Origin of the sequence: Bradyrhizobium sp. I1.14.4 (assembly GCF_050435825.1) — a bacterium.
Lineage (GTDB): Bacteria > Pseudomonadota > Alphaproteobacteria > Rhizobiales > Xanthobacteraceae > Bradyrhizobium.
Genome location: NZ_JBNDLA010000015.1, coordinates 57,034 through 114,704, shown reverse-complemented (window position 1 = coordinate 114,704; position 57,671 = coordinate 57,034). Strand labels below are relative to the sequence as shown.

The following is a 57,671-nucleotide window of genomic DNA, read 5'->3' as shown; positions in this document are numbered from 1 at the left end:
ATCGTGGTGTTCGCGATGCTGCTGTTGACCCTCGCCTTCAGGCCGAGCGGCCTCGGCGCCAGGAGGGGCCGCTGATGCAAACCTCGGGAAAAATGAAATGGCTGTGGCTGGCGATCGGCGTCGTCGTGATGCTCGCCCTGCCCCAGCTCGTCACCTCGTCATTTGCGATCGACATCTTCATCCGCATCCTGCTGTTCTCCTTCATCGGCGTCGCCTGGAACCTGATGGGCGGCTACGCCAAGCAGCTCTCGCTCGGGCACGCAGCCTATTTCGGGCTCGGCGCCTACACCTCGACCATCATGCAGGTGAACTACGGCATCTCGCCCTGGATCGGCATGATCGCGGGCGGCGTGGTCGCGATGCTCGCGAGCCTGCCGATCGGCTGGCTCTGCTTCCGCCTGCGCGGCCCCTATTTCACCATTGCCACCATCGCGACCGCGCAGGTGCTGATGCTGATCTTCCTCAAGTTCCGCGATTTCGCCTGGGGCGCCGAGGGCACCACGATCCCGAACCTCGGCAGCGCGCCGCTGATGATGCAGTTCGAGGAGAAGTCGTCGTATTACTATGTCGTGCTCGGCCTGCTCGTGGTCGGACTGTGGATCACCCACAGAATCGAGAAATCCTGGATCGGCTACTACCTCGTCGCGATCGGCGAGGATGAAGATGCCGCCGAAGCGATCGGCGTCAACGCGCCGAAGGTCAAGCGCGACATCTACATGATCAGCGCGTTCCTGACTGCGCTCGCCGGGACCTTCTACACCCAGTACATCTACTTCATCGATCCTGCGACCGCGTTCAGCTTCAACGTCTCGATCGAGGCGGCGCTGGTGTCGATCGTCGGCGGTATCGGCACGCTGTGGGGTCCCGTGATCGGCACCGTGCTGCTGGAGACCACCTCGGCGCTGCTGCAAAGCTGGCTCGGCAGTTCGGTGGGCGGCGTCCAGCTCACCGTCTACAGCCTGATCCTGATGGCCGTGATCCTGTGGCGGCCGACCGGGCTGATCGGGTTCGCCACCGACATCTATCACCGCTATGTCCGGCGCCGGCCGGCACGCGCCTGAGGTCGTTGCGATGGCGGAAGTACTGGTCATCAAGGGTCTCAGCAAGCGCTTCGGCGGCCTGCGCGCCGTGCAGGACGTCGGCTTCACGGTGCAGGAGAACGAGACGGTCGCGCTGATCGGGCCGAACGGCGCCGGCAAGACCACGAGCTTTCACCTGATCACGGGATTTCATCGGCCGGACTCCGGGTCGGTGCTCGCCTTCGGTCACGAGGTCGTGGGGCTCAGGCCACACGACATCTGCGCGCTCGGTCTCGCCCGCACCTTCCAGGTCGCAAAGCCGTTCGGCGCCATGACGGTGCTTGCCAATGTGATGACCGGCGCCTTCCTGCGCGATCGCCATGTCGCCGCCGCCCGCATCAAGGCGCGCGAGGCGATCGAATTCGTCGGCCTCGGCGCCAAGGAGCAGACGCCGGCCAAGGACCTCACCACCATCGACCAGCGCCGTCTGGAGATGGCCCGCGCGCTGGCAACGCAGCCAAGAATCCTGCTGCTCGACGAGGTGATGGCAGGTCTCAATCCATCGGAGATCGACCAGGCGGTGGCGCTGGTGAAAAAACTTTCCGCCAGCGGCCTGACCATCGTGATCGTCGAGCATGTGATGCGCGCGATCATGGCGGTCGCCCGGCACATTGTGGTGCTCGACCACGGCCAGAAGATCGCCGAGGGTGCGCCGAAGGACATCGTGGAGAACCCGGAAGTGATCCGCGCCTATCTCGGCTCTTACGTGCATCCGCCGGCACAGGGAGATGCCCATGCTTGAGCTCTCCCGTGTCAGCGCGAGCTACGGCTCGGTCCCTGCCATCACCGATGTCAGCATTTCCATTGGCGAGGGCGAGGCCGTCGGCCTGCTGGGGGCCAACGGCGCCGGCAAGAGCACGACGCTGCGCGCGGTCTCCGGGCTCGCCAAACTGTTCTCCGGCAAGGTCACGTTGGACGGCGTCGACCTCGCGACGCTGCCGCCGTACCGGATCCCCGAGCTCGGCATCGCGCATGTCCCGGAGGGTCGTCAGGTGTTCCCGGACATGACAGTGCAGGAGAATCTCGAGATCGGCGCCTATGTGCCCAAGGCCAAGGCGGATCGTGCGCGCACGATGGAGCTCGTCTACAGCATCTTCCCGCGGCTCGCCGACCGCAGGAAGCAGCTCGCCGGCACCATGAGCGGCGGCGAGCAACAGATGCTCGCGGTCGGACGCGGGCTGATGCTGAAGCCGCGCCTGTTGATGCTGGACGAGCCCTCGCTGGGCCTCGCGCCTGTCATGACCGACGTCACCTTCGAGAAGATCGGCGAGATCCACAAGATGGGCACCGCGATCCTGCTGGTCGAGCAGAATGTCAGCCGCGCACTGTCGCTAGTGCAGCGCGCCTACGTATTGGAAAGCGGCAACGTGATCATGCAGGGCACGAGCGCCGAGCTCGCCGACAACAAGCAGGTGCAGACGGCGTATCTGGGGATTTAGAGATAGCCGTTAGCGCCTCCTCCGTGATTGCGAGCGAACGGGTCGCGCGAACGCGCGCCCGATGACAGGCTCCGCGAAGCAATCCATTTTCCCACGCGAGGAGAGATGGATTGCTTCGTCGCGGAGTCTATCATCGGGCCGACCGAAGGTCGGACCCGTTGGCTCCTCGCGATGACGGATGGATTTTCCTAGCTCACCACCGTCCGCTTCGGCTCGACGATCTCCCACATCCGCGGGAATTCATCCATCAGCATCATCAATTCGCCGAGCCGCAGCGGCTCGCCTGATACCTTGACCTTGCCGGCGCCGACCGCTTCCGGGAACGTGGTCAGCTTGGCAATGACCTCGTCCAGAACGCTGCGTGCCAAAGTGAAGCTGGCGTGCGCGTCAGCTGCCTGCGCGCCCTTGACGTAGGTCAGCGCCGAATTCTCGAGATTCAGCACGAAGGTCTCGCCGGTGTCGGTAAAGCTCCAGTTCAGCACGATGCGCTTGCCCTCGGCCTTGGGGCCGTTGAGGCGGATACCGAGCACGTCCCAGAGCTGCTCGGTGCGGAGCGCAGCCAGCGTCTCGCGCGGCATCGACGAACGTGGCGGCGTCTTCGGCATGCCCTGCCGCAGCTCCTGGGCACCGAACAGATAGGCGTTGCGCCAGGTCGAGCTCTCCGCGGCATAGCCGAGTTGCTCGAACGTGTCGGCCAGCAATGCGCGAGCCGCCCGATTGTCAGGCTCGGCGAACACGAGGTGGCTGACGGCTTGCGCCACGAAGCGGAATTCACCCTTGGCGAAATCCGCGGCGGCCCGTTTCAGGATCGCATCGGCACCACCCATATACTCGACATACTTCTTGCCGGCCTCGACCGGCGGCAAGGAATCGAGATTGACCGGATTGGCGTCGTACCAGCCGAGATACTTCTGGTAGATCGCCTTCACATTGTGCCTGATATGGCCGTAATAGCCGCGGCCGTGCCAGGCGCCTTCGAGGCTCGAGGGCAGGCGGATCGTCTCGGCAATCTCGGCCGCATTGAGCCCGTGGTTCATCAGCCGGATGGTCTGGTCATGCGCGTATTTGTAAAGGTCGCGCTGCTGGCGGATCATGGTGTCGATCCGCTCCTCGCCCCACACCGGCCAGTGATGCTGGCCGCACATCGCCTCGGCCTTGCCGCCCCACATCTGCAACGCCTCGCCCAGATACTTCGACCAGGCCAGCGCGTCGCGCACATCGGCGCCGCGGAACGGCAGCAGATTGTGGAAATTGTGCGTACAGTTCTCCGCGAGATTCAGAAGCTTGTAGCGTGGAATGAAGAAGTGCATCTCCGCCGGCGCTTCGCTGTTCGGCGCCATCTGGAATTCGAACTCGACGCCGTCGATGATGCGTCTGTCGCCGGTCGCCATGATCAGATCGGTCGGCCGCAGCAGCGCCACCCCGCCCGCTGCCATGGTCTTGCCGAGGCCGCAATCGACCTGACCGCGCACCCCCTTGGCGAGGAACGGCCCGAACTGGTATTGCGCGCGGCGCAGCATCGCCGGCCCTGCGATGATGTTCTCGGAGACCGCGTGTTCCATGAAGAAGTTCGGCGCGATGATCGGCACGCCCGCCGCCAGCATGTCGTCGTCGAGCACGCCACGCGCGCCACCCCAATGGTCGGTGTGGGTGTGAGTGAAGATGACGGCGGCGACCGCCCGCTTACCGCGATGCTGGAAATACAGCTCCAGTGCAGCGCGAGCGCCCTCGATCGAGGTCAGCGTGTCGACCACGATCACGCCCTTGTCACCCTCGATCAGCGTCATGTTGGCGATGTCGAGCCCGCGCACCTGGTAGACGCCCGGCACCACCTCGAACAGGCCGTGATGCATGTTGAGCCGTGACTGCCGCCACAGGCTCGGGTCGACGGTGGCCGGCGCTTTCTCGTCGGACAGGAAGCCGTAAGGTTCGAGGCTCCAGACCACCCTGCCCTGGGCCGAGACGATGCGCGCGTTGTCTATGGTGCCGAGGAAGCCGCGCGCGGCATCGTCGAAATCCCTGGTGTCGGCGAACGGCAGCGCCTTCAGCGTGGCCTCGTGCTGCGCGATAACCGGCGCGGAGGCCGCCTTCGGAAGTTCCTGCGAGGTCTCACCTGCGGTTGTCTGGGTCATACTCAAGCACTCCCTCAATTGCCGGACATCAGTCCCGATCGCGCATCCCTCAGCGGAACTGCACGCCTTCGAACTGGCCGCTGCGGCGCCAGCCGTCGATATATTTGAAGTAGGCCAACGCGCCGGCCGGATGCCCGACATTGAGCTTGGCTGCCGGCCCGGGCTCACGGCCCTCATTGTTGTAGTAGCCGGGCGTGCAGTCCGGCCCGCCGATCATCCGGCCGACACTGGTCAACAGCAGCTCGACCCAGCGATCCTCGGCTTCCTTGCTGACTTCGATCTCCTTGAAGCCGTTGTCGCGCGCATGGCCAACCATCAGGGCGATGGTCCGCGCCGCTTCCGTCAGATTGTGCGGCACGTTGGAGATGAGGTTGGCGCCCTGCGTCGGCTGCACGAAGAACACGTTGGGAAAGCCGTGCACGTGGATGCCATGCTTGGTGCGCATGCCCTCGGCCCAATGCTCCGACAGCTTGATGCCGTCGCGGCCGGTCAGATCGAAGCCCGCGCGCCTACGATACTCGGTCCCCACCTCGAATCCCGACGCGTAGATGATGCAATCGAGCGGGTATTCCCTGCCCGCGGCGACGATCCCGTTCTCGGTGATCACCTCGACGCCCTTGCCGTCGGTATCGACCAGATGCGTGCCCGGCGTGTTGAACGCCTGAAGATAAGCATCGTGGAAACATGGCCGCTTGCAGAGCTGGCCGTACCAGGCCTTGAGATTCCTGGCCGTCTCGGGATCGCGGACGATGGCGTCGACCCGGTTGCGGATTTCCTCCATCTTTTCGAAGTCGGAATCCTCGAACGCGGCCCTCATGTTTTCCACGCTCCGCTGCTCGCGCGGCAGCAGCATGATTTTGGCGCGGATCCGCTTCGACAGGTCGGTCCAGCCGTCCTGCACCAGATCCTCCTCGGCCGATCCACCGGCCTGATTGGCGGTGAAATTCTCCAGCCAGTGCTGTTGCCAGCCCGGCGTCGCGATATCGGCAAACCAATCGGGATCGATCGGGCCATTGCCGCGGACGTCGACCGACGACGGCGTGCGCTGGAACACGTAGAGCTCCTTGCAGGCGCGCGCGAGGTACGGAATGCACTGCACCGACGTTGCGCCGGTGCCGATGATGCCGACCCGCTTGTCGGCAAGCTTCTCCATCAGCGCGCCTTTGGGATCGCCGCCGGTGTAGTCGTAATCCCAGCGGCTGGTATGGAACGAGTGACCCTTGAAGCGCTCGATGCCGGGAATGCCGGGCAGCTTCGGCACATGCAGCGGGCCGGTGCCGATGCCGACATATTGCGCGGTGAAGGCGTCGCCCCTGGTGGTGCGGATGCTCCAGCGCGATTGCGCCACGTCCCAATCCAGGCTCGTCACCTCGGTGTGAAACAATGCGTTGTCGTAGAGGTCGAACTGCCGCCCGATCCGCTGGCAGTGCGCCAGGATTTCTGGCGCATGCGCGTATTTCTCCGACGGCATATGGCCGGTCTCTTCGAGGAGCGGCATGTAGACCATCGACGCCGTGTCGCATTGCGCGCCGGGATATCGGTTCCAGTACCAGGTGCCGCCGAAATCGCCGCCCTTCTCGACAATGCGGACATCCTTGACGCCGGCCTCGGTCAGCCGCGCCGCGGTGGCGAGCCCGGCGAAGCCGCCGCCGATGAAGGCGAAGGTGACGTGGTCGGTCTTCGGCGCGCGCGCCACCACCGGCGTGTAGGGATCCTCGAGATAATGCGCGAGCTGGCCCTTGATCTGGAGATACTGGTCATTGCCGTCAGGACGCAGCCGCTTGTTGCGCTCCTCCAGATATTTCAGGCGCAGCCGCTCCTTGTCGATCGCGGAGGGTTTTGCGTCTCGGGCTTGCTCGGTCATCGTCATCGGAAGGCGCCTCGCTCCAGCGGTTCTTTATCCTTATTCCCGGCAGATAAACCGATATCGACACGGTTTGCAAATTCATTTCAGTATATTGACAAACTGCCTAATTCCGGACCATTATTTCGTATGACAGCGACTTCCCCTGCCGAAATCCAGGCGGATCCGTCCTTTGCGACCACCCTGGCCCATGGGCTCGACGTGCTGGCGGCTTTCCGCCGCCACCCAGGCTCGCTGTCGAATGCCGAACTCGCGCTGCACACTGGCCTGTCGCGGCCGACGGTGTCGCGGCTGACCTACACGCTGGAGCAGCTCGGCTATCTCAGGCGCGACACCAAGGGCCGCTTCGTGCTCGGGCTCGGCGCGCTCGCCGCCGCCTATCCCGTGTTGTCGTCGCTGAAGGTGCGTCAGCTCGCGCGTCCGCTGATGCGCGACTTCGCCACCTACGCCGGCGGTACAGTGTCGATCGCGATGCCGTTCGGGATCGACTTCATCTATGTCGAGACGCTGCGCACGACGGACGCGGCGCCGCACGTGCCCGATGTCGGCTTCGTCAGCACGCTGGCGCCGACCGCGGTCGGGCGCGCGCTGCTGTCGCTGTTCACCGAGAACGAACTCGGCGCCTATGTCGCGCGGGTCAAGGCCGAGCGCCCCGACGAGTTCGACTACGTGCAGGCGCGCACATTGCCCGATGTCGAATTGTGCCGCGAGCGCGGCTTTGCCATCTCGCTCGGCGAATGGCGGCGCGAGATCTTCGGCGTCGCCGCCCCGCTCTATCGCACGCCGACGGGCGAATGCCTGTCGGTCAATTGCGGCGTCCCCTCCTACCGCTTCAGCGCCGAGCAGATCGAGCGCGAATGTGGCCCGCGCATCCTCGGACTCGCCCGCAGCATCCGAGCGCTGGTGGAGGAAGGCTAGGCAGCGCATCAATCGCACCCGTTGCCTGCCATAGCACCACACTCGCTTCATTGCGAAGACCGCCGCGGCCACGCTAGTCCTGCATCGCCGGCCCGCTGTCGCGGTAAGCCCACAAGCATTCGCGCGGCAGCGACACAGGCGCCTCGACGCCGACCTGGTGGCGCGCGGCGGTGCCGAGCTCGATCGCTTCCAGCCGCTTGCCGAACAGCTCGATGCCGTAGGCGGTCTGGGTGCCTTGGTAGCGACGGTCGAGCACCTTTGCCGAGAACGTGTTGGCGCCGTCGGGCCGGCCGATCGCGATGTTCTCGGGCCGCAGCGCGATCCGTACCTTTTCGTCGGGCGCCAGCGTCTGGCACAACGCCACCTCACCTCGCCGGCCGTCACCGAAATCCACCACGCCATAGCGGCCGTCGCAGGCGACCAGCGTGCCGGCGAGCTCGTTGGTCGCGCCGGTGAAATTGGCGACGAACAGATCGGCCGGACGGTTGTAGATCACGTCGGGCGTGTCCATCTGCAACAGCTTGCCGTCGCGCATGACGCCGATCCGGTCGCCAAGCACGACCGCCTCGGCCTGATCATGGGTGACATAGAGCGCTGTCATCCCGGTCTGCTTGAGAATGACGCGGAGGTCGTCGCGCAGCCGCAGGCGCAATTTGGCATCGAGGTTCGACAGCGGCTCGTCGAGCAGCAGCAGTTGCGGCCGGTACACCATGCTGCGCGCCAGCGCGACGCGCTGCATCTGCCCACCCGACAGCGCCACCACCGGCCGGTCGGCGTAGTCGGACAGCCCGACCAGCGCCAGCGCGTCCTCGACCATGCGGGCGGCATCGTTGCGTCCGATCGTCCGGTGCTTCAGCGGATAGATCACGTTCTGCCGCACCGTCATGTGCGGCCACACCGCATAGGATTGGAACACCATGCCGAGGTTGCGCGAGCGCGGCGGCACCAGGATGCCGCGCGCCGGCGACGAAACCACTCGCCCGGAAATGCTGATCTCGCCACCGGTCGGATGCTCGAGCCCGGCCACGCAGCGCAGCGTCGTGGTCTTGCCGCAGCCGGACGGCCCGAGCAGCACCACGATCTCGCCGGCCGGAACGCCAAAGCTGACGCCGTCGATGGCCGGGCGGCCGATCGCAAACTGCTTCCTGAGATCGGTGACTTCGAGCGTTGCCGTCATCGCTGCACCATCAGCCTATTGCCGGTAACCGAAAATCTTGTCCCAGTCCGCCACCCACGCCGCGTGCAGCTTCACGTACTGGTCGAAGTTCGGATACCAGAGCTTGACCTTCTTCGGATCGAACCCCTCCGGATACGCCGGCGGCTCCTTCAAGGATGTGAGATTGCCGAGCTCCTTGATCATGAAGGTCTGTCCTTCCTTCGACAGGCACCAGTTCAGGAACAGCTTTGCTGCATTGGGATGGGCAGCCGTCTTCGGAATGCCGGTCGCGTAAGGGTTGACCGGGGCGCCTTCGGGCGGAAAGAAAATCTCGATCGGCGCGCCGTCCTTCTTCTTCTGGTAGACCACGTTGTAGAGCAGCGGCGCGATTGCGATCTCGCCGCGCACCAGGGCATCGGCCGTCGGCGCGCCGGAGGGATAGAGCACCGGATGGGTCGCGGCCTGCTTGGCCCAGTAGTCTTCGCCGAGCACCTGGCGTTCGAACATGATCCGTGTCCAGGTCGTGCCGCCGGACTGCGCGAACACCTGTCCGATCAACTTGTCATATCGCGGCTTGGTCAGGTCCATCCAGGATTTCGGCGGATCCTTCACCAGCTCGGTGTTGTAGGCGATCGACCATGCGATGGTCGCGCGCGGCCAGTATTTTGGCGAGATCAGCGCGTTGGGATCGTAATCGGCTGCGTTCGGCGGCGCGTAGTCCTGGAACAGATCCTCCAGCGGCTGCATGAGCGCGCGATCGGAGTGGTCGACGACGTCGGCGATCAGCTTGCCGGCGGCGGCCTCCGTCTTCACGCGGGTGATGAGCTGGCCACCGGGCGCGCGGACCATCTCGACTTTGATCTCGGGAAAACGCTTGTTGAAGGCCTTGATCACCTGCTGCTCGATCTCGGCGAAATTCGCGGTGTAGAAGACGAGCTTGCCTTCGGCCTTCGCGGCCGCGATCAATTCCGCCGAGCCGAACTCCTGCGCCCGTGCGGCCGGCGCCAGCGCAAGCGTTGCCACACCCGCCAAGGCCAGTGTGGTGAAGGTCCGTCTATCCATCGCCAATCCTTCCCTTGTTCATTGTTATCCGGTTCGCGCCACATTGCGCTGCGCGGACCCGCGCGACAGCCAGTTGGCGCCGCCGATCAGAACGCCGAGCAGCACCGTCTGCACCAGGCTGAAGGCTGCGGTCTTTCCGATATTGCCGCCCTCGTAATAGTCGAGCAGCAGCACCGACATCACCATGGTGTTGCTGGTGTAAAGGAACAGCGACGAGCCGAGTTCGCGGATCGCCAGCACGAACAGCAGCGTCATCGACGCCAGCACGCCCGGCCGCGCCAGCGGCAGCACGATCGTCCTGATGGTGCCGAGCATGCCCCGGCCGCAGACCCAGGCGGCCTCCTCGAGCTCGCGATGGATCTGCAGGAACGAGGTCGACAGCGCCTTCACGGTGTCGGGCATGAAGCGCGCGATGAAGGCGAGCGCGAGGATCCAGATCGTGCCGTAGAGCCCGCCGGGCACGCCGATCCAGGCCCAGAGATAGGCGACGCCGACCACGAGCCCGGGGATCGCGACCGGCAGCGTCGAGATCAGGTCGATGGCGCCGCGCCCGCTGACGCGGGTGCGATGGATGGTGTAGCCGATCGCAAAGGCCAGCGCGCCACCGACCACAGCCGTGATGATACCGACCTCGACCGCGTTGTAGATCGACCTCATCGTCAGCGGATTGTCGAAGATGCTCTCGAAATGCATCAGCGAGTACTGCCGCATGTCGAACAGGCTCGCGGCGTCGCGGATGAACATGAACTTGCGGAAAGCGGCGACGATCAGCGCCAGCGACGGCAGCACCACCACAATGAGCAGATAGACGACCCCGAGCGCGAAGGTGAGCCAGCGCCACGGTCCGAGATCGAGGCTGCGCGGCCGGAACGCCTTGCCGGCGACGATGGTGTAGCTGCGCCCGCTCAGCAATTTCTGCTGGAGATAGACCAGAAGCCCCGTGACCACCGTCAGGATGATCGCGACTGCCGCTGCTGTGTTGTAGAGCGGCGGCGACCAGTTGGTGAGCTTGAAAATGTAGGTCGTGAGCACGTTCAGGTTGGTCGGTGCGCCGAGCACCGCCGGGATGCCATAGATGCCGAGCATCACGATGAACGACAGCAGCATGCCCGAGACGATCGCCGGCATGATCAGCGGGAATGTCACCGTGAACAGAGTGGCGAACGCGCTGGCGCCGGAGATTTCCGCAGCCTCCTCCAGGCTCGGATCCATGTTGCGCAGCGCCGACGAGGTGAACATGTAGACATAGGGCGCGTAGTAGATGCCGAACACGAACACCAGGCCCCACATCGAATAGAGATCGATGCGCAGGTCCGAGCCCATCCACTTGAACATCGTGTTGATCAGACCGGTCTTCGGCGAGCCGAGGATGGCCCAGGCCACGCCGGCCACCAGCGGCGGCGCGAACAGCGGCAGGATGCTGGCCGCGGCGATGAAGCCCTTGAACGGCGTATTGGTGCGAACGACGATCCAGGAGAACAACAGCCCGATCGCGACCGCGATGACGGTGCCGCCGCCGCAGGCAAGCAGCGTGTTGAGCAGCGCCTCCCCGACATTCGGATTGGCCAGCACGGCGAGGAAATTGGCGATCGACAAATGGCTCAGGCTGAGACGGATGCCGTCGACCACCGGATTGGTGTCGGTGAGCGCGCCGAGCAGCAGCATGAAAACGGGATAGATGACCAGAAAGGTGAGGATCGTGAGCAATGCCCCGACCCAGAGGCCAGTAAATGCGCGGCGCCGGGTTCCCTCGCTGGCGCTTCGCATGGCTTCGCTGCGCCGGTCGGCCTGTCCGTGCAATGCGCGCTTCCCTCTTGCGGCCCGATCTGTCGCCGGGCCTGCTTGTATGCCAAGCGTAGTCGATCGCGACTGTGACGCAAGCTATCCGAAAGTCGCTTCGGCGCGATTCTGTGACGCAGCGCGGGAACGCGAATTCGATTGATCGCGCTCACGCGCCACAATCTCGGTGTCGTCCCTGCGGAAAGCAGGGACCCATACTCCGCGGCGGAGGTTGCTGGCGGGACTCATTGTTGAAGTCCTGGCGAAGGCCCAGGACCCGTAACCACCGCATTTTAATGATGAACGAGATCGTCGCCTCAGCGTCGCGCAACAATGCGCATTTGGGGTAAAAGCGGGTGATCCAGTATTCCAGAGACGTCTGTGCTTGAGCCGAGAGGCCGTGGCGTACTGGATCGCCCGGTCCCGTCTACGCCAAGGCTTCGACGAGGCCGCGAATCCCTGGCACGCCGGAGCTTTAGCGAAGGCGGCAAGCCGGGCGATGACAGGTGTGGATGAGGACGCAGCTTCGTGCTCTCGCGACAAGAATTGCCCGAGCTTTGCTCTTCGTTTGACCCTCTCCTCTTCGCAGAGGGCGCAGGGAAAGCCGGGTGCCGATCGCACCCATGGGCCCCGAGCAAAGGGTAGAAAGCTCGGGGGTAGGACCACAGGTGTAACCGGAGCAATCCGGCTTTCCCTGCGCGATGGCTTACGGCTTACTTCGTGCTCTCCCCGGCGAGACTTGGCTTTTTTGTCACCGTCTCGCGAAGATGCTTCGCATCTCGCGGGAGACACCTACCACTAGGGCGTCAGGACCACACGACTTCCCCGTCCGCCTTGCGTGTGCTCGTCAGTACCACGCGCAGCGTCCACCGCATCTCGACCCACGTTCGTGACGACCGCGAAGCGCCCCTCGATCGGGTGAGACGGATGCATTGAACATCTGAGTTGGGTCAGGTGTCAAGTTAAATTCTGAAAAAGCGAAGAAGCTCCGCGAGGTCGTCCTCGGCTACAGACCGCCGGTGCGCCCTCCCGGCCGCTTCGCATACGCATCATGCAATGGCGCGGCTGGGGAACAGGATGCCGGCGTAGTACATGGCGACCCCGGAGACAATTTCAGACATGCTCGAGAAGACCCCGATATCAGGCGCGGCCGCTGCGCCGATCACCGATGGACTTCCCTGGGAACGGCGGCGCTGGGCGGTGGCCGCGATCTTCACGGCGCTGGCGATGGCCTCGCTCGATACCGCGATCGCCAACATCGCGCTGCCGGCGATCGCCAACGATCTGCATGTCAGCCCTGCGGAAGTGGTCTGGGTCGTCAATGTCTATCAGATCGCCTTGGTCGCGACGCTGCTGCCGCTCGGCGCGCTCGGCGAAATCGTCGGCCACCAGCGGATCTATCTCGGCGGCCTCCTGCTGTTCACATTGGCGTCGCTCGGCTGTGCACTGGCGTGGTCGCTGCCAAGCTTGCTGGTCGCGCGCACCCTGCAAGGGCTCGGCGCCAGCGGCTTGATGAGCGTCAACACCGCGCTGGTGCGGTTCGTTTATCCGAGCCGGATGCTCGGCCGCGGCTTCGGCCACAATGCGCTCGTGGTCGCGACCGCCTTTACGCTCGGGCCGACGATCGCCTCCGGGATCCTCGCGCTCGGTCCATGGCCCTGGCTGTTCGCCGTCAACATTCCCTTCGGCGTCGTCGCATTGCTGATCGGCATCAAGACGCTGCCGAAGACGCCGCGCGCCACCCACGCCTTCGACTTCGCCGGCGCGGCGCTGGCCTGCGCCTGCCTCGGCCTCTTCATCATCGGCATCGGCAGCGCCGCCCACAAGACCGCGCCGGCGCTGGTGATCGCAGAGCTCGTCGGCGCGCTGTTGTTCGGCTGGATCCTCACCCGGCGGCATGCCGATCATCCGGCGCCGATGCTGCCGATCGACCTGTTCCGCCGGCCGATCTTCGCGCTGTCGGCCGCGACCGCCGTCTGCTCATTCGCCGTGCAGGGCCTCGCCTTCGTGTCGCTGCCGTTCTACTTCGAGGACATACTGCACCGCTCGCAGGTCGAGACCGGCTTCTTCATGACGCCCTGGCCATTGGTGGTCGCCTTCATGGCGCCGATCGGCGGCCGGCTGTCGGATCGCTATCCGGCCGGCATCCTCGGCGGCATCGGCATGCTGCTGCTCGGGCTTGGCATGGTGCTGCTGGCGACCCTGCCGACCGAGCCCGGCATCGCCAACATCGTCTGGCGCACCATGATCTGCGGCATCGGCTTCGGCTTCTTCCAGACCCCCAACATGAAGGCGATCATGTCGAGCGCCCCGCCGCATCGCAGCGGCAGCGCCAGCGGCATCGTTGCGACCGCGCGGCTGACCGGGCAGACCACCGGGGCTGCGCTCGCCGCGCTCTGCTTCGCATTGGCCGACCGCGAGGGTGCGACCGTCGCGCTGGCGCTGGGTGCTGGATTTGCCGCGCTCGGCAGCGTCATGAGCTTCCTGCGCCTGGCGGTCGCTTCAGGGCAGAAGACATGACAAGCATGTTGCGCGCGCGGGCGCGACCAAACACCGCGCCATCAACTTTCTTCCGCGCCGCAAACGCGTTTTCTTGATTTGAACCGTTCCAGATTCAAGGCCAACATCGCGCTGAAGTCCGATCGGAGGATTGGACCATTCAGGGGAAAGCGATGGCAAACCTCAAAATCAACGGCAAGACAATCGACGTAGAGGTCGAGGACGACACGCCCCTGCTGTGGGCGATTCGCGAGAATGTCGGACTGACGGGGACCAAATACGGCTGCGGCATCGCACAATGCGGCGCCTGCACCGTGCATGTCGACGGCGTCGCGATGCGCGCCTGCGGCGTCACAGTCGGCGAAACGGCCGGCAAGGACATCACCACCATCGAGGGTCTCGCGGCGGGCGGCGTGATGCACAAGGTGCAGCTCGCCTGGATCGCGAACGACGTGCCGCAATGCGGCTATTGCCAGAGCGGCATGATCATGGCCGTGGCGGCGCTCTTGAAGGACAACCCGAAGCCGACCGACGACGACATCAACGACGCCATCACCAATATCTGCCGTTGCGGCACCTTCCAGCAGGTGCGCGAGGCGATCCATGCCGCCGCGAACGCGTAAGGAGGCAGTGATGAACCAGCACGTCATGCCAAAGCTCTCTTCAAGGCTCAATCGCCGCGCCTTCGTGATCGGCACGGCAACCGCCGGCGCCGGTCTCGCGCTCGGCCTCGACCTGCCGTTCGGCGGCCCCTCCGTGGTGCGCGCGGCCGACGGTGCGCCTGAAGTCAACGCGCCTGAAGTCAACGCCTGGGTCGTGATCCGGCCCGACGACACCGTGGTGATCCGCATCGCCCGCTCGGAGATGGGCCAGGGCACGCTCACCGGCCTCGCCCAGCTCGTCGCTGAAGAACTCGAATGCGACTGGTCGAAGGTCACCACCGAATATCCGACGCCGGGCCAGAGTGTCGCCCGCAAGCGCGCCTGGGGCGATTTCTCCACCGGCGGCAGCCGCGGTATCCGCAGTTCGCAAGACTATGTCCGCAAGGGCGGCGCCACCGCGCGCGTGATGCTGATCCAGGCTGCGGCGAATGAGTGGAAGGTGCCGGCCGCGGAATGCAAGGCGGCGAACAGCGTCATCACCCACACGCCCTCGGGCAAGACCACGACCTACGGCAAGGTTGCGGAAGCCGCCGCCAAGCTCGAGCCGCCGGCCGACGTCAAGCTCAAGGATCCGAAGGACTGGACCATCGCCGGCAAGGGCCTGAAGCGGCTCGATACCGTGGACAAGACCACCGGCAAAATGACCTATGGCATCGACGTCAAGCTGCCGGGCATGCTGAACGCCGCGATCAAGGACTGCCCGGTGTTCGGCGGCAAGCTGAAGAGCTTTGACGAAGCCAAGATCGCCGGCATGAAGGGCGTCAAGAAAGTGGTGCAGGTCGGCGACAGCGCGGTTGCCGTCGTCGCCGACACCTGGTGGCACGCCAAGACTGCGCTGGACGCGCTGCCGATCGTCTGGGACGAAGGCGACAACGCAAAGGTCTCCAGCGAGACGATCGCGAAGTGGCTCGCCGAAGGTCTCGACAATGCGCAGCCGGCCTATGTCGGCAACCAGAACGGCGACGCCAAGGCGGCGATATCAGGCGCCGCCAAGAAGGTCGAGGCGGTCTACAGCTATCCCTACCAGAACCACGCCACGATGGAGCCGATGAACGCCACCGCGCTCTACACGGCGGACAAATGCGAGGTGTGGTGCGGCACGCAGAATGGCGAAGCGGCGTTCGCGGCCGCGCTCGAGGCCTCCGGCCTGCCGGCCGAGAAGGTCGACGTGCACAAGCTGATGCTCGGCGGCGGCTTCGGCCGGCGCGGCATGACCGACTATGTCCGCCAGGCGGTAGCGATCGCCAAGCAGATGCCGGGTACGCCGATCAAGTTGTTGTGGTCGCGCGAGGAGGACATGCAGCACGGCAAGTATCACCCGGTGACGCAGTGCAAGCTGACCGGCGCGTTCGATGCCGACAACAACCTGGTCGCGCTCCACTACCGGCTGTCGGGTCAATCCATCCTGTTCTCGGTGCGCCCGGAAGCGCTGCAGAACGGCATGGACCCCGCCGCATTCCAGGGCGTCGCGCAATCCGGCGAGGCCGCGATCGGCTATTCGGTGCCGAATTTGCTCGTCGAGCATGCGATGCGCAACCCGCACGTTCCGCCGGGGTTCTGGCGCGGCGTCAACGTCAATCACAACGCGATCTACATGGAATGCTTCATGGACGAGTTGGCCCAGGCTGCCGGCCAGGACCCGCTCGAATTCCGCCGCAAGCTGATGGGCAAGCACCCCAAGCATCTCGCCGTGCTCAACGCCGTGGCCGAGAAGATCGGCTGGGGCACGCCGGCACCGCAGGGCGTCTATCGCGGCATCGCGCAGGTGATGGGCTATGGCAGTTATGTTGCCGGCGCCGCCGAGATCTCGGTGACCGACGGCAGCAAGATCAAGGTGCATCGCATCGTCGCCTCCACCGACCCCGGCTATGTCGTCAATCCGGCGCAGGTAGAGCGGCAGATCGCGGGCTCCTTCGTCTACGGGCTGAGCGCACTGTTCTACGGCGGCTGCACCGTGAAGGACGGCCGCATCGAGCAGACCAATTTCGACACCTACAACTCGATGCGCATCAACGAAATGCCGAAGGTGGAAGCGGTGATGGTGCCGAGCGGCGGGTTCTGGGGCGGCGTCGGCGAGCCGACCATCGGCGTTGCGGCGCCGGCGGTGCTCAACGCCTATTTCGCGGCGACGGGAAAGCGCATCCGCAGCTTCCCGCTGCGCAACCAGAACATCTCTTTCGCCTGATCAAACCAGAAGCGGCGGCCCCGACCGGCTGCCGCTTCCTTTTTCCGGATTCCCGTGCATGGCCGTCACGCGTCATCAGACGCGCAGGGATGTGATCCGCGGCGCCGCTGTCGTCGCAGCGGCGGCGCTGGCGCGTCCGGCACTGGCGCAAGCCGCCCCGCGCATCGCGGTGATCGGCGGCGGCTTCGGCGGCACGGCGTGCGCGCGGGCGCTGCGGCGGCTCAACGCCAAGCTTCAGGTGACGCTGATCGAGCCGAACAAGACCTTCACCGCCTGCCCGTTCAGCAACGAGGTGATCGCAGGTCTGCGCGAACTCTCCGCGCAGCAATTCACCTACGACAAGGTTGCAGCCGACGGCGTCACCGTTGCCGCACAGGCGGCCACGAAGGTCGATGCGCAGGCGCGCACCGTCGCGCTTTCCGACGGCACAACGCTCTCCTATGACCGGCTTGTGCTGGCCCCCGGCATCGACATGCGCTTCGACGCCCTGCCAGGCTATGACGAGGCGGCCGCCGCAAAGATGCCGCACGCCTGGAAGGCCGGCGAGCAGACCGTGCTGCTGCGCAAGCAGCTCGAGGCCATGGACGACGGCGGCCTCGTCGTGATCGCGGTGCCGGCCGCGCCGCTGCGCTGTCCGCCGGCGCCTTACGAGCGCGCCAGCCTGATTGCGCATTACCTGAAGACGAACAAGCCGCGCTCGAAGATCCTGGTGCTCGACGCCAAGGACAATTATTCGCAACAGAAGCTGTTCGAGAAAGCCTGGGCGGAGCTCTATCCCGGCATGATCGAACGGATCGCGTTGTCGCAAGGCGGGCGCGTCACGTCGGTCAATCCGGCGACGAATGAAATCGTCACCGACTTCGGCAACTATACCGCGGCGGTCGCCAATGTGATCCCGCCGCAGCGCGCCGGCCGCATCGCGGAGATCGCTGGCGCCGCCGACCACACCGGCTGGTGCCCGATCGATCCGGTCAGCTTTGCCTCCAAGCTGGTGCCAAATATCCACGTCATCGGTGACGCCGCGATCGCCGGTGGCATTCCGAAATCCGCCTCCGCGGCGGCGGCGCAAGGCCGGGCCTGCGCGGCAGCGATCGCCAACTCTCTTGCGGGCAAGGCGCCGGAGACACCGCGGCTCGATGGCGCCTGCTACAACACGGTCGCGCCGGGCTACGCGTTCTCGTTGAAGGGCATCTATCAGCCGAAGGAAGATCAATATGCCGAGACTGAGGTGACCACGAGCCCGGTCGACGCCTCGCGTGAGGTGCGCCAGCGCGAAGCCGATCAGGCGGTCGACTGGTTCAGGAGCATCACGGGAGACGCCTTTGGCTAGGCTCGCCCTCACGACATTGCTCGCCGCGGGACTGTTCGCAGCCTCCTGCACGGCCGGCGCCGAGGAACTGCGGCCGTACACCGTGGTCGGCGATGCGATTCCGCAACCGCTGACGGGAACCAAAGGCGACGCCCCCCGTGGCCGTGCACTGATCGTCGAGCGTTCCTCTACTTGCATCCTCTGTCATAGCGGCCCATTTCCCGAGCAGGCGTTCCAGGGCGACCTCGCGCCGAACCTCGCGGGCACCGGCAGCCGCTGGTCGGAAGGACAGTTGCGGCTCCGGCTGGTCGATGCATCGCATCTCAATGCGGCGACGATCATGCCGTCCTATTATCGCGTCGACGGGCTCGCGCGCGTCGCCCCATCATGGCGCGGCAAGCCGATTCTGTCGGCGGAGCAGATCGAGGATATCGTGGCCTATCTGGTCACGCTGAGGAATTAGGACAAACGATGGCGGATTCCAACCACCCCTCTCGCCGGACATTCCTGAGCCTCGCCGGCGGTGCCGCCGCCGTGCTGGGCACCGTCCCGACCGTGATCGTCCACCCGGCGGACGCCACACCGGCGATGCTGTCGGCGGCGATCCGCAATGTGGTCGGCGAAGCCAATGTGCGGATCGGCAAGGTCAAGCTCGACATTCCGCCGCTGGTCGAGAACGGCAACACGGTGCCGATGACGGTCAGCGTCGCGAGCCCGATGACGGCGGACGAGTATGTGAAGAGCATCCACGTCTTCAACGAGAAGAATCCGCAGCCGAACATCGGCAATTTCTATCTCGGGCCGCGCGCCGGGCGCGCCCAGGTATCGACCCGCATCCGCCTCGCCGACAGCCAGAAGGTCACCGCCATCGCACGGCTCTCCGACGACACGTTCTGGTCGGCGACCGCAGACGTCGTGGTGACGCTCGCCGCCTGTACCGAGGAGGCGATCTGATGCCGTCGGCCCTGATCAACGTGCCGGCCAAGGCCAGGCGTGGCGACCTCATCGAGATCAAGACGCTGATGTCGCATATCATGGAGACCGGCTATCGCCACACCGCGTCGGGCGGCGTTGTGCCGCGCGACATCATCACGAGCTTCATCTGCCGCTTCAACGGCACGGAGGTGTTCCGCGCCGATCTGTTTCCTGCGATTGCGGCCAATCCGTTCATCACCTTCTTCACTGCCGTCACCGAGAGCGGCAAGTTCGAGTTCGAGTGGATCGGCGACAAGGGGTTTTCGGAGACCGCGCAGGCTTCGATCACGGTCGAATGAGGATTGCGGTCTGCATCGCGCTGCTGACGGCGATGGCGGGCGCGGCGCTCGCCACCGAGATTCCGCAGGCCGAACGCCGTTCCGGCTACAGCTTCATGAGCGCGGACACCAAGGCGATGCAGGACGAGGACACCGCCAATCCCGGGATGCTCGCTGTGCTCGACGGCGAGGCCCTTTGGAAGCGCAAGGTGGGCGGAGCGGACAAGGCCTGCGCCGACTGCCACAATGATGCGCGCGTCAGCATGAAGGGCGTGGCAGCACATTACCCGGCCTTCGAGAAGACGCTGGGAAAGCCGGTCGATCTCGAAGGGCGGATCAACCTCTGCCGCACCAATCACCAGCAGGCAGCGCCCTTCGCCTATGAAAGCCGCGAGCTGCTGGCGCTGACCGCCTACGTCGCACAGCAATCACGCGGCATGCCGATCGCGGCCGGCGACGATCCGGAGCTGGCGCCGTTCGTCGAGAAGGGCCACGCGCTGTTCATGCAGCGGCAGGGCCAGCTCAATCTCGGCTGCACCAACTGCCACGACGACAATTGGGACAAGAAGCTCGCGGGAAGCGCGATCACGCAAGCGCAGCCGACCGGCTATCCGCTGTACCGGCTGGAATGGCAAGCGCTCGGGTCGTTGCAGCGGCGGCTGCGCGCCTGCATCACCGGCATCCGCGCGCAGGCTTACGACTACGGTTCGCCCGAACTGGTCGAGCTCGAGCTCTATCTGATGTCGCGGTCGCGCGGCATGCCGATCGAGACGCCGGCGGTCAGGCCTTGAATTGGATGGCTCGGGGCGATCTCTTACCTCATCCTGAGGAGCTTGCGGAGCAAGCGTCTCGAAGGACGAGGCCCGAGTGCGGCCTCATGGTTGGAGACGCGCGTGCCGCGCTCCTCACCATGAGGGGCTAGAGCTCGCTCGCTTAGCGCTCGGCGAACGCCTTCTCGACCACGAACTGCGCGGGTTCGCCGTGATTGCCTTCGACGAAGCCGCGGCCGCCCAGCAGCGTGCGGGTGTCGGCGACCAGCGCCGGCGAACCGCAGATCATGACGCGGTCATCCGCGGCATCGAGCGCCGGCAGACCGATGTCGGCGAACAGCTTGCCCGAGGTGATGAGGTCGGTGATGCGGCCGCGGTTGCGGAACGGATCGCGCGTCACGGTCGGGTAATAGATCAGTTGATCGCACACCAGCTCGCCGATCAGTTCGTCCTGCGGCAGCTTCTCGGCGATCATCTCGCCATAGGCGAGTTCCTTGACGCGGCGGCAGCCGTGCAGCAGCACGACCTTCTCGAAGCGGTCATAGGTCTCGGGATCCTTGATCACGCTGAGGAACGGCGCGAGGCCGGTGCCGGTGCCGATCAGATAGAGGTTGCGGCCGTCCTCGAGGTTGTCGATGACCAGCGTTCCGGTGGCCTTGCGGCTGACGATGATCTCGTCGCCTTCCTTGAGATGCTGAAGACGCGAGGTCAGCGGGCCGTCCGGAACCTTGATCGAGAAGAACTCCAGCGTGTCCTCGTAATTCGCGCTGGCGACGCTGTAGGCGCGCAGCAGCGGCTTCTCGCCGACCTTGAGCCCGATCATGGTGAACTCGCCGTTGCGGAAGCGGAACGACGGATTGCGGGTGGTTTTGAAGGAGAACAGCGTGTCGGTCCAGTGGTGAACGCTGAGGACGCTTTCCTGGTTGAAATTGCTCATCGCACCAATCCCCGATTTGTGCTGGCGGGTAAGGACCTGAGCCCCGTTGACCGGCCGGATCGTTTGTATACGATCATTCGTATACAAACGAATAATCCGGCTTGATCGAAAAGTCAAGCCGGGCTCAAATTCCTGGGCAATTTCGGCAGAAACAGAAGGAAAACACCCATGGCTCACGACGCGCCCCAGGCCACCGGCCCCAGCAAACTGGTGATCCGCAATATCGGGCTACTGCTGTCGGGAGCCCTGGAGAAGCCGATCCTGGATGCCGATACCATCGTCGCCGAGAACGGCAGGATCACTGCGATCGGCCGCTTCAAAGATGTCGACACCGAAGGCGCCACCACGACCGTTGATGCCAACGGCACGACGGTCGCGCCCGGCCTGATCGACAGCCACGTCCATCCCGTCGCCGGCGATTGGACGCCGCGGCAGAACCAGACCAACTGGATCGACAGCTATCTGCATGGCGGCGTCACCACCATGATCTCCGCCGGCGAAGTGCATATGCCGGGCCGGCCGCGCGACGTGGTCGGACTAAAGGCGATGGCGATCTTCGCGCAGCGCGCGTTCTGGACGCTGCGTCCGGGCGGCGTGAAGGTGCATGCCGGCGCGCCCGTCATCGAATGCGAGATGGTAGAGGACGACTTCAAGGAAATGGCCGCCGCCGGCGTCAAGCTGCTCGGCGAGGTCGGGCTCGGCGGCGTCAAGGACGGTCCCACCGCGCGCAAGATGGTCGGCTGGGCGCGCAAATACGGCATTCAAAGCACGATCCACACCGGTGGTCCCTCGATCCCCGGCTCCGGCCTGATCGACAAGGACGTGGTGCTGGAAGCCGACACCGATGTGATCGGCCACATCAATGGCGGCCACACCGCGCTGCCCGACGACCAGATCCGCTGCATCTGCGAGGGCTGCAAGCGCGGGCTCGAGCTGGTGCATAATGGCAATGAGCGCTCGGCGCTGTTCACGCTGCGCATCGCGCGCGAGATGGGCGATCTGCACCGCGTCATCCTCGGCACCGACGCGCCGGCCGGCTCGGGCGTGCAGCCGCTCGGCATCTTGCGGATGGTCTCGCTATTGTCCTCGCTCGGCGAGCTGCCCGCCGAGCTGGCATTCTGCCTCGCGACCGGCAACACCGCGCGGATGCGCGAGCTCGATTGCGGCCTGATCGAGGTCGGCCGCTCCGCCGATTTCGTGCTGATGGACAAGGCGCAGCACTCGCCGGGCAAGAACATCCTGGAGAGCGTTCAGCTGGGCGATCTTCCGGGCATCGGCATGACCGTCATCGACGGCATCGTCCGCACCCAGCGCAGCCGCAACACGCCGCCCGCGGGCAAGGTGCCGGAGATCGTGGCGAAGTAAACGAGCGATAGATCACCATCACCCCCGCGCAACGGCTTCGCCGTTGTCGCTGGATGCGCACGCGCGAGCGTGCCTCGAAGGACGCACGGTCCGCGGCAGCAGCGGGGCCGTTGACCCTTCGAGACGCCGCGCTCCGCGCGGCTCCCCAAGGGTGACGTCCTAGACTTTTGTCAGCGCAACCTGCCGAGCAGCGCGATCAGCGTCTCGCGCTCCTTGGCGTCGAGCGGCGCCAGCGTCTCCTTGGAGATCACGAGCGCATTCGGCGCGGCCTTATCGGCCATCTGCTGGCCGGCGCGCGTGAGGCTGACCATCAGCCGTCGGCCGTCGTCGGGATCGGGCGAGGTCTCGGTCAGGCCGCGCGCGGTTAGGCGATCGATCACGCCCTTGATGGTCGCGACGTCCATCGAGGTCAACCGCCCGAGCTGGTTCTGCGAGCACGGCCCAACCTCGGACAGCTTCGACAGCGCCGCCCATTGCGTCGGCGTCAGGTTGATGCCGATCTCGCGGGCAAAGATCATGGCGTGGCGTTGCCACACCTGGCGCAGGATGAAACCGATTTGCTCGTCCAGTACATAGCCCGGCTTGGCCGCCTTGACGTTTCGCTTCTGTACAGCACTCCTTGCCATCGTCCTATCCTGCCATTTACAGCGACAGATGCGCGTCGCGGATATCCGGACGCGCATCGAGTTCCGCCATGGTGCCGCCAAAACAGATCCGGCCGCGCTCGATGATGTAGGCGCGATCCGAGATCAACCGGGCGAAATGCAAATTCTGCTCGGAGACGACGATGCTGACGCCCTCCTTCTTCATCGCCAGGATCGCATCGACCATCTGCTCGACGATCTTCGGCGACAGGCCTTCCGACGGCTCATCGAGCAACACCAGCGACGGATTGCCCATCAGGGTGCGCGCAATCGTCAGCATCTGCTGCTCGCCGCCGCTCATGCGTCCGCCGGGCCGGCCGCGCATTTCGCCGAGATTGGGGAACAGCTTGAACAGCTTGTCACGATCCCATTGGGGCGCATTGGGCCGCTTCGGCTGGCGGCCGACTTCGAGGTTTTCCTCGACCGTGAGATCAGTGAAAATGCGCCGCTCCTCCGGTACATAGCCGAGCCCGCCGCGCACGATCGCATGCGTCGGCAGCTCCGAGACGTCCCTGCCCTCGAACATGACGCGGCCGGAGCGGTTGTCGACCAGCCCGACGATCGAGCGAAACGTGGTCGACTTGCCGGCGCCGTTGCGGCCGAGCAATGCGACCACCTCGCCCTCGCCGACCTCGAGCGCGATGTCGAACAGGATATGCGCCGGGCCGTAGAAGCTGTTGAGATCCTTCACCGTGAGCTTCATGCGGATGCTCCCTCGCGGTGCCGGGCGTCGTAGACGAGGCCTTCGCCGAGATAGATTGCCCGCACCTGGGCATTGCCGCGGACCTCCTCGGGCGAGCCTTCGGCGATCAGGCTGCCGCGGTTGAGCACCAGGATGCGGTCGGCATGTTCGAATACCACGTCCATGTCGTGCTCGGTGAACAGCACACCGATCGAGTGCTCGCGCGCAATCCGCGCAGTCAGCTGCATCAGCTCGACGCGCTCGCGCGGCGCCATGCCGGCGGTCGGCTCGTCCATCAGCAGCAGCTTCGGCTGGTTGGCGAGCGCGATCGCAAGCTCCAGCCGCTTGACGTCGCCATAGGCGAGCTCGCCGCAGGGCCGCTCCGCATAGGCGCCCATGCCGACCAGGTCGAGCAGCCGCCCGGCCTCGTCGCGTGCCTGCCTCGCGGTCGAGGCCCACAGATTGAACAATTGCCCGCCATGCGACACCAGCGCGACCTGCACGTTCTCGCGCACCGTCATGGTCGGAAATGTCGCCGCGATCTGGAAGGTGCGGCCGACCCCCATGCGCCAGATCACACGCGGCTTCTTGCCGGTGGTGTCCGCGCCCAGCACGCGGATCCGGCCGCTATCGGGAGTGTTCTGGCCGTTGAGCATGTCGAAGCAGGTGCTCTTGCCCGCGCCGTTCGGCCCGATCAGCGCCAGGATCTCCCCGGCGCGCAGTTCGAACGAGACGCCGCGCACGGCATGCACGCCGCCATAGGATTTGGTCAGCCCCTCGACCGACAGCAATGTGGGGACCGGGCTCATTCGGCGGTCTCGATATGGGAGGTCAGCAACGGCGATGCCGACGATGCGGATTTGCGGCGGCGATGCATGAACGTCGCCAGCGTGCCGACAATGCCCTTCGGGAAGGCGACCACGATCAGCACGACGAAGCCGCCAAGCACCAGCTTGGAGAGATCGGTCTGGCTGACCAGCCAGATGTTGAGCGCCTTGTAGACGATGGCGCCGACCACCGCGCCCGACACCGTCTCGACACCGCCGAGCAGCACCATGACCAGCGCATCGACCGACAGCGAGATGCCCATGTTATCAGGGAAGACGCTGCCCTTGAGATAGGCGAACAGCGCACCGGCGAGGCCGGCGACCGTGCCCGCGATCACGAAGGCGGTCCACTGGATGCGCTTGCCGTTGATGCCGATGGCTTCGCTGCGCAGAGGAGAATCGCGCGTGGCGCGCAGCGCAAATCCGAACGGCGAGAACACGATGATGCGCAGGATCACGACCGCGAGCGCGGCGATGCCGAGCGACAGCCAGTAGAAATGCGACGGGCTCGCCGCCCATTTTTCCGGCCAGACGCCGAGAATGCCGTTGTCGCCGCCGGTCACCGACACCCACTGGAACGCGATCGACCAGACGATCTGGGCAAAGGCCAGCGTCAGCATCGCGAAATAGACCCCCGAAAGCTGCACCGCGAAGAAGCCGAACACGGCCGCGCCCAACAATCCCAGCAGCGGGCCGAGCAGCAGGCAGGCGATCATCGGCAGGCCGGCCATCTTGGCAAGCAGCGCCACGCCATAGGCGCCGAGACCGAAATAGGCGGCATGGCCGAACGACGCGAGCCCGCCGACCGACATCAGGAAGTGCAGGCTGACCGCGAAGATCACGAAGATCGCGATCTCCGAGCCGACGGTGAGCATGTAGTTGCCGGCGACGAACGGCAGCGCAGCCGCGACAATAAGCACCGCGATCGCGGCAAGCCGTTCATTCGTCGTCAGCGGCCGCCATGGATTAACGGTGAGGCCCGGTGTGCGCCGCGCCGGCGCCTCCGGCTTGCCGAACAGGCCCCACGGCCGGACGATCAGCACCACCGCCATCACGAGGAACACCAGGATAATGGAGATCTTCGGGAAGATCAGGATGCCGAAGGCGTTGAGCTCCGACACCAGCACCGCCGCGACAAAGGCGCCGATGATGCTGCCGAGCCCGCCGATCACGACCACGACGAAGACCTCGACGATGACACGCAGATCCATCGCATGGTTGACCGCGTCGCGCGGGATCTGCAGCGCGCCGCCGAGCGCGGCGAGGAAGACGCCGAGCGCGAACACGCTGGTGAACAGCCATTTCTGATTGACGCCGAGCGCTGCGACCATGTCGCGATCCTGCGTCGCGGCGCGCACCAGCACACCCCAGCGGGTGCGCTGGAACAGGAGCCAGAGGACACCGAGCACGACCGGCCCGAGCACGATCAGGAACAGGTCGTAGCTCGGAATATTCTGGCCGAAGAAATCGATCGCGCCCTTGAAGCCCGGCGCGCGGCGACCGACCAGATCGTCCGGCCCCCAGATCAGCACCACGAGATCCTCGACCATCAGCGTCAGGCCGAAGGTGGCGAGCAACTGGAACAGCTCCGGCGAATGGTAGATCCGGCGCAGCAGCACCATCTCGACCAGCACGCCGATGGCAGCAACGGCCAACGCGGCAACGACGATGCCGCCCCAGAAGCCGAACGCACCTTCGAGGCGCTCGGTCAGCGTGAAGGCGACATAGGCGCCGAGCATATAGAACGCGCCATGCGCGAAATTCACGATCCGCGTCACGCCGAAGATGATCGACAGACCCGAAGCGACCAGGAACAGCGCCGCCGCGCTGGCAAGACCGGTCAGGAACTGGACGACATAGAAGGCCATGAGCGGTCCACGTTGGAGTAAGCGCGTCGATCGAGATCGCCGCGTCGGTCTTCTTCACCTAGCCCCGCTTGCGGGGAGAGGTCGGATCGCGGAGCGATCCGGGTCAGGGGCTGCCTCCACGAACACGGTTCGCGGAAAGGGCCCCTCACCCCGACCCTCTCCCCGTAAGAACGAGGAGAGGGAGAAGGTCGCGGCCTCAATCCTTCGGCCGCAGCTTCTCGATTTCGGCGTCGCTGGGCAGATAGTCCGCGCCCTTGCGATAGGCGGCATCGACCATGATGCCCTTGCCGTCCTTCAGCGCGGTCTTGCCGGTGAAGGCACCGAGCGTCGACTGGTGATCGATCTTGCGGAAGGTGATCTCGCCGAACGGCGACGGCATCGAGATGCCTTCAGCCGCCGCGATCAGCTTCTCCGGATCGGTCGAGTCGGCTTTCGCGAGGATCGCCGCCGCCGCCTTGATGGTCTGGTAGCCGACGATCGAGCCGAGCCGCGGATAGTCGTTGTACCTGGCCTGGTAGGCCTTCAGGAACGCGTCGTGCTCGGGCGTCTTGATCGCATACCAGGGATAGCCGGTGACGATCCAACCCTCCGGGGTCTCATCCTTCAGCGGATCGAGATATTCCGGCTCGCCGGTCAGGAAGCTCACGACCGTACGGCCCTTGAACAGGCCGCGGGTGTTGCCTTCGCGCACGAGCTTGACGAGGTCGGCACCGAAGGTGACGTTGAGGATCGCCTCCGGATTTGCTGCGGCAACCGCCTGCACCACCGGGCCGGCGTCGATCTTGCCCTGCGGCGGCCACTGCTCGTCGACCCACTGGATATCGGGCCGCTTCTCCGACATCAGCTTCTTGAACACCGCGACCGCCGACTGGCCGTATTCATAGTTCGGCGCGATCGTTGCCCAGCGTTTTGCCGGAAGCTTCGCCGCCTCCTCCACCAGCATCGCGGCCTGCATGTAGTTGGAGGGACGCAGGCGGAACGTGTAGCGGTTGCCCTTCGACCAGGTGATGGCGTCGGTCAAAGGCTCCGCGGCGAGGAAAAACACCTTCTTCTGATTGGCAAAATCGCTGACGGCGAGGCCGATATTGGAGAGGAAGGTGCCGGTGAGCATCGCGACGTTTTCGCTCGACACCAGTTCGTTGGCCGCGGTCTGCGCATCCGCCGGCTTGCCGCCGTCATCCTTGGAAATAACGACGAGCTTCTTGCCGTTGATGCCGCCGGCCGCGTTGATCTGTTCCACCGCCAACTGCCAGCCCTTGCGATAGGGCTCGGTGAACGCCGGCAACAGGGAATAAGAGTTGATCTCGCCGACCTTGATTTCGCTCTGCGCCAAGGCCTGCGTTGTCATGGCGCTCGTTGCCATGGACGCGACCGCAATCGCCAATCCCGCCCCTACGAAATAACCACGCATCCCGTCCTCCAGTTGTTCTTCAAAGAGATTATCGCAATCCGTCTTCGCCCTTGACCTCATCAACCGTCAGCCCTCCGACGCGCGGCAGCGGCCGTCCGCTGTCGGTCACCGCGACCGCGACCATGATCTCATTGGCCCGCGGCGCGTCGTTGATCTGCACCTCCATGCCGTCGAAATGGCTGCGCACGAAGGCGGCGTCCTTATGCCCGAGCGGAATATCCAGCGTCGTGCCCGGACCCGAGCGCTTCTTCGACGACGGGATCAGCGCCGCTCCCTTCGAGAGCACCTTGCGCACCGGCGCGCCCATCTTCGGATGCAAGATCGCGGCCGCATGCTCGAGCTCGCCATTCTCGCCGACGGCGGCGGCCTTGCCGTAGCTATGCGCCTTGGCGCCATCGATGCCGAGCGCGGCCACTGCGCGCTTTGAGAGCAGTTCGCCGAGTTCCTCGCCAATCGCGATCAGCGGCGACAGATCCTCGACATAGCGGCCGGCAAACGGGTTCTCGATCACGGCGATCGCGGCCGCCCGCCGGGTCGGCGGCGCGATGGTCTTGCCCATCTCCAGATGGGTTTCCTCGACCACGGTGACGATCTTGCGAATGACGGCGCTCATTGTGTCAGCCTCGCTCCCGGTCGTGCCTGCAGCATGTGTTCTGTCGTTCTTTGCTGAAACGCATGCGAAGCCGGCGCTCCGTTGCCGGTTGCACCGACAATCCGCGTTTCGCCCAGTAGACGCAATGCCGCGCCCTCGATCAATCCCGACGTCAGGAGGTCGCGCGCCCGTGCCGCCCCCGCCTCAAGCGCCTGTTCGATCTCCTGTTCCGCCAGCGGCCCGACGTCGCGCGTCACCAGCCGTGCGCCGAGATCGCTGTCCGGCTGCAATTCGTTCGCCGGAAGGCGCAGGATCGCGGGGTGGTTGGGCAAATCGACCGCATTGGCGATCACGGTCGCGGCGGCATCCGCCTGCGACGCCGTCCGCGCCAGCACAGTCACGGCGTCGGCAATGCCGAGCGAGAAGCTCCGGCCGTGGCGGCCGCTGGTCGCGATGCCGCGGATAGGCATGTCGCTATCTACGGTCATCGTGCGCATCAGGCCGTGACGGTCCGGCCGGTCCATCAGGCCGACGCTGAATTGCTCGCCATCGCCGAGATGCAGCGCGATATCGCCGCCATTGTTGACGTAGGCACGATCGAGCGCTGCCGCCTCGACCATCGCGCCGAGAATTTCCTCGGCGACCGAGCCCGCGACTGCCGCCATCGGCGTGATGAAGCAATCGCCGGCAAACGGCGCGACCGCCGCATGCATACGCCGCGCGACCACGCCTTTCAGCGCGCGGTGCCGCGGATCGGCCGCGCTGCGTAGCTCGGCGAGCTCCGCGCAAAGCTCGTCCAGCAAACCGGTGAAGCGCCTCGCCGCCGCCTGATAAGCGGCACCAACGTCCTCGTCCCCGCCCCTGGCCTCGATGATGAGATCAATGGGACCGTCCTGCAAATGCAGCCGCTTGCCGTCAGGAAGAAGCGCGATTTGCGGGAGCCTCGAGCCTTTTCCGTTCCGATGGAATCGGAACGGGGCTCTAGATTCTTGTTTTGACGCGTTTTCTTTGCGCGAACCGGTATCCACTTCGCTGGAAAACGCTCTGGTCATGCGCGCCGCCCGGGGAGATGCGGCATCGGCCGGACTTCGGCGCTGTCCCGCAGCGACGACAGCGGCCGGACAAAATCCATATGGCCGCCGAGCGCCGCGTAATCCGACAGCTTCATCGTAAATTCGATCGGCGCCACCAGCGCCGGGGTCGGGACATAGCCGAAAGCACCGGCCGGCATCTGCGTGACATCGACCATGAAGGTGATGCCGCCGCCCGGCCAGACATAGACCGGCGCGCCGCCGCTGGTCACCCGCGTCAGCGCGTCCTTGACCGAGCGCGTCAGCCGCACCGGGTTGTCGGTGACGCCGGCGCGCAGCGATCCGCCCGCGCCGCCCATGAACAGCACGGTGCACAGCGCCGGCTCGCAATTCTCCTGGATGCGCTCGACCGAAAATTTGAGGTCCGCCGGCATCTCGGTCTCGACCGGCTTCAACGCTTCGTCGAGCACGTAGTAAGAAGCGTGCTCGCCGGTCGTCGAGACCATCAACATGGTGAGCCCCGGCCGCGCCTCCTTGGCATTGAAAGGGCCCAGGATCGACAGCGGATCGGAGATGTTGGTGCCGCCCCATCCGGTGCCGGGATCGGCGACCTGGAAGTAGCGGCCGGGCGTCGAACGGCGCCCCTTCATCTTGATGCCGGTGTCGCCGATGTCGAGCAGCTTGCCGGCCTGGTGCTCGCTGAGCACGCCGGTGATGTGGTCATCGACCACAACGACCTCGTCGACCTTGCCGTGCCACTGCTTGGCGAACATGCCGATGGTCGCCGAGCCGCAGCCGACCCGCATGCGCTCTTCCGCCACGCCATTGACGATCGGCGGCTTGCCGGCCTGCACCACGACGGCGGCTCCGCCGTCGATCGTCAGCTCCACCGCCTTGCAGTTCGAGAGATCCATCAGCGTGTCGCAGGTGACGCGGCCTTCCTTCTTGGAGCCGCCGGTCAGATGATGCACGCCGCCGAGCGAAAGCATCTGCGAGCCGTATTCGCTGGTCGTGACATGGCCGACCGCCTCGCCGTCCGCACGCACGATCGCGGTCTCGGGACCGAGATAGCGGTCGGTGTCGATCTTCACCTTGATGCCGCAATAGGAGAAAATGCCCTCGGTCACGACCGTGACCATGTCGACGCCATCGACTTCCGACGACACGATGAAAGGTGCCGGCTTGTAGTCCGGATAGGTGGTTCCGGCGCCGATCGCGGTGACGAAGAGTTCGGGCTGACGGACGATCTTGCCGTCCCAGTCACCGCTCACCTGGAACGGAACCAGCTTGCCGCCGTGCGAGACCGTGCGCTCCAGCACGACATGCGGATCGACGCGCACCAGCGTGCCGTCGTGGTTGGCGTAGCGGTCGCACGCGCCGGCCGCGCCCGGCTTGATGTAGCACATCACCGGACAGGCATCGCAGCGGATCTTGTCGCCGGCGGCGACGGTCATTGTGTCAGCCATCGTGACCAAGCCTGGACTTGCGGTGGCGGTCGATCATACTGTGCTTTCGCCGCTCCGCCTATATCGTTCGTATACGAATGATCCTGCGCGCGAGCCCGAGACCTGTCAAGCGGCCTTTGCAATCAAACGCTGCCATTCGCTTGCGCACCCTGTTCATAAAGCGTGCATTCGTTGCAGCGCGGCATGCCGCCGCTTGCACGTTTGTATACAAACGTTATCCTCGTTTGAGATTTGACGCTGACTTTGCAGTGCAAACGCGAGGGGAGAACCGGGGCAATGCGCCTGACCGTGAACGGCAGGAATCATGATGTCGACGCCGCTCCCGGCACCGCATTGCTTTACGTGCTGCGCAACGATCTCGAATTGAACGGACCGAAATACGGCTGCGGGCTCGGCGAGTGCGGCGCCTGCGCGGTTTTGATCGACGGCGTTGCCGCGCGCGCCTGCGTGATTCCGATCGAAGGCTGCGCGGGGCGCGACATCGTTACGCTCGAAGGTCTCGGCAGCCGCGAGCATCCCGATCCCGTGCAGGATGCCTTCATCCGCGAACAGGCCGCGCAGTGCGGTTATTGCCTCAACGGCATGATCATCACCACCAAGGCGCTGCTTGCGCGCAATCCCAATCCGTCCGAGCACGAAGTGCTGGAAGCGCTGCGCTACAATCTCTGCCGCTGCGGCGCGCATATCGAGATCGTCCGCGCGGCGATGCGCGCCGCCGGCCACGCGCTCGAGGCCCGCGATTGATGGTGGACACGCGCACGCCAGAGCAACGCATGCGCGGCTCGCTGTCGGTCGTCCGCCCTGCCGTGCTGGGCGCAGAAGGCGCGTTCGAGACCTTCATCACCGTCACGGCCGACGGTTCGGTCAACGCCTATAACGGCCATGTCGATCTCGGTACCGGCATCCGTACCGCGCTCGGACAGATCGTCGCCGAAGAGCTCGATGTCTCCTTTGCCCGCGTGGTCGTGATCCTCGGCGACACCGCCGTGGTGCCGAACCAGGGCGCGACGATCGCAAGCGAAACCATCCAGATCACCGCCGTTCCCTTGCGCAGGGCCGCCGCGCGGGCGCGGCATTTCCTGCTCGCCCGCGCGGCCGAACGGCTCGAATTGCCGGTCGACGATCTCACGATCGAGGACGGCTTGATTCGCGGTCACGACAATCGCAGCGTCAGCTATGGCGAGCTGATCGCGGACGAGACCATCCGGCTCGAGCTCGCCGACGACGTTCCGGTCAAGGCCGTCAGTGCCTATTCGGTCGTCGGCAAGTCGGTGCCGCGCGTCGACTTGCCGGCGAAGGCCACCGGCGAACTCGTCTACGTCCACGATGTGCGCGTACCCGGCATGCTGCATGGCCGCGTGGTCCGCCCGCCCTATGCCGGCGTCGATGCCGGTCCGTTCGTCGGCACCAGCCTGATCGCGGTCGATGAAGGCTCGGTGCGCGATATCCCCGGCCTCGTCGCGGTGGTGCGGATCGGCGACTTCGTCGGCGTCGTCGCCGAGCGCGAGGAGAACGCGATCAAGGCCGCCGCGCAGCTGAAGGTGAGCTGGAAGCCGGGACCGGCACTGACCGACCTCGCCGACATCGAAAAGGCGCTGCGCGCCAATCTCTCGACGCCGCGCCAACTGATCGACAAGGGCGACGTCGACGCCGCGATCAAGGCGGCCGCCAAACCGATGCAGCGGACCTACGTCTGGCCCTACCAGATGCACGCCTCGATCGGCCCGTCATGTGCGGTCGCCGACTGCAGCGACGGCGCGATCCGGGTCTGGTCCGGCACGCAGAACCCGCACATCCTGCGCGGCGATCTGGCGCTCTTGATCCAGCGGCCCGAATCCGAGATCGACGTGATCAGGATGGAGGCCGCCGGCTGCTACGGCCGCAACTGCGCCGACGACGTTTCCGCCGATGCGCTGCTGCTGTCGCGCGCGGTCGGGCGCCCCGTGCGCGTCCAGCTCACCCGCGAGCAGGAGCATGCCTGGGAGCCGAAGGGCACCGCGCAGCTGATGGACGTCAATGGCGGGCTCAATGCCGACGGCAGCGTCGCCGGTTACGATTTTGCCACGCGCTATCCGTCGAATGGCGCGCCGACGCTGGCGCTGCTGCTCACCGGGCGGATCGCGCCAGCGCCTGACGTGTTTGAAATGGGCGATCGCACCGCGATCCCGCCTTACGACTACGAGAATCTGCGCGTCGTCGCCAACGACATGCCGCCGATCGTGCGGGCCTCCTGGCTCCGCGGCGTCTCGGCGCTGCCGAACACCTTTGCGCATGAATCCTATATCGACGAGCTTGCAGCCGAGGCCGAAGTCGACCCGATCGAATACCGGCTGCGCTACCTGAAGGACAAGCGCGCGATCGATCTCGTCAACGCGGTTGCCGAGCGCGCCGGCTGGACGCCGCGCCCAGTGCGCGAGGCGCCTGAAGCGGACGGCGATATCGTCCGCGGCCGTGGCTTTGCCTATGCGCTCTACGTGCACAGCAAGTTTCCCGGCTACGGCGCAGCATGGTCGGCCTGGATTGCCGACGTCGCGGTCAACAAGGCGACCGGCGATGTCAGCGTGACACGCGTCGTCGCCGGCCAGGACTCAGGACTGATGATCAATCCCGAGGGCGTGCGGCACCAGATCGAAGGCAACGTCATCCAGTCGACCAGCCGCGCGCTGATGGAGGAGGTCTCGTTCGAGCGCGGCGCGGTGACGGCGCGGGAATGGGGCGCCTACCCAATCATCAAATTTCCTGATCTCCCGAAGATTGATGTGTTGATGCTGCAGCGGCAGGACCAGCCGCCGCTCGGCGTCGGCGAGTCCGCTTCGGTGCCGAGCGCCGCCGCGATCGCCAACGCGATCTATGACGCGACCGGCGTGCGCTTCCGCGAGTTGCCGTTCACGCCGGAGCGCATCCTGAAGGGATTGCACGGCGAGCAACCCGCAGCGCCCGCGCCGCTTCCGCCACCTATGCAGACGGTGCCGCTCAACAGATGGCAGAATCCATTCGCCAAACGCGGTGGCCTGCTCGCAGGCATGGCCGCGATCTGCGCCGCGGCGATCGGGATCGGCGCGGCCGTACTGCCCTGGCGCGCGATAGCGCCGATCGCCCGCCCCGATGCCTCGGTCTATTCCGCCGCGACGATCGCGCGCGGCAAGGAGCTTGCGGCGCTCGGCGCCTGCGCCGTCTGCCACACGTCGGAGCACGGCATCCTCAACGCCGGCGGCCGGCCGCTCGAGACGCCGTTCGGCACGATCTACACGACCAACATCACGCCCGACGTCGACACCGGCATCGGCGCCTGGTCCTATCCCGCCTTCGAGCGCGCGATGCGCGAGGGCATTCATCGCGACGGGCGACATCTTTATCCGGCGTTTCCGTACACGCATTTCGCCAGGACCGATGATGCCGACCTGCAGGCGCTCTATGCCTATCTGATGGCGCAGGCACCGGTGCGCGCCGAGACGCCGGCGAACGCGCTGGCCTTTCCGTTCAACCTGCGGCCGCTGCTCGCCGGATGGAATGCGCTGTTCCATCAGGCGGGCGCGTTCCAGCCCGATCCATCGAAATCGGCGACCTGGAATCGCGGTGCCTATCTGATCGAGGGGCTCGGCCATTGCAGCGCCTGCCACTCGCCGCGCAATGCGCTCGGCGCGGAGCAGCAGCGCGCCTATCTGGCCGGCGGCTTTGCCGAGGGCTGGGAGGCGCCGGCGCTGACGTCGCTGTCGAGGGCCCCGATCCCCTGGAGCGAAGATGAACTCTACGCCTATCTCCGCACCGGCGAGTCGCGCCTGCACGGCGTCGCCGCGGGGCCGATGGCGCCGGTCGTGCAGGAGCTCGCCGCGCTGCCCGACCAGGACATCCGCGCGATGGCGGTCTACCTCGCCTCGTTCAACGAGATCACCGACCGCTCGGCCCACAGTGTCCTTGCCGCGGAGCTTGAAGCCGGCACCGTTGTGACCATCGCCGCCTCGACAGGCGCCCGGATCTATCAAGGCGCCTGCGCGGTCTGTCACGAGGTCGGCGGTCCGCCGCTGTTCGGCAGCCGGCCGTCGCTGGCGCTGAACAGCAATTTGCACAGCGATGTGCCGGACAATCTGATCCAGGTGATCCTGCACGGCATCACCAGGCCGGCCGTGACCGATCTCGGCTACATGCCGGCCTTTCGGGACAGCATGAGCGACAGCCAGGTCGCCGAGCTCGTCGGCTTCCTCCGGCGGCAGTTTGCCCCTGATAAGCCGGCCTGGACCGATGTCTCCGTCACGGTCGGCCGTATACGGCAGACCATAGCGCGCTGATCTGCCATGTTCCGGGCGAAACCCACTGGGCGGGCGGCGCCCGGCAGGCTAAGGTTCCGGCATGACCGTGACAGATATCGCGACCCGGACCTACAACCACGGCTGGCGGCTCGACCCGATCGTGCGCAGCCTGCTGGACACCGATTTCTATAAGCTGTTGATGCAGCAGATGATCCGGGAATGCTATCCGGACACGCGCACCACCTTTTCGGTGATCAACCGCTCGACCCATATCCGGCTTGCCGAGGTCATCGACGAGGGCGAGCTGCGCGCCCAACTCGACCACGCCCGCACCATCCGCTTCAGCAAGAAGGAGCTGATCTGGCTCGCCGGCAACACGTTCTACGGCAAGACCCAGATGTTCTCGCCCGATTTCATCAACTGGCTCTCGACCTTCCGCCTGCCCGAATACGAGCTGAACAAGGTCGACGGCCAGTATGAGCTGCATTTCCACGGGCCGTGGACCCACACCACGATGTGGGAGATCCCGGCGCTCGCGATCCTCAACGAGCTGCGCTCGCGCGCGGCGACCAAGGCCTACGGCCGCTTCGCGCTCGATGTGCTCTATGCCCGCGCCAAGGCCAAGCTGTGGGCCAAGGTGGAGCGGCTGCGCAAGCTGGACGGATTGCGGCTGTCCGATTTCGGCACGCGCCGCCGCCATGGCTTCCTGTGGCAGCGCTGGTGCGTCGAGGCGGTCAAGGAAGGCCTCGGCCCGTCGTTCACCGGAACGTCGAACGTGCTGCTGGCGATGGACAACGACCTCGAGGCAATCGGCACCAACGCGCATGAGCTGCCGATGGTGGCGGCCGCACTCGCCAACGACGACGAGGAGCTGCGTTGGGCGCCCTATCGCATTCTCGATCAATGGCGCCACACCTATGGCGGCAACCTCCTGATCGCGCTGCCCGACGCGTTCGGCACCAAGTCATTTCTGCGCGACGCGCCCGATTGGGTTGCCGACTGGACCGGCTTTCGCCCCGACAGCGCGCCGCCGATCACGGCCGGCGAAGAGATCATCAAGTGGTGGAAGCAGAAGGGCCGCGATCCCAAGGAGAAGCTGCTGGTGTTCTCCGACGCGATGGATGTCGGCTCGATCGAGGAGACCTTCCGTCACTTCAGGGGACGCGTGCGCGTCAGCTTCGGCTGGGGCACCAACCTCACCAATGATTTCGTCGGCTGCGCGCCCGACGACTCGGCCGAACTCGACCCGATTTCGATCGTCTGCAAGGTGACGTCGGTCGATGGCCGGCCGGCCGTCAAGCTCTCCGACAATCCGGAGAAGGCGACCGGCATCCCGTCCGAGGTCGAGCGCTATTTGCGCGTGTTCGGCAATGTCGGCCGTGTTCGCACCGCAGTTCACGTATAAAAGCGTTTTCAAGCGAAGTGGACACCGGTTCGCGCGAAGAAAACGCGTCAAACAAAAGACTTCTCCCGAACGAACCACTCCCATCGACTGACCTGACGAGTTTCGCATGCCCGCACCCAAGCCGCCTGCCTTCGAAACCCTGAGCCTGCATGCCGGCCAGCGCCCCGATCCCGCGACCGGCGCGCGCGCGGTTCCGATCTACCAGACCACGTCCTACGTGTTCCAGGATGCCGACCATGCCGCGGCGCTGTTCAACCTGGAACGCGCCGGCCACATCTACACCCGCATCTCCAACCCGACGACCGCCGTGTTGGAAGAGCGCATCGCGGCGCTCGAATGCGGCGTCGGCGCGATCTGCACCGCCAGCGGCATGGCGGCAATGCATCTCGCCATCGCGACACTGCTCAATGCCGGCGACCACATCGTCGCCTCCGCCTCGCTCTATGGCGGCACGATCAACATTTTGGCGCACACACTGCCGCGCTTCGGCATCACCACGACCTTCGTGAAGCCCCGCGCGCTCGACGAGTTCCGCGCCGCGATCAAGCCGAATACGCGGCTCGTGATCGGCGAGACCATCGGCAATCCCGGCCTCGAAGTGCTCGATATCCCCGCGGTCGCGCAGATCGCGCATGATGCAAAGATTCCGCTGCTGATCGACAACACCTTCGCGACGCCCTATCTGAGCCAGCCGATCGAGCTCGGTGCCGACCTCACGATGAATTCGGCGACCAAGTGGATGGGCGGCCATGGCATCGCGATCGGCGGCGTCATTGTCGATGGCGGCCGGTTCGACTGGCGCGCCTCCGGCAAATTCCCGCAGCTCACCGAGCCCTATGCCGGCTATCACGGCATCGTCTTCGACGAGCAGTTCGGCAAGGCCGCCTTCATCATGCGCGCCCGCACCGAGGGCCTGCGCGATTTCGGCGCCTGCCTGTCGCCGACCAACGCCTTCCAGCTGTTGCAGGGCATCGAGACGCTCGGCGTCCGCATGGACCGCCACGTCAGCAACACCCATGCGGTGCTGGACGCCCTCGCCGCGAACAAGGCGGTCGACTGGGTGCTGCATCCGTCGCTGGAGACCCACCCGGACTACGCGCTGGCGAAGAAGCTGTTGCCGCGCGGCGCCGGCTCGATCATAAGCTTCGGCATCAAGGGCGGCCGCGCCGCCGGCAAGAAGTTCATCGAGCAGCTGAAGCTGATCAGCCATCTCGCCAATGTCGGCGATGCCAAAACGCTGGTGATCCATCCTGCCAGCACCACGCACCAGCAGATGGATGCCGAGCAGCTCAAGGCCGCCGGCGTCGGCGAGGAGCTGGTGCGACTGTCGGTCGGCATCGAGACCGCGCAGGACATCATCGACGATCTCGGCCAGGCGCTGCGCGCCGCGCAAAGGACTTAGGGCCATGCAGCTTTCCGTCAACGGGTCAGACACCTTCATCGCGACCGGCGGCAAGCCGTTCGATGCTTCGCTGCCGGCCGTGGTGATGATCCACGGCGCCGGCTTCGATTCCTCGACCTGGGCGCTGCACAGCCGCTGGTTCGCCCATCACGGCTATGCCGTGCTGGCGCCGGATCTGCCGGGCCACGGCCGCTCCGCCGGCAAGCCGCTGAAGACCATCGCCGAGATGGCCGACTGGGTCGCGGCGTTGATTACTGCCGCCGGCGCATCGAAGGCCCGATTGATCGGCCACTCGATGGGCTCGCTGATCGCAATCGAGACCTCGGCACGGCATCCCGACAAGGTCTCCGGCCTTGCGCTGATCGGCACCGCCGCCACCATGACGGTCGGCCCCGACCTGCTGAAAGCCGCCGAGGCCAATGATGTGGCCGCGATCGACATGGTCTCGATCTGGGGTCTCGGCTTCAAGGCCGAGCTCGGCGGCAGCCTCGCGCCGGGGCTGTGGATGCATCAGGGCGCGCAACGGGTGCTGCAGGAGGCGAAGCCGGGCGTGCTTTACAACGACCTCAACGCCTGCAACGCCTACCAGAACGCGCTGACGGCTGCGGCCGCGGTCAAGGTGCCCGCGACCTTCATCCTCGGCGAGCGCGACATGATGACCCCCGCCAAGGCCGGCAAGGCGCTTGCCGCGGCGACGCCGAATGCGCGCACCGTGGTGCTGCCGGGCGCCGGCCACATGATGATGGTCGAGCAGCCCGACGAACTACTGGCGGCGCTGCAGTAGCGGGAGCCGCGGGCTCCTCTTGCACTGCTCGTGATGTTGGAGAGCTTCCTTCGAAGGTGAGCACCCCCAAAAATATCGAAAACAACCCCATGCAAAGTAGCCGGGCGGCCGCCGGCACTCGGACAAGCAGCTTGACGTGTCGGGCAAATCAGCGATATCTTCTATTATTCCGAACTCCTGCGAAGTCGACAAGTCCGAGAGCGGCCAGACGCGGAGATTCAAGCCAGCCAAGAGCGAATTGGCTTGCCTTGCTTTGAGTCCTTTTGCACTCTCTGGCGAGGAGGCCGATGCATGATGAAGATGGTGACCGTCGCATGCGCTCTCGGAGCGGCCCTGGTACTGTGTACCCTCGGGACGTCCGGTGCTGAAGCCCGGGCGCGGAAGGCACAAATCGTTCATGAACGAACGAGGGTCGTTATTCCGACGCCCGTGATAAGGCCGACTCCATGGGATTACTATATTGTTCCACGATATCGCTATCGCCCTGAAGACGACCGGGTCGATCCATACGGGCCACCCCTGGTGTCGTCTTGGCGCCTCTATGAGGGGTGGCGGTGGCCATACTGGTGGTGAACAGCAATCACGCCAAGCAGATCGCGTTCCGGGAAAATCGGACAAGCAACTTGACGTGTCGGGCAAATCAGCGATGTCTTCTATTATTCCGAACTCCTGCGAACACCCTGCCGCCACGCAACAGCGTACGCGTCCGTTGCGATCGCGGCCGAAAATTCTCACCCACCATGCCAGTGCAAGGGCGACTTGGCAGGTAAGCACTCGATCCGTATCAATGAGCGATGGCACGTCGTGTTCAGGCGGACCGACGCGGCTCCGGAGGACGTGGAGATCATCGACTATCACTAGCCAGGGCGTGTACTCACAAATCGAGACGGCTCGGATCACGCGCATTGGATGTCTGCTATGGCCCTGACAGGAGCGCGAAACCGGACATTGCCGTGAGTCCGAGAGGGGCCAGCGGATTTCGGCCGAGCGACCACCGCGCAAGATGGCGGGCTGCTGTCTTGCCGCTGCGCATGCGCCGAGACTATGGCGGAAGGCCGGCCTTTTGCAGCCCGTCAACCAGGTGCTCCAGGTCTTCGGCGCGTTTGAGAACGGATACCTGCTTCTGGGTGCCGCTGATGCTGTATCTTGGATTCAAGCGTAGAACTTCGCTTGCTTCTGCACGAGCATCTTCCATTCGTCCCAGCTGAGCATACGTCGCGGCCAAGAAGGCGTGGCCATACTGGTGATTGGGCGCGCGGCCAATCGCTTCAGTCAACCACTGTTGGGCATCGTGGTACTCTTTGAGGTGGTAGTGAGCTACGCCGGCCATCAACGGCGCAAAATGCGGATGGAATGGATCAAGGCGCATTTGCAACTTGGCGATGGCAATAGCTCTGGCCGGCTCTCCCACCGAGTAAAATATTTGCGCAAGGCGGTAATCCGCGAAATTGGGGTTCAGCGCAAGCGCTCTTTCGGCGGCGGCAGTCGCTGCGTCGAAGTCACGCTTCCGGATAATGTTGTAGCCCAATTCGGCATAGGCTTCGGGCAGGCTCGGATTGAGCGCAATTGCCGTGCGCGCCAATTTGATGGCCAGGTCAAGGATGGTCGGACTCAAATATTCATCATTCAGGGGATTGAGCCAAGCCACCCGGTGAGTGCTGGCCAGCATTGCATGGCAACGGGCATATTTCGGATCGATGGCCAGCGAGTCTGCAAGATGCCCTCGTGTCCTCAATAATTCCGCCCTTTGCCACGAGGACTGGAACGATACCCAAGCCGCAGCCGCGCGCATGTAATGATCGTAGGCCTGCCAAGTCGCGGGCGGCTTGAGCAAGGTGCGTTCGGCTTCCGCCATGTTCACATGCGCAACCAGAATTGCGGCGATCGTCCGCGCAACGTCGTCCTGGATTGCAAATACATCCTTCAATTTCTGATCATAGCGCTCGGCCCAGCGGTGGACGCCATTTGCAGCATCAATCAGCTGCGCCGTGATCCGGACTCGGTCACTGACCCGACGAACGCTGCCCTCCAGAACATAGCGCACGCCGAGTTCTCGACCCACCTGACGCAAATCAACCGCTCTGCCCTTGTATCGAAAACTCGAATTGCGGGCGATCACGAACAAGTCGGAGAAGCGGGACAACTCGGTGATAATGTCTTCCGAAATTCCATCCGCAAAGTACTCCTGCTCCGGGTCGCGACTCATATTCTCAAAAGCCAGGACAGCCACCGATGGCTTCTCGGGAAGCGCAAGCGCCGGTCGCGCGGGAGCGTTGCCGAACGACACGCGATAGACCCGCACCGGCCGCGCAATGTTCTTCAGTTGATGCTCGCCACTATCTTCGAATTCGACGTCAAGCTTATCCTGCGTATCTTCCCGTACGCGTTGCGACACACAGATACCGCCCGGCTCGCAAAGCGCCTCGAGCCGAGCCGCAACATTTACCCCGTCCCCAAAGATATCGCCGTCTTCTATCATGATGTCGCCAGCATTGATGCCGATGCGGAACTCGATCCGTTTCTCAGTTCGCACATCGGTGTTTCGGGTGATCATGCCACGCTGTATCGCAACGGCGCATCGCATCGCGCTGACCACGCTGGCAAACTCCACCAACATTCCGTCGCCGGCGCTTCTGATGAGCCGCCCGCCGTGTTTTTCGATCTCGGGATGGAGGAGGACGGACAGATGTTCGTTCAGCCGGGCGTGCGTACCCTCCTCATCAGCACCCATCAGGCGGCTGTAGCCAGCCACGTCGGCTACGAAAATAGCACTCAGTCGCCGTTCCACACGGTCTGCGGCCATAAGAGCTCGCCCATCCGATCCGATCTTTAATCAAAGTCTATTGTCAGAAGCAGGAGGTGTCTATCGAGCTCCAAACACCGGTGTCCTTCAGGCCGCGCCAGCCCGCGTACGAGATGGGCGAGATCGACCTCGGTATCGAATTCTGCCTGTTTTGACGGCGAACCGCGTGCGATTCGCGGACGGATGGGCGCACCCGCAGTGTGCCGGAGAGCGCCAAGCCGGTCAGGTGACGTTCTTTCGGAGGTTGCGCCCTTGAAAGGCGCGTGGTCCAGTTGTCTTTGAAAATCGCGATACCCGTCGAAAGGGATCGGCGCATGACGAGACTCAGGCCGCTATTTCTCGCCGCGCTTGTGATGCTCTCCAGTCCCGCACTGCCGAATGACGGGCAGATTACATTGGTTGTGGGATTTGCAGCAGGAGGAACCTCTTCAACTGCAGCCAGAATCGTTGCTGAAGCCGTAGAGCAGATTACGCGAACCTCGACGATCGTGGAAAATCGACCTGGTGCGGGAGGGGCGATAGCGGCGGATTGGGTACTTCGGCAAAAGGGGACTCAGACACTCTTGTTCATGTCCTCCACGTCGTCGCTCAGAACGTCTCCTCAAAGCGAGCTCGTGCCCATCGGAATTTTGGCGACCTTCTCATACGTTGCTGTCACGAGAAAAGACGCTGCCGCGCATCTTGCTGAATACATGAAGGCAGCCTCGCGCGAGGAGAAATATCGCACCGTAGCCACCGCAGGCGCCGGGAGCATTCCCCATCTCATAGGTACAAAGCTCTTCAACGACCACGGAGTGCCGATGGTGCACGTGCCCTATCAAGGGTCGGCGCCGGCGATCCTCAGTGTCCTTGGGGGGCACGTCGCGGTTGCGATCGTTCCTTTTCCAGACTTTCTCCCGTTTCAAGATTCGCTTCGCATTCTTGCGCAAACCGGCAGCGGGATTGAGACGGAAGGATGGGTCGGCATCTTCGCTCCGCCGGAAACATCAGCGGAGGAAGTCGCCCGGCTCTCCGGGATTTTCCGGCAAGCATCGCAACGTTCTCAAGAAAAACTGCAAGATGTCGGATTTAAGCATGTATGGCGATCCGGTGCTGAGGCACGAGCGATGCATGAGAAAGATTACGCCCAGTGGGCGCCAATACTTAAGGTGCTCGGAATTCAACACTAGGCCGCGTACTCATAAACGCAGCGGCGTGATGCAACGAACGCAATGTCCGCTTCACCCCTATAGCGGCTGAGTTCGTGCGGCGGCGCAATATGTCGCGATGGGACAAAAGCTGGCTCAGGTGCCGACCGGTTCTCCGCTACGAGCAGCAGTCGTGTTCCAGTTACCAGATAGTGTCGCGGGAATATTACCCCTCGGCTACGAATACGTACCTGTTGCCATCCTTGGCCAGCGTGCCGACGTTCGGCATCAACCAGTGAGTACCCGAAATAGTGAGCTTGTCGGCGACCGCGCGATCGAAGATCTTCCTTCGCGTTTCGACAGCCATTTGCGGATCCTGGTCGATAGCGAGCTGCCACTCGGGATTTGTTGAAATGTGTGGCGCAAGATTGACCACGTCAGCGCTGATCAGGAACTGTTCGCCGCCGGAGGTGACCAGATGCGCGACCATTCCCGGGCTATGGCCGGGCGCCTGAACGGCGTGCACACCGGGCAGGAGTTCTGGTTCTCCCTCAAAGGTCCTGACGTTTTTCCAAGTCGCCACCGTGGCCTGAATTCGCTGGGCGAGGCCTTTGCGCGTCGGTCCGAGATCGATCGACTCGACCCCCGGGTGCGTCCACCATTTCAATTCCGCGGCGGGCACCACGATGTCGGCATCCGGGAAGACCTGCGCATTGCTCTCATTGTTCATGAGGCCATAAATGTGGTCGCCGTGGAGATGGGAGATCAGGATCGTCTTGACTGCCTTGGGGTCAAGGCCCGCCGCCGCCATGCTCTCGAATAACCGGCCGTTCCCCTCACCATAAATTGGATGACCGCCTGTACCCGAGTCGATCAGGACCACTTGATCGCGCAGCTTGAGCGCCATGACGATAAACCGCAGGGGCGCCTGATTGTCGGGAAAACCGGCACCACGCAACACGGTCTTGACCTGTTCGACGCTGACATTCCTGACCATGCCCTCCCGCAGCGGAATGTCACGCATGCCATCGATCAGAGAAAAGATTTCAATGTCGCCGACCTTGTATTTGCGGAAAGGTTGAGTGACGGACTGTTGAGCGTGAGCCGCGTCGACAAACGTGATCGGCTTGTCGAGTCCAAACGCGGCATAAGCACCGGCTGCGCCAAGTGTCACTGCTCGACGCGAGATATCGGACATCGTTCGGGACTCCCCGCTGACCGGATCGAGCATATCAATGGGGATGTGCACTGCACAAGGTCGGCTTTGGGTCATTTTCGACGGTTTTTACAGGGATTGTCGGCGGGTTGATGTCCGCTTCTGCCCGTAAACGTCCAACCGGCGCCTGCCTCGAAGCGCTGCGTCGGACCAGATCGCTGTGATTCAAGCTTCCAAACTGGGGCTCGAATCATGCGTTACGAACTCGCCGATCATGAATGGATTGCCATCAAGCCTATGCTGCCGAACAAGCCGCGTGGCGTTCCTCGGGTGAACGACCGTCGTGTCCTCAATGGCATCTTCTGGGTCTTACGCTCTGGAGTTCCTTGGCGTGATCTGCCCGACATGTTTGGTCCGTACACCACCTGCTACAACCGCTTCGTTCGTTGGCGGCTGGCGTTTGGGGCCGCATGATCGACGCGCTTGCCGCTGCCCATGACGCTGCTGTTCAGATGATAGACACCTCCATTGTCCGCGTGCATCAGCATGGGGCCTGCATCACAAGGAACCAGCGCCAACCGATGGGAAATTCGCGCGGTGGCCGAACGAGCAAAATTCATGCGGTCGTCGATAGCAATGGTCTGCCCGTGCGGCTGGCGCTGAGCCCGGGTGAGGCCCACGACGTCCGACTTGCCGAAAAACTGCTGTCTCGTCTGAAATCCGGGTCAATGCTGCTTGCCGACCGTGGTTATGACGCCAACTGGATCAGAGAGCTTGCCATGAAAAAGGGCGCATGGGCCAACATCCCGCCAAAAAGCAATCGCAGCGATCCGATCTGCTTCAGCCCCTATCTCTACCGCGCTCGCAACCAGGTCGAGCGGTTCTTCAACAGGATCAAACAATGTCGTCGGGTGGCGACGCGCTACGACAGGCTTGCCGCCAACTATCTTGCCTTCGTTCAACTCGCGTCGATCAGGCTATGGCTGCGCCTTAATGAGTCCGCGTCCTAATACAGCCGTAACAGTGGCCGGCCACGACGTGACCAAGGCCTCACACCCTGCCGTCCGGAGCAGCGTCGATTTTGCGTGCCCTGGGTCAGGCGCTCCGCCGTCTTTTCCGCATTCGGCAAGCCCATGTTTAGGGGCTGCCTCGAACTCCGATCACGGAGCCCCTGCACAGACGAAGCACGGAGACCAGATTTGCAAGCCTTGTCGGGCGCTGGCGGCCCGGGCACTAACGGCGCTTTGATACTTTCTGAACCGTCTTGAGCGCTTGGTTGACGCCCTTCAGTGATTCATTGACACCCTCCAGCTGCGCTTGCAGAGCATCCCTGCGCTTCTGTAGGTCCTTCAGCAGTGCTTTCCTTTGCGCCGCGGTCAATTCCTCGAAGTCGATGAGATCCACTGCAAATCTACACATCGCCGCCTCCAAGTGGCAAAACTAGATTTTGATCAATCCCTTATCCAATACGCGACTGAATTGTCGACAATTTCCGGTGGATAATCAAGCTGGATGATACTCGGATCGGACGAATTTTGGGCGACCTCGCACGTGGCAGGACACCGGCACAAAGCGTTGCACTTTTTTCACCGGCTTGGTGCGACTGACCTGATCGTTTCAAGGATCAATCAATCGGCCAAGCTGCTCGTTGGGGTTCTCGGCCGCATTGGCCAAGATTGCCGTGTAATCGGCAATCCAATTCTGGACGGTGTTTGGCTCGAACAAGTCGTCCTTACGCCCGCATATGCCGGTAAACCCCGACGGGGTGTCCTTGAGGGTTATCGAAAGCCAAGCGCGATCGATCGGCATCGCAGATCGTTCTTCCTGGTAGCCGAACGGCCGAACCGTCAGATCGGGCACCTGGAGCGCGCGGCGGAACGCAACTTGGAGCACGAAATAAACCTGAACGAGTGATGCCGGGCACAGGCCGGTTTCTTCCGTTAGTCGGCTGGCAATGATATCGAAGGGAAGCTCTTGTCTGGCGTAAGCCTCCAAGACGGCCTTGCGCACGCGATTGAGCGTTTCTCCAAAAGTCAGATCAGCATCAAGCTGGGTGCGGATGATCGTTGTGTTCGCGAACGGACCGATCACGCGTTCTGTCCTGAGTTGAGGCCGATTGGCCATCAAAGTCGCTACGCAAATGTCGTTGCGTTCGCTCCGGAGCAACAGCAGGGTCTTGAAACCGGCGAGTAAACTCATGAACAGAGTTACGCCCCGGTCGCGGCTCATGGCGCTCAGCTGCGTCACCAGACTGTTCGATATTTGAAATGGTTCCTGGAGAACGCGCGAGGTCAATTCGCCTCCAACGCTGCTTTTCGGGGCCGTAAATGGAGGTGAGGCTTTGTCGAGGCACCGCTTCCAGTAAGCGAACTGTCTGTTTGCTTCCTCGGTGCTGGACCACAAGCGCTGCCAGCGAACGAAGTCGGAAAACTGAAACGATGGTTCGGGCAGCTGCGCCTTCGCACCGGCAATCGAAGCGGCATAGATCTCCAAAAGCTCCTCCATGAAGATTGCCATCGACCAGCCATCAATGATGATATCGTGCATGACCAAAAGAAAAACATGATCGCTGGCGTCGAGCCGGAAGATATAGGCCCGGAACAGCGGCGCATTGTTCATGTCGATCGGCGCCAACGAGCCCCGCTCGGCTTCCAACTTCGCCTTTACCAGCAGAAGTTCCCTGGCCCGGGCATCTCCGGTATGCGCCGGGGCTGCGTAGTCCTTCACGGTCAGGATTGATCTGACATCGACGTCCGGCACGACGCGAGCGAGAGGAACCTCACCCTGCCAGATAAACGCCGTGCGCAGCACGTCGTGCCGACGCACGACCTCGGCAAGGCTCTGCTCGAGCACGGGAATGTTCAGTCGGCCCTGCAATCGATAAGCGAACGGGAGATTGAACTGGGGTAATCCGGGTAGTTTTCGCTCGATGCGTAGCATGCGCTCCTGCACGATGGACACCGGCTGTGGGCCATCTCCATCAGCGCGCGATATCTCCGTTGGCGGATCGTGCGGGCGCGCCAACGAGCCGGCGCCCTCTCCTGATGAGTCAAGGCGAAGCGCAAGAGCCGCAACGGTTGACGAATTGAAGATATCCTCGAATGACAGGGTGATGCCGAAGCGCTCTTCCACACGCAAAATCATCTGCGTCATGGCAAGTGAATCCACCCCGAGCGCGAAGACATCCTGGTCAACGCTGATCTGATCGATGTCCAGGATCTCGTTCCAGATATCGGCCAGTTGACGCTCCAATTCCGAACTGGGGGCAGCTCCCTTGCCGCCGTCCTGGATTGGTTGAGTCCTTGAAAAGCCGGCCGCAAGTTCATTGCGCTTGATCTTCCCGCCGGCGCCTTTCGGGATCTCCGGCACAATCAGGATGAGGCCAGGGACCTTAAACCCGGCCAGGCGTCCTCGGGCAAAGTCTCGGAGATTTTGTGCGCTCACCTTTGCGTCCTGACGCAGCACGACAGCGGCGGCGACGTCCGCGCCTAGTCGCTCATGGGGGACAGGGAAAACAGCGGCTTCGATCACAGCCGGGTGGCTCAGCAAGGCCTCCTCTACCTCGGCGGGGGCAACCTTCTGCCCGCCCTTATGGATAATCTCCTTGATGCGACCAACGATGAAGAGATACCGGTCGGCGTCCAGGTACCCGAGGTCGCCGGTCCGGAACCAGCTGTCCTGAAATGCGGACGCGGTAGCGGCGGCATCATTGTCGTACCCCCTGGTTATGGTGGGACCTCGCAACGCGATCTCTCCACGTTTGCCGGATGGCAAGCGACGACCTCCACTGTCCAGTATCCTGATCTCGGGGCCGGCTGGCCGACCGACTGAACCGCGCTTTCGCCGCTGCAAGGGATTTGCCGCGATCTGGGTGGCGGCCTCCGTCATGCCGTAGGTGTCGATAACGGGAACACCAAACAACGCTTCCAGTCCGTCGAGCACTTCCGACGACAGAGACGTCGAAGCCGAACGAACGAGCCGCAAGGAGGACCGCTGCGCAGCCTGCCTGTAGGGATCCGCCGCCGCCAATAGCGCGCGATGGATTGCCGGAACCGCCGTGTACCAGGTTGGTCGAAACTCCGTCAGCCAGCCGAAGAACATTGTTGCATTGAAGCCGGGCGGACAGACCGCACTGGAGCCTGCCGCAAGCGCGGCCAGAAGTCCCGAGATCAAGCCGTGCCCATGAAAGAGAGGCAGCACGCTCAGCAATCGGTCGCGAGCTTCAAGCTCCAAGGCGGCGCCAACGTTGTCGGCCGACAGACAGACGCTCGCATGGGTCAGAGGGACCGTTTTGGGCCGCGACGTACTGCCGGATGTCATCAGGATGAACGCGTCGTCAGCGCTGGACGCAAACTCACCGTCAGCCAGCCGTTGTGGTGCCCGATCGATAACACTGAACGCGCCGGCCCCCTCGCTGGGCCGCATCGACACATCGATCACGGGCACGCCCTGGATGCGGGCGGCGCTTCGGCTGGCCGAATTCAAGTCAGCGTGCGTCAATAGCGCCGCGAGGTGCAATTCGCCGAAATAGCGCTGGTATTCATCACAGGTGAAACCCGGGTTGAGAGGTACACAAACCGCGCCGGCTGCAACCGTGATCGCCGCTACCGCGGCCTCTGGTCCGTCCGACAACACCACCGCCACCCTGTCAGTTCGGCGCACGCCGATGTTCCGCAACCCGAAAACCACTTCGTTGGCCTGTGTCCACAGCGCGCCATACGTCATCGGGAGGCGTGCGGGAGCCAGAATGGCGTGGCGCTCCGGCGCATTTTCCGCATGGTCGGCGAGGAGATCTCGAACGCTCGGAAAGGGGCGTCTGCCGGCGCTTTTGCGTGCGATATCGTCCTGCGCTGTTGAAGTCATTTCCCAGAACCATCAAGCACATTGAAGGGTGAGAATAGGCGGATGACGTCGTCGGGCGCAGGCGCCTCGGCTGCACTCAGGCAAGTTGCCCGCTCTGACAGCATCTGATGAAGCTCAACGCTTATAGCAGTATGTTGAGCCGCTGTCCGGCATCGCCGACGACCGTTTCGGGTCACCCGGTAAAGCTCAGGATGAGCACAAGATTTCCGCTTCGGCTCCAGGACCCGACATTTTGCACGTTCATGAGTGCACGCCCTGGTCTAGTCTAGTCTAGTCGGTCCACACGGATCGCGTAGCCAGAAACGCTGACGAGCACGACCGCGCGGGGTCGGAAAGAATTTTCACGCGGCTGCTGGCGGCACGCCTCGGACGGCGAAGGCAGTTTGGCGGACGATGCCGCGACGCCGAACGCCCGCATTGTGGTGCTGCCCGGTGCCGGCCACATGATGATGGTCGAGCAGCCCGACGAGTTGCTGTCGGCGCTGCAGTAGTATCCTCGCGCTCCACTCCCCCCTCATCCTGAGGAGCGCGGAACGCGCGTCTCGAAGGATGAGGCCACCGGCCGGGCCTCGTGGTTCGAGACGCCGCGGAGCCTGTCATCGGGCCGCGCTTTGCGCGGACCCGTTGGCGGCTCCTCACCATGAGGATTGAGATTGGGCGCGTGTCGTCACTGCTTCGCAGGCCTCCGCTCGATCGGGTGGATGTCGATCGCGCGCAGGCGGCCGAGGCGGAGCACGTCCATCAACAAGGTCCGGTCGATGCGATCGCGGTCGAGCGCGCGGATCAGATCGTCGACGCCGTTGATCTCGATGCCGTCGAGCCTGATCACGACGTCGCCCGGCAACAGCGTCGCCCGCGCGGCCGGGCTGTCCGGCTCGATCTGCATCAAGAGCGCGCCCATCTTGTTCTCGACGCCGGCGAGCACCGCATGCCGCCTCGGCACCGGCGCGGTTTGCCCGGCGACGCCGATATAGGCGCGGCGGACATAACCGTGGCGGATGATCTCCGACAGCACGAACTGCGCGGTGTTGCTGGCGACCGCAAAGCAGATGCCCTGAGCACCGTTGATGATCGCGGTGTTGATGCCGATCACCTCGCCCTTCGACGACACCAGCGGTCCGCCGGAATTGCCGGGATTGAGTGCGGCATCGGTCTGGATCACGTCCTCGATGGTCCGCCCGCTCACCGAGCGGATCGAGCGGCCGAGCGCCGAGACCACGCCGGCAGTGACCGTCGATTCGAACCCGAGCGGATTGCCGATCGCAACCACGAGCTGGCCACGCCGCAAGGACTTGGAGTTGCCGAGCGAGGCATAGAGCAGATCGCGCGCGCCGTCGGCCCGCAGCAGCGCGAGATCGGTGTCGGGATCGACGCCGAGCACGTGCGCGTCGGTGACGAAGCCCTCGGTGTCACGCAGGCGGATCTCTTTCGACGATCCGACCACGTGGCTGTTGGTCAGCACGAACCCGTCGGGCGAGATCACGATGCCCGAGCCGAGCCCGCCGCGCTCGCGCGCATTGCGCACCTTCGGCCCGGTTTCGACGCGGACCACGGCCGGACCGACGCGGTCGGTCACGTCGATCACGGCATTGGAATAGGCATCCAGCAAAGCCCGGTCATCATTGCGGGCAGCGTCAGCCGTTCGCGGTGACGTCGTGTCACCGGCGGTATCTGAGGTAAAATCCAGCATGGCGAGAGTCCTTTGGTCTCCTCAGATGGTGACCGGCTTCCCGCGCTGCAAGTGGTTACGCCAACCGCCTGCCCGATCGGCTAGGGCACCCGCCGCAACGTGCCGCCGCGCTCCCTGACGGGATCGAGCAGCGACCAGTCGCCGTCGGGCAGCACGTGGCCCTTCGGGAACGGCGCGCGCAGCTCGATCCCGAGCGAGCGCAGCACGCGGTCGTCGCGGTAGTAGCATTGCAGCACCACGCGGACGAGCGTGGCTGCGGCAGCGCCGCCACGGGCGCGAAACTCCTGCGCCACCACGTCGCGCCTGGCATCGTCGAGCTCGGCGAACGGCTGACCCGCAAGCTGCGCCAGATGATCCAGCGCCTGCGCGACCCGCGCGGTGTCGCGGCCGAGCGTGGCCAGCATGTCGGCCTGGATCGCGGCATCGTCCGCCCCCGGCACCTGATATTCGTCGCTGGCCGGAACGATCATCGCGGCGACGGTGCGGAGATCGGCGCGCTGGGCTGCGGTCAGTTGCTTGCTATCGGACATGTCGGTCTCTGGCGGTCTCAGTCGAACAGATTGGCGAGGCGCTGCTTCATCTGGTCGGCGATGTAGAGCGCAAGGGCCTGGATGGTGGATGTCGGGTTCACCCCGCCCGAGGTGACGAAGATGCTGCCGTCGACGATGAAGAGATTCTTCACGTCGTGCGAACGGCCCCATTCGTTGACCACGGAGCGCGCCGGATCGGTCCCCATCCGCGCGGTGCCGAGCAGATGCCAGCCGCCCCAGGGGATCGGATCGTTGATACAGATGTCGGTGGCGCCGGCGGCCTCGAGGATCTCCCGGCCGCGCGCCAGCCCGTGGTCCATCATCTTCCGGCTGTTTGCGCTGATCGTGTAGTCGATCCTCGGCGCGGGGATGCCGTGGCCGTCCTTCAGCACGGGATCGAGCGTGACGCGGTTGTGCTCCTCGGGCAGGTCCTCACAGATCGCGGACACCGCAAGGCGATGACCGTTGAGCTTGCGGAACACGCGGTGATGATCCTTGCCCCAGGGCAGGATACCCTTCTGCTCGCTCGCAACCGCCTCGAACACCGGCCCGGCGCCGCGGCCGAACTGGATGCCGTAGCCGCGGACGAAGCCGCGCGACAGATCGGTGTCGTAGAACTGCTTGCTCCACAGGCAGGTCGGCGGCGCGCGGTTACTGTCGGTCGGCTCCTTCACGAAGCCGTAGATCTGCGCATAGGGGTGGAACATCAGGTTCTTGCCGACCAGGCCGGACGAATTGGCCAGGCCATTCGGGAATTTTCCCGACGCCGAATTGAGCAACAGCCGCGGCGTGCCGACGCCGTTGCAGGCGATGATGACGACCTCGGCCGGCTGGAATTGCTCGACACCGTCCTTGTCGTAATAGACGACGCCGGAGGCCATTCCGTCCTCGTTGGTCAGGATCTCGCGCACCCGGCAGTGGGTCTTGAGCTCGACCCCGGCGCGGATCGCGTGCGGCCAGTAGGTGATATCGGTCGAGGCCTTGGCGCCCTGCGCGCAGGCCGGCGTGCAGTGGCCGAGATTGATGCAGCGCGCCCTGCCCTCGTAATCCATCGTCGCGACCGTCGTGTCGGACGGCCACCAGTGCCAGCCGAGCTTGTTCATGGCCTTGCCGATCAGCGGGCCGGACAGGCCGAGCGCCTGCTGCGGCATCGGCGGATGGCTCAGCGGCGACAGCGGGTCGCCTGACAGGCCCGAGACGCCCATCATGCGATCGTTCTCTTCGAAGAACGGCGTCAGCACGTCGTAGTCGATCGGCCAGTCGTCGGCAACGCCGTCGAGCGTCTTCACCTTGAAGTCGGAGGGATGCAGCCGCGGCCAATGCGCGGTGTACATCACGGTCGAGCCGCCGACGGCGTTGAAGTTGACGACCTTGATCGGCGAATTGTCGTCGTTAACAGGGTAATCCTCGGGCCGCTTGCGGACATTCGGGCTGGACGACCACTCGCCGTAGAACTTCGCCTCCCAGTCGCGCCCGGTGCTGGGATAGTCGGCAGGATTCATCCAGCCGCCCTGATCGAGGCAGAGGATATGCATCCTGGTATCGGCGAGGCTCCAGGCTATCGCGGCACCGGAGGCGCCGGCGCCGATGATCAGGACGTCAACGGGATCGTTCTTCATTCTTGTTCCTTGGAATTGCCAACATCGTCATTGCGAGGAGCTCACGACAAAATTGCGAAGCAATTTTGCGCTGAAGCGACGAAGCAATCCATCTCTCCGCTTGTGGCTGCATGGATTGCTTCGCTTCGCTCGCAATGACACGTCTGGCAGCTCAATTGACGATTCTCACCGGCAAGCTTCGTATACCGCGGATGAAATTGGAATAGAGCCTTTGCGGCGGACCCATCATCTCAAAACGCAGATCGCGCGCCAGAACCTCCTCCCAGAGGATGCGCAATTGCTGCTCGGCGAGGCGATCGCCGACGCAGCGATGGATGCCGGCGCCGAAGGCGAGATGCTGGCGCGGCTTGGCGCGGTCGATGATGAACTCGTCGGTGCGCTCGATCTTGTCCTCGTCGCGATTGCCGGAGATGTACCACATCACGACCTTGTCGCCCTTTTTGATCCGGCGGCCGGCCAGCTCGACATCGTTGCGCGCGGTGCGGCGCATGTGCAGCACCGGCGTATGGTAGCGGATGGTCTCGGACACCAGGTTCGGGATCAGCTCCGGCCTCCCGCGAACCAGCTCGAACTGCTCCGGATTCTCGCACAGCGCCATCAGCCCGGCCGACATCGAGTTGCGCGTGGTGTCGTTGCCGCCGACGATCAAGAGCCCGATCGTGCCGATGAACTCGCGCGGCTCCAGATTCCGCGTCGCTTCCGAATGCGCCAGCATCGAGATCAGGTCGAAGGTCGGGGGTGCGTTGACCCGCGCATCCCATAACTGTCGGAAATATTCTCCCATCTTGACCAGCTCGGCGGTGCGTTCAGCCTCCGAATGCACGACCGCGTCGGGGGACTCGACATTGGCGATTGCGACATCCGACCACCAGGTCAGCTTGACGCGGTCTTCAGAGGGGAAATCGAACAGCGTCGCCAGCATCATGTTGGTGAGATCGACCGAGACCCGCTCGGCCCAGTCGAAGGTCTCATTTCGCGGCAGCGCGTCGAGCACAGCCGAGGTGCGCCGGCGGATCAAGGCATCGAAATTGGCGAGGTTCGACGGCGCCACGATCGGCGCCACCGTGCGGCGCTGCGCGGTGTGGCCGGGCGGGTCCATGCGGATGAAGCTCGGCCGCTCCTGCCCCTTCGGCTGGTCAGCGACCTGGATACCGCCGAGCTCGGAGGCAGAGGAATAGTTCTGGTGATCCAGCTCGACCGCAAAGATGTCATCGTAGCGCGTCACCGACCAGTACGGGCCGTAGGGCGAAGCCGCGCAATAATGCACGGGATCGTCGCGGCGGAGCTGCGCGAACAGCGGACGCCAGCTGTCGTCCTGATAGAGCCGGGGGTTGCTGACATCTGTTGATGTCGGTCTGCGCAGCGCCTCTCCCATCGCTTCACTCCCGCTGGTTTCGTCGCCGCTTGGCAGGCGATCGTATTGTCGGGCCGACGATAGAGGGAATCCCGCGGTCGAGTAAAGCCACGGGGGCGGACAGTCCGCCGCACGGAATGCCGGCAGCCAGGCGCACCAGGCAAATCGCGATGGCTGCCCCGCTCTTCGATGTTTGTCGGCCGCAGCGAGACCGGCTAGCCTTGCCGGCAATCAATCCATCAGGGAGCAACGACAGGTGGCCGCATTGCGCCAGGACAACAGCCCCCAGACGGCTGCGCTCGATTACGATGTCATCATCATCGGCGCCGGCCTGTCCGGCATGTACCAGCTCTACCGGCTGCGCGAGCTTGGGCTGACGGCGCGCGTGTTCGAGGCCGGGACCGGGGTCGGCGGCACCTGGTACTGGAACCGCTATCCCGGCGCGCGCTTCGATTCCGAAAGCTATTCCTACGGCTACTCGTTCTCCAAGGAGCTGTTGCAGGAATGGGAATGGTCGGAGCATTTTGCCGGCCAGCCCGAGACCTTGCGCTACTGCAACTATGTCGCCGACAAGTTCGATCTGCGCCGCGACATCCAGTTCGAGAGCCGCGTCAACGCCGCGATCTACCAGGACGATACCCGAAGCTGGCAGATCACGCTCGAGAGCGGCGCGCGCCATAGCTGCCGCTTCCTGATCACCGCGATCGGCCCGCTGTCGACGCCGACCCTGCCGCGCATCGAGGGCCGTGACGATTTCAAGGGCCAGTCGTTTCACACCGCGCGCTGGCCGAAACAAAACGTGGATTTCACCGGCAAACGCGTCGCCGTGATCGGCACCGGCGCGACCGGCATCCAGACCATCCAGACCATCGCCGGCGAGGTCGGGCATCTCACCGTGTTCCAGCGCACCGCCAACTGGGCGGCGCCGCTGCACAACGGCAAGATCGACGCCGAGACGCAAGCCAGGATCAAGGCCGGCTATCCCGAGATCTTCGCGCGCTGCAAGGAGACCTTTGCCTGCTTCGTGCATACGCCCGATCCGCGCGGCGCGTTCGAGGTCAGCGATGCCGAGCGCGAGGCGTTTTACGAAAAACTCTATGGCGAGCGCGGCTTCGGCATCTGGCAGGGCAACTTCAAGGATATCCTGATCGACCGCAGGGCGAATGCCACGATCAGCGACTTCGTCGCGCGCAAGATCTGTGAGCGCGTGAAGGATCCCAAGGTCGCGGAGATGCTGATTCCGAAGAACCACGGCTTCGGCACGCGGCGGCTGCCGCTCGAGACCTTCTATTACGAGGTCTACAACCGCGACAATGTCGAATTGGTCGATCTGAAGGCGACGCCGATCGAGCGGATCACGCCGGAGGGCATCCGGACCACCGACAGGGACTACGCCTTCGATATCATCATCTACGCCACCGGGTTCGACGCCATCACCGGCAGCTTTGACAAGATCGATTTCCGTGGCGCGAAGGGCGCGCGGCTGAAGGAGAAATGGACGCACGGCCCGGAAACCTATCTCGGGCTGATGGTCGACGGCTTCCCCAACATGCTGATGCTGATGGGCCCGCACACCGCGCTCGGCAACATCCCGCGCAGCATCGAATACGGCGTCGACTGGGTCACCGGGCTGCTCCGCTTCGCGCAGGAGAAAGGCCTGACCTTCCTCGACGCCACGCCCGAGGGCACCGTGGACTGGACCGATCATGTCAAGGCGCTCGGCGCAGGCCTGCTGTCCAACGAGGTCGATTCCTGGATGACCGGCATCAACCGCAACGTCGAGGGCAAACAGACCCGCATCGTCGCCCGCTACAGCGGCAGCGCGCCGGCGTATCGCGAACGCTGTGACGCGGTCGCGGCGAACGGGTATGTTGAGTTGCGGTTGGGGTGACTCTCTTGATGAAGGGCAGCGCCGACCACACACATTGCTGTCGTCCCTGCGAAAGCAGGGACCCATACGCCGCGACGGGCGTTGTGAAGGGGGCTCGTCATTCCAGCATGCGTAACAATCGGCATTGGTGGTTATGGGTCCCTGCTTTCGCAGGGACGACATCGAGTATGTGGCCCCTTGTGAGGCATATGTTCGAGAGGCATATGTCCGCATTCTCGCGACATGAATTGTCCGAGTTTTTCCTTTCGTTATGTCGCACCTTGCGCCTCCCGCCCGTCATTCCAGGGCTCGCGTAGCGTGAGCCCGGAATGACGGAGAGAGAATGAAGCGCGCCCCGGACTGACGGCGTGGAGAGATCATCACCACGCATCGATGCACGGCCGCTTGCGATGCGTGCGCGGCTCGGGCTTCGGCACCGAGCGCAGGCCGGCCATGATCCAGTGCCTGGTGTCGGCGGGGTCGATCACCTCGTCGATCTCGAGCACCGAGGCGATCGAGACCGCCTTGCCGTTGGCGTAGAGTTCGGCGACCTTGGTCTGGAAATACTTCTCGCGCTCGACCGGGTCCTCGATCGCCTCCATCTCCTTGCGGAAGCCGAGCCGGACATAGCCTTCCAGGCCCATGCCGCCGAATTCGCCGGTCGGCCATGCCACCGTGAAGAACGAGGCGTGGAAGCCGCCGCCGATCATCGATTGCGCGCCGAGACCGTAGCCCTTGCGCAGCACGACGCCGAACAGCGGCACCGTGATGCTGGCGCCGGTGACGAACATCCGCGCGACGTGGCGCACGATCGCAGTCTTCTCGGCCTCGGGGCCGACCATGAAGCCCGGCGTGTCGCACAGCGAGACGATCGGGATGTCGAAGGCGTCGCAGAGCTGCATGAAGCGCGCGGCCTTGTCGCCGGCCGCAGCGTCGATCGCGCCGCCGAGATGCTTTGGATTGTTGGCGATCAGGCCGAACGGCTTGCCCTCGATCCGGATCAAGGCCGTGATCATGCCGACGCCGAAATCGCGCCGGATCTCCAGCACGGAGCCCTGGTCGGCGATCAGGTCGATCACGTTGCGGATGTCGTAGACCCGCAGGCGATTTTCGGGAATCGCACGGCGCAGCAGCCGCTGGTCCGGCGCGGTCCAGTCCTGCACCGCGCCCTGGAAATAGGACAGGTATTTCTGCGCCGCCGTCGTGGCTTCGGCCTCGTCCTCGACCAGGATGTCAATCACGCCGTTCGGCGACTGGAACGAGACAGGGCCGACCTCGGCCGGATGGTAGACGCCGAGCCCGCCGCCCTCGATCATCGCCGGACCGCCCATGCCGATCGAGGCGTTCCTGGTGGCGATGATGACGTCGCAGACGCCGAGCATCGCGGCGTTGCCGGCGAAGCAATAGCCGGAGACCACGCCGACCACGGGCACGAGCCCGGAGAGCTTTGCGAACTGCACGAAGGACGGCCCGTCGAGGCCGGTCATGCCGAGCCGGTCGGTATCGCCGGGACGGCCGCCGCCGCCCTCGGCGTAGAATACCAGCGGCATGCGCCACTGCTCGGCAAGACCGAGCATGCGGTCGATCTTCTTGTGGTTCATATGGCCTTGCGTGCCGGCGAGCACGGTGTAGTCGTACGAAATCACCATGCAGCGCGCGCCGTCGGCGCCGAAGTCCTTGGCGTTGACGGTGGCGACGCCTGATATCAGGCCGTCGGCCGGCGTGTTCTTGATGAGGTCCTCGACCTTGCGGCGGCGGCGTTGCGCCGCGATCGCAAGCGAGCCGTATTCGACGAACGAGCCCTCGTCGACCAGCTGGGCGATGTTCTCGCGCGCGGTGCGCTGGTTGGTCTTGCGGCGGCGCTCCACCGAGGCCGGGCGGTTCTGGTCCA

45 protein-coding genes and 1 pseudogene (2 of these 46 only partly in view) are annotated in these 57,671 nt (G+C 64.3%); 23 read left to right on the top strand and 23 right to left on the bottom strand.

What is annotated here, in order from left to right:
* The 4 genes in view from ABIB78_RS26235 to ABIB78_RS26220 are tightly spaced (at most 10 nt apart) and all read left to right on the top strand, a layout consistent with a single transcriptional unit that may run on beyond the window.
* Positions 1 to 75: the 3' end of a branched-chain amino acid ABC transporter permease gene (locus ABIB78_RS26235; protein ID WP_429029487.1), read on the top strand. 795 nt of this gene lie to the left of the window's left edge; only the last 75 of its 870 coding nucleotides appear in the window; the start codon falls outside the window, past its left edge; it ends in the stop codon at positions 73 to 75.
* On the top strand, positions 75 to 1,061 hold the full coding sequence (locus ABIB78_RS26230; RefSeq protein ID WP_429029486.1) for a branched-chain amino acid ABC transporter permease: 987 nt from the start codon (positions 75 to 77) through the stop codon (positions 1,059 to 1,061). The genes ABIB78_RS26235 and ABIB78_RS26230 overlap by 1 nt, the downstream gene beginning before the upstream one ends.
* Positions 1,062 to 1,071: 10 nt before the next feature.
* Positions 1,072 to 1,821: an ABC transporter ATP-binding protein gene (locus ABIB78_RS26225; protein WP_429029485.1), complete on the top strand. Its 750-nt coding sequence runs from the start codon at positions 1,072 to 1,074 to the stop codon at positions 1,819 to 1,821.
* Positions 1,814 to 2,518, top strand: a complete 705-nt coding sequence (locus tag ABIB78_RS26220) for an ABC transporter ATP-binding protein (RefSeq protein WP_429029484.1) — start codon at positions 1,814 to 1,816, stop codon at positions 2,516 to 2,518. Before ABIB78_RS26225 ends, ABIB78_RS26220 begins: the two co-directional genes overlap by 8 nt.
* A 188-nt stretch (positions 2,519 to 2,706) precedes the next feature.
* Here the strand turns inward: ABIB78_RS26220 and ABIB78_RS26215 are convergent, their stop codons facing one another.
* Positions 2,707 to 4,650: an alkyl/aryl-sulfatase gene (locus tag ABIB78_RS26215; RefSeq protein ID WP_429029483.1), complete on the bottom strand. Its 1,944-nt coding sequence runs from the start codon at positions 4,648 to 4,650 to the stop codon at positions 2,707 to 2,709.
* A gap of 49 nt (positions 4,651 to 4,699) precedes the next feature.
* Positions 4,700 to 6,520, bottom strand: a complete 1,821-nt coding sequence (locus tag ABIB78_RS26210; RefSeq protein WP_429029482.1) for a flavin-containing monooxygenase — start codon at positions 6,518 to 6,520, stop codon at positions 4,700 to 4,702.
* A 123-nt stretch (positions 6,521 to 6,643) separates the two neighbouring features.
* Here ABIB78_RS26210 and ABIB78_RS26205 point away from each other — a divergent pair, with 123 nt between their 5' ends.
* Complete coding sequence (locus ABIB78_RS26205; RefSeq protein WP_429029481.1) at positions 6,644 to 7,432, top strand: IclR family transcriptional regulator; 789 nt, start codon at positions 6,644 to 6,646, stop codon at positions 7,430 to 7,432.
* A gap of 73 nt (positions 7,433 to 7,505) precedes the next feature.
* Here the strand turns inward: ABIB78_RS26205 and ABIB78_RS26200 are convergent, their stop codons facing one another.
* Genes ABIB78_RS26200 through ABIB78_RS26190 form a run of 3 tightly spaced genes read right to left on the bottom strand, consistent with a single transcriptional unit; the run spans position 7,506 to position 11,417 of the window.
* Complete coding sequence (locus ABIB78_RS26200; protein WP_429029480.1) at positions 7,506 to 8,609, bottom strand: ABC transporter ATP-binding protein; 1,104 nt, start codon at positions 8,607 to 8,609, stop codon at positions 7,506 to 7,508.
* A 15-nt stretch (positions 8,610 to 8,624) separates the two neighbouring features.
* Entirely contained in the window at positions 8,625 to 9,650 is a 1,026-nt protein-coding gene (locus ABIB78_RS26195; RefSeq protein WP_429029479.1) for an ABC transporter substrate-binding protein, read from the bottom strand.
* A gap of 24 nt (positions 9,651 to 9,674) precedes the next feature.
* Complete coding sequence (locus ABIB78_RS26190) at positions 9,675 to 11,417, bottom strand: ABC transporter permease (protein WP_429029478.1); 1,743 nt, start codon at positions 11,415 to 11,417, stop codon at positions 9,675 to 9,677.
* Positions 11,418 to 12,548: 1,131 nt separating this feature from the next.
* On the opposite strand from ABIB78_RS26190, the gene ABIB78_RS26185 reads away from it, so the two are divergent.
* From ABIB78_RS26185 to soxA, 8 genes are all read left to right on the top strand, one after another.
* The gene (locus tag ABIB78_RS26185; protein ID WP_429029477.1) at positions 12,549 to 13,949 is read left to right on the top strand and encodes an MFS transporter; all 1,401 of its coding nucleotides are present in this window, start codon (positions 12,549 to 12,551) and stop codon (positions 13,947 to 13,949) included.
* 152 nt (positions 13,950 to 14,101) lie between these two features.
* Positions 14,102 to 14,551 (top strand): (2Fe-2S)-binding protein, encoded by a 450-nt coding sequence (locus tag ABIB78_RS26180; RefSeq protein ID WP_429029476.1) that lies wholly within the window; start codon positions 14,102 to 14,104, stop codon positions 14,549 to 14,551.
* Between the two features lie 10 nt (positions 14,552 to 14,561).
* Positions 14,562 to 16,775, top strand: coding sequence for a molybdopterin cofactor-binding domain-containing protein (locus ABIB78_RS26175; protein ID WP_429029475.1), 2,214 nt, complete (start codon positions 14,562 to 14,564; stop codon positions 16,773 to 16,775).
* A gap of 58 nt (positions 16,776 to 16,833) precedes the next feature.
* Positions 16,834 to 18,105 (top strand): FAD-dependent oxidoreductase, encoded by a 1,272-nt coding sequence (locus ABIB78_RS26170; protein WP_429029474.1) that lies wholly within the window; start codon positions 16,834 to 16,836, stop codon positions 18,103 to 18,105.
* Complete coding sequence (soxX, locus tag ABIB78_RS26165; protein WP_429029473.1) at positions 18,098 to 18,547, top strand: sulfur oxidation c-type cytochrome SoxX; 450 nt, start codon at positions 18,098 to 18,100, stop codon at positions 18,545 to 18,547. Before ABIB78_RS26170 ends, soxX begins: the two co-directional genes overlap by 8 nt.
* 8 nt (positions 18,548 to 18,555) lie before the next feature.
* Entirely contained in the window at positions 18,556 to 19,038 is a 483-nt protein-coding gene (locus tag ABIB78_RS26160; RefSeq protein ID WP_429029472.1) for a SoxY-related AACIE arm protein, read from the top strand.
* Complete coding sequence (gene soxZ, locus ABIB78_RS26155) at positions 19,038 to 19,358, top strand: thiosulfate oxidation carrier complex protein SoxZ (RefSeq protein ID WP_429029471.1); 321 nt, start codon at positions 19,038 to 19,040, stop codon at positions 19,356 to 19,358. Before ABIB78_RS26160 ends, soxZ begins: the two co-directional genes overlap by 1 nt.
* Entirely contained in the window at positions 19,355 to 20,128 is a 774-nt protein-coding gene (soxA, locus tag ABIB78_RS26150) for a sulfur oxidation c-type cytochrome SoxA (RefSeq protein ID WP_429029470.1), read from the top strand. The genes soxZ and soxA overlap by 4 nt, the downstream gene beginning before the upstream one ends.
* 142 nt (positions 20,129 to 20,270) lie before the next feature.
* Here the strand turns inward: soxA and ABIB78_RS26145 are convergent, their stop codons facing one another.
* Positions 20,271 to 21,044, bottom strand: coding sequence for a ferredoxin--NADP reductase (locus ABIB78_RS26145; RefSeq protein WP_429029469.1), 774 nt, complete (start codon positions 21,042 to 21,044; stop codon positions 20,271 to 20,273).
* 168 nt (positions 21,045 to 21,212) lie between these two features.
* On the opposite strand from ABIB78_RS26145, the gene ABIB78_RS26140 reads away from it, so the two are divergent.
* Positions 21,213 to 22,409: an amidohydrolase family protein gene (locus ABIB78_RS26140; protein WP_429029468.1), complete on the top strand. Its 1,197-nt coding sequence runs from the start codon at positions 21,213 to 21,215 to the stop codon at positions 22,407 to 22,409.
* A 170-nt stretch (positions 22,410 to 22,579) separates the two neighbouring features.
* Here ABIB78_RS26140 and ABIB78_RS26135 read toward each other — a convergent pair whose 3' ends face one another.
* The 8 genes from ABIB78_RS26135 to ABIB78_RS26100 form a co-directional block, all read right to left on the bottom strand.
* Complete coding sequence (locus ABIB78_RS26135) at positions 22,580 to 23,035, bottom strand: MarR family winged helix-turn-helix transcriptional regulator (protein WP_429029467.1); 456 nt, start codon at positions 23,033 to 23,035, stop codon at positions 22,580 to 22,582.
* 16 nt (positions 23,036 to 23,051) lie between these two features.
* A complete protein-coding gene (locus ABIB78_RS26130; protein WP_429029466.1) occupies positions 23,052 to 23,756 on the bottom strand; it encodes an ABC transporter ATP-binding protein in 705 nt (234 codons plus the stop codon).
* A complete protein-coding gene (locus tag ABIB78_RS26125; protein ID WP_429029465.1) occupies positions 23,753 to 24,544 on the bottom strand; it encodes an ABC transporter ATP-binding protein in 792 nt (263 codons plus the stop codon). Before ABIB78_RS26125 ends, ABIB78_RS26130 begins: the two co-directional genes overlap by 4 nt.
* Positions 24,541 to 26,430 carry an ABC transporter permease gene (locus tag ABIB78_RS26120; RefSeq protein WP_429029464.1) on the bottom strand — a complete coding sequence of 630 codons (1,890 nt, stop codon included), beginning with the start codon at positions 26,428 to 26,430 and terminating at the stop codon, positions 24,541 to 24,543. The genes ABIB78_RS26125 and ABIB78_RS26120 overlap by 4 nt, the downstream gene beginning before the upstream one ends.
* Positions 26,431 to 26,626: 196 nt before the next feature.
* Complete coding sequence (locus tag ABIB78_RS26115) at positions 26,627 to 27,841, bottom strand: ABC transporter substrate-binding protein (RefSeq protein ID WP_429029463.1); 1,215 nt, start codon at positions 27,839 to 27,841, stop codon at positions 26,627 to 26,629.
* 28 nt (positions 27,842 to 27,869) lie between these two features.
* The gene (locus tag ABIB78_RS26110) at positions 27,870 to 28,454 is read right to left on the bottom strand and encodes an amino acid synthesis family protein (protein ID WP_029078203.1); all 585 of its coding nucleotides are present in this window, start codon (positions 28,452 to 28,454) and stop codon (positions 27,870 to 27,872) included.
* On the bottom strand, positions 28,451 to 29,485 hold the full coding sequence (locus ABIB78_RS26105; RefSeq protein ID WP_429029462.1) for a UPF0280 family protein: 1,035 nt from the start codon (positions 29,483 to 29,485) through the stop codon (positions 28,451 to 28,453). Before ABIB78_RS26105 ends, ABIB78_RS26110 begins: the two co-directional genes overlap by 4 nt.
* On the bottom strand, positions 29,482 to 30,930 hold the full coding sequence (locus ABIB78_RS26100) for a 6-hydroxynicotinate reductase (protein WP_429029461.1): 1,449 nt from the start codon (positions 30,928 to 30,930) through the stop codon (positions 29,482 to 29,484). The genes ABIB78_RS26105 and ABIB78_RS26100 overlap by 4 nt, the downstream gene beginning before the upstream one ends.
* A gap of 276 nt (positions 30,931 to 31,206) precedes the next feature.
* Between ABIB78_RS26100 and ABIB78_RS26095 the strand changes: the two genes are divergently transcribed.
* The 5 genes from ABIB78_RS26095 (at position 31,207) to ABIB78_RS26075 (ending at position 38,768) form a co-directional block, all read left to right on the top strand.
* Positions 31,207 to 31,674, top strand: coding sequence for a (2Fe-2S)-binding protein (locus ABIB78_RS26095; protein WP_429029460.1), 468 nt, complete (start codon positions 31,207 to 31,209; stop codon positions 31,672 to 31,674).
* Entirely contained in the window at positions 31,674 to 35,216 is a 3,543-nt protein-coding gene (locus ABIB78_RS26090) for a molybdopterin cofactor-binding domain-containing protein (protein WP_429029459.1), read from the top strand. Before ABIB78_RS26095 ends, ABIB78_RS26090 begins: the two co-directional genes overlap by 1 nt.
* Positions 35,217 to 35,277: 61 nt before the next feature.
* Complete coding sequence (pncB, locus tag ABIB78_RS26085) at positions 35,278 to 36,582, top strand: nicotinate phosphoribosyltransferase (RefSeq protein ID WP_429029458.1); 1,305 nt, start codon at positions 35,278 to 35,280, stop codon at positions 36,580 to 36,582.
* Between the two features lie 106 nt (positions 36,583 to 36,688).
* Positions 36,689 to 37,984: an O-acetylhomoserine aminocarboxypropyltransferase gene (locus ABIB78_RS26080; protein ID WP_429029457.1), complete on the top strand. Its 1,296-nt coding sequence runs from the start codon at positions 36,689 to 36,691 to the stop codon at positions 37,982 to 37,984.
* 4 nt (positions 37,985 to 37,988) lie between these two features.
* A complete protein-coding gene (locus ABIB78_RS26075) occupies positions 37,989 to 38,768 on the top strand; it encodes an alpha/beta fold hydrolase (RefSeq protein WP_429029456.1) in 780 nt (259 codons plus the stop codon).
* A 1,042-nt stretch (positions 38,769 to 39,810) separates the two neighbouring features.
* Here ABIB78_RS26075 and ABIB78_RS26070 read toward each other — a convergent pair.
* Positions 39,811 to 41,571 (bottom strand): adenylate/guanylate cyclase domain-containing protein, encoded by a 1,761-nt coding sequence (locus ABIB78_RS26070; RefSeq protein ID WP_429029455.1) that lies wholly within the window; start codon positions 41,569 to 41,571, stop codon positions 39,811 to 39,813.
* 314 nt (positions 41,572 to 41,885) lie between these two features.
* Here ABIB78_RS26070 and ABIB78_RS26065 point away from each other — a divergent pair, with 314 nt between their 5' ends.
* Positions 41,886 to 42,740: a Bug family tripartite tricarboxylate transporter substrate binding protein gene (locus ABIB78_RS26065; protein ID WP_429029454.1), complete on the top strand. Its 855-nt coding sequence runs from the start codon at positions 41,886 to 41,888 to the stop codon at positions 42,738 to 42,740.
* Positions 42,741 to 42,924: 184 nt separating this feature from the next.
* Here ABIB78_RS26065 and ABIB78_RS26060 read toward each other — a convergent pair whose 3' ends face one another.
* Positions 42,925 to 43,896, bottom strand: coding sequence for an MBL fold metallo-hydrolase (locus ABIB78_RS26060; protein ID WP_429029453.1), 972 nt, complete (start codon positions 43,894 to 43,896; stop codon positions 42,925 to 42,927).
* Positions 43,897 to 44,106: 210 nt separating this feature from the next.
* Between ABIB78_RS26060 and ABIB78_RS26055 the strand changes: the two are divergent.
* A pseudogene (locus ABIB78_RS26055) lies at positions 44,107 to 44,864 on the top strand (IS5 family transposase).
* A 223-nt stretch (positions 44,865 to 45,087) separates the two neighbouring features.
* Here the strand turns inward: ABIB78_RS26055 and ABIB78_RS26050 are convergent.
* Both ABIB78_RS26050 and ABIB78_RS26045 read right to left on the bottom strand, forming a co-directional pair.
* The gene (locus ABIB78_RS26050) at positions 45,088 to 45,258 is read right to left on the bottom strand and encodes a hypothetical protein (protein ID WP_193395257.1); all 171 of its coding nucleotides are present in this window, start codon (positions 45,256 to 45,258) and stop codon (positions 45,088 to 45,090) included.
* 213 nt (positions 45,259 to 45,471) lie between these two features.
* The gene (locus ABIB78_RS26045; RefSeq protein WP_429029452.1) at positions 45,472 to 48,717 is read right to left on the bottom strand and encodes an AMP-binding protein; all 3,246 of its coding nucleotides are present in this window, start codon (positions 48,715 to 48,717) and stop codon (positions 45,472 to 45,474) included.
* Positions 48,718 to 49,100: 383 nt separating this feature from the next.
* Between ABIB78_RS26045 and ABIB78_RS26040 the strand changes: the two genes are divergently transcribed.
* Positions 49,101 to 49,208 (top strand): alpha/beta fold hydrolase, encoded by a 108-nt coding sequence (locus ABIB78_RS26040; RefSeq protein WP_429029451.1) that lies wholly within the window; start codon positions 49,101 to 49,103, stop codon positions 49,206 to 49,208.
* 176 nt (positions 49,209 to 49,384) lie between these two features.
* On the opposite strand, the gene ABIB78_RS26035 is transcribed toward ABIB78_RS26040, so the two are convergent.
* The 4 genes from ABIB78_RS26035 to ABIB78_RS26020 all read right to left on the bottom strand — a co-directional run bounded on the left by ABIB78_RS26035 (position 49,385) and on the right by ABIB78_RS26020 (position 53,931).
* On the bottom strand, positions 49,385 to 50,407 hold the full coding sequence (locus ABIB78_RS26035; RefSeq protein ID WP_429029450.1) for a S1C family serine protease: 1,023 nt from the start codon (positions 50,405 to 50,407) through the stop codon (positions 49,385 to 49,387).
* 80 nt (positions 50,408 to 50,487) lie between these two features.
* On the bottom strand, positions 50,488 to 50,937 hold the full coding sequence (locus tag ABIB78_RS26030; RefSeq protein WP_429029449.1) for a hypothetical protein: 450 nt from the start codon (positions 50,935 to 50,937) through the stop codon (positions 50,488 to 50,490).
* 17 nt (positions 50,938 to 50,954) lie between these two features.
* A complete protein-coding gene (locus ABIB78_RS26025) occupies positions 50,955 to 52,556 on the bottom strand; it encodes a GMC family oxidoreductase (protein ID WP_429029448.1) in 1,602 nt (533 codons plus the stop codon).
* Positions 52,557 to 52,707: 151 nt separating this feature from the next.
* Positions 52,708 to 53,931 carry a cytochrome P450 gene (locus ABIB78_RS26020; RefSeq protein ID WP_429029447.1) on the bottom strand — a complete coding sequence of 408 codons (1,224 nt, stop codon included), beginning with the start codon at positions 53,929 to 53,931 and terminating at the stop codon, positions 52,708 to 52,710.
* A gap of 235 nt (positions 53,932 to 54,166) precedes the next feature.
* Between ABIB78_RS26020 and ABIB78_RS26015 the strand changes: the two genes are divergently transcribed.
* Positions 54,167 to 55,801 (top strand): flavin-containing monooxygenase, encoded by a 1,635-nt coding sequence (locus tag ABIB78_RS26015; RefSeq protein WP_429029446.1) that lies wholly within the window; start codon positions 54,167 to 54,169, stop codon positions 55,799 to 55,801.
* Between the two features lie 359 nt (positions 55,802 to 56,160).
* On the opposite strand, the gene ABIB78_RS26010 is transcribed toward ABIB78_RS26015, so the two are convergent.
* A protein-coding gene (locus ABIB78_RS26010; protein WP_429029445.1) for a carboxyl transferase domain-containing protein crosses the window boundary here: on the bottom strand, positions 56,161 to 57,671 show its final stretch. It continues 1,804 nt past the right edge of the window; the window shows 1,511 of its 3,315 coding nt (coding positions 1,805-3,315); its start codon lies off the right edge, out of view; the stop codon is at positions 56,161 to 56,163.

Coding starts and splice junctions, on each gene's coding strand:
- ABIB78_RS26230 (WP_429029486.1), top strand. CDS start 75: ATGCAAACCTCGGGAAAAATGAAATGGCTGTGGCTGGCGATCGGCGTC.
- ABIB78_RS26225 (WP_429029485.1), top strand. CDS start 1,072: ATGGCGGAAGTACTGGTCATCAAGGGTCTCAGCAAGCGCTTCGGCGGC.
- ABIB78_RS26220 (WP_429029484.1), top strand. CDS start 1,814: ATGCTTGAGCTCTCCCGTGTCAGCGCGAGCTACGGCTCGGTCCCTGCC.
- ABIB78_RS26215 (WP_429029483.1), bottom strand. CDS start 4,650: ATGACCCAGACAACCGCAGGTGAGACCTCGCAGGAACTTCCGAAGGCG.
- ABIB78_RS26210 (WP_429029482.1), bottom strand. CDS start 6,520: ATGACGATGACCGAGCAAGCCCGAGACGCAAAACCCTCCGCGATCGAC.
- ABIB78_RS26205 (WP_429029481.1), top strand. CDS start 6,644: ATGACAGCGACTTCCCCTGCCGAAATCCAGGCGGATCCGTCCTTTGCG.
- ABIB78_RS26200 (WP_429029480.1), bottom strand. CDS start 8,609: ATGACGGCAACGCTCGAAGTCACCGATCTCAGGAAGCAGTTTGCGATC.
- ABIB78_RS26195 (WP_429029479.1), bottom strand. CDS start 9,650: ATGGATAGACGGACCTTCACCACACTGGCCTTGGCGGGTGTGGCAACG.
- ABIB78_RS26190 (WP_429029478.1), bottom strand. CDS start 11,417: ATGCGAAGCGCCAGCGAGGGAACCCGGCGCCGCGCATTTACTGGCCTC.
- ABIB78_RS26185 (WP_429029477.1), top strand. CDS start 12,549: ATGCTCGAGAAGACCCCGATATCAGGCGCGGCCGCTGCGCCGATCACC.
- ABIB78_RS26180 (WP_429029476.1), top strand. CDS start 14,102: ATGGCAAACCTCAAAATCAACGGCAAGACAATCGACGTAGAGGTCGAG.
- ABIB78_RS26175 (WP_429029475.1), top strand. CDS start 14,562: ATGAACCAGCACGTCATGCCAAAGCTCTCTTCAAGGCTCAATCGCCGC.
- ABIB78_RS26170 (WP_429029474.1), top strand. CDS start 16,834: ATGGCCGTCACGCGTCATCAGACGCGCAGGGATGTGATCCGCGGCGCC.
- ABIB78_RS26160 (WP_429029472.1), top strand. CDS start 18,556: ATGGCGGATTCCAACCACCCCTCTCGCCGGACATTCCTGAGCCTCGCC.
- soxZ (WP_429029471.1), top strand. CDS start 19,038: ATGCCGTCGGCCCTGATCAACGTGCCGGCCAAGGCCAGGCGTGGCGAC.
- soxA (WP_429029470.1), top strand. CDS start 19,355: ATGAGGATTGCGGTCTGCATCGCGCTGCTGACGGCGATGGCGGGCGCG.
- ABIB78_RS26145 (WP_429029469.1), bottom strand. CDS start 21,044: ATGAGCAATTTCAACCAGGAAAGCGTCCTCAGCGTTCACCACTGGACC.
- ABIB78_RS26140 (WP_429029468.1), top strand. CDS start 21,213: ATGGCTCACGACGCGCCCCAGGCCACCGGCCCCAGCAAACTGGTGATC.
- ABIB78_RS26135 (WP_429029467.1), bottom strand. CDS start 23,035: ATGGCAAGGAGTGCTGTACAGAAGCGAAACGTCAAGGCGGCCAAGCCG.
- ABIB78_RS26130 (WP_429029466.1), bottom strand. CDS start 23,756: ATGAAGCTCACGGTGAAGGATCTCAACAGCTTCTACGGCCCGGCGCAT.
- ABIB78_RS26125 (WP_429029465.1), bottom strand. CDS start 24,544: ATGAGCCCGGTCCCCACATTGCTGTCGGTCGAGGGGCTGACCAAATCC.
- ABIB78_RS26120 (WP_429029464.1), bottom strand. CDS start 26,430: ATGGCCTTCTATGTCGTCCAGTTCCTGACCGGTCTTGCCAGCGCGGCG.
- ABIB78_RS26115 (WP_429029463.1), bottom strand. CDS start 27,841: ATGCGTGGTTATTTCGTAGGGGCGGGATTGGCGATTGCGGTCGCGTCC.
- ABIB78_RS26110 (WP_029078203.1), bottom strand. CDS start 28,454: ATGAGCGCCGTCATTCGCAAGATCGTCACCGTGGTCGAGGAAACCCAT.
- ABIB78_RS26105 (WP_429029462.1), bottom strand. CDS start 29,485: ATGACCAGAGCGTTTTCCAGCGAAGTGGATACCGGTTCGCGCAAAGAA.
- ABIB78_RS26100 (WP_429029461.1), bottom strand. CDS start 30,930: ATGGCTGACACAATGACCGTCGCCGCCGGCGACAAGATCCGCTGCGAT.
- ABIB78_RS26095 (WP_429029460.1), top strand. CDS start 31,207: ATGCGCCTGACCGTGAACGGCAGGAATCATGATGTCGACGCCGCTCCC.
- ABIB78_RS26090 (WP_429029459.1), top strand. CDS start 31,674: ATGGTGGACACGCGCACGCCAGAGCAACGCATGCGCGGCTCGCTGTCG.
- pncB (WP_429029458.1), top strand. CDS start 35,278: ATGACCGTGACAGATATCGCGACCCGGACCTACAACCACGGCTGGCGG.
- ABIB78_RS26080 (WP_429029457.1), top strand. CDS start 36,689: ATGCCCGCACCCAAGCCGCCTGCCTTCGAAACCCTGAGCCTGCATGCC.
- ABIB78_RS26075 (WP_429029456.1), top strand. CDS start 37,989: ATGCAGCTTTCCGTCAACGGGTCAGACACCTTCATCGCGACCGGCGGC.
- ABIB78_RS26070 (WP_429029455.1), bottom strand. CDS start 41,571: ATGGCCGCAGACCGTGTGGAACGGCGACTGAGTGCTATTTTCGTAGCC.
- ABIB78_RS26065 (WP_429029454.1), top strand. CDS start 41,886: ATGACGAGACTCAGGCCGCTATTTCTCGCCGCGCTTGTGATGCTCTCC.
- ABIB78_RS26060 (WP_429029453.1), bottom strand. CDS start 43,896: ATGTCCGATATCTCGCGTCGAGCAGTGACACTTGGCGCAGCCGGTGCT.
- ABIB78_RS26045 (WP_429029452.1), bottom strand. CDS start 48,717: ATGACTTCAACAGCGCAGGACGATATCGCACGCAAAAGCGCCGGCAGA.
- ABIB78_RS26035 (WP_429029450.1), bottom strand. CDS start 50,407: ATGCTGGATTTTACCTCAGATACCGCCGGTGACACGACGTCACCGCGA.
- ABIB78_RS26030 (WP_429029449.1), bottom strand. CDS start 50,937: ATGTCCGATAGCAAGCAACTGACCGCAGCCCAGCGCGCCGATCTCCGC.
- ABIB78_RS26025 (WP_429029448.1), bottom strand. CDS start 52,556: ATGAAGAACGATCCCGTTGACGTCCTGATCATCGGCGCCGGCGCCTCC.
- ABIB78_RS26020 (WP_429029447.1), bottom strand. CDS start 53,931: ATGGGAGAGGCGCTGCGCAGACCGACATCAACAGATGTCAGCAACCCC.